Raw genomic sequence first — 52113 nt, forward strand, 5'->3', positions numbered from 1 at the left:
ACCGAGGCGACGTCGCCAGCACCGATCCAGATCGAACGCATCGGTCTGGCACCGCCGCTGGCCGCGGTGGCCTTGACCGATCTGGTCCTCGCGCCAGGTACGCTGACCCTGATCAGCGGCCCATCCGGCGTCGGCAAGAGCAGCCTGATGGACGCGCTGGCCGGCATGGTCGCGCCACCGCAGTTCGCCGCGCACTGCGACGGCCGCGCGCTCGACTTCGCTGGCTATCGCGCCGCGCTGCAGCCCTTGGCCTATGTCGCCCAGGGCGTGCGGCCGTGGCAGCACACCGTGCGGCAGTGCCTGGCCTGGGCAGCGCCGGCCACGAACGAGGCGGCGATGTGGGAAGCCCTGCGCGACGTCGGCCTGGCCGCGCGCCTGCAGGGCGGCGCCGGCCTGGACACCGCCGCACATGGCGCTGGCGCGCGCCTATCCGGTGGCGAACTGCAGCGGCTGCTGCTGGCCCAGGTGCTGCTGCGGCAACCGCGGGTGGCCTTGCTCGACGAAGCCACCAGCGCCCTCGACGCCTCCGCCGAACAGCAGGTCCTGAGCACACTGCGGCGCCGGCTGCCAAAGACCGCGCTGGTCGCGGTCTCGCACCGCCTCGGCCTGACTGCCATCGCCGATCAATGCGTGATGGTGCAACGCGCGACCGTGGCCCCGCTGCTGCTGGTCGATCGCGCGTCCTGAGCGACCGAGGCGGTGCCCAGGCGCTGTCGTCTCCAACCGCGAGCCAGAGGAGCTGGTCTAAGCCTGCTACGCGCGGTTTTGTCTAAGCGCCATGGACTGGCCATCGCTAAGCTCTCCACACAGGGGGAGAGCATGGACGTCATTCAACGGGCAGCCGCAGGGCTGCTCCTCATCGCCGTCTCGACGACGGCATTCGCGCAAACGCGCTCGGCGGTCGGACGGGGGCTTGAGCGCGTGAATCCGCAGCGCAACGTCGCTCCGATCCCACGCCTGGATTGCCGCAAGCTGCTGGCAAACGATCCGCGACCCTGGGCGCATGCCTATTGCGAACACGTGGACTTTTCCATGCAGGCGACCTGGCCCATACCTTCGGCCGACCGCGGCCGTCCCGGATCCAACTCGACATTCCCGCACTGGGCACTGCCGAAGCGCGCGCCGCCGGCGTTTCCTGCTCGGAGGGGCGCGTGATCCGCAAAGTGGGCAACGGCTGGGAGCAGGCGCTGGACCGCGATCGCAATTATTTGCGTTGCAGGCCTTCGGTGGAACTGCCGTCGGGGTTTATCGGCAGGTGACAGCGCGTGTGCGCTCGGGACATGCGTAAAAAGAGGCCCCGCGAAGGGGGCCTCGTTCGCATTCAAACCAAGCTGGCGTGAATCCACCTGACATCCGGCTCAGCCCTGCGGGATGTCGCATTTCATCTTTCCATCCACGTAGTACGGCTTGGGGACATCCGGATTCTGGCTGGTCTTCTCGAACACCACCTCGAACGAGTTGAGATCCGGCTTGCCCTTGCGTTCAGTGCAGGCCTCCTGCAACTTCTTCTTGACCGCGGCGATGCCCGCGTCGCGGTTGGCGCCGTCGGCGCTGTTGGTGAGATTGGCGACCTCGGCGAAGGCCGGCGAGGCGAGGCCCAACAAGCTTCCTGCGAACACGAGTGCATGCAGCGTCTTCATGGCGTCTCCTTGTTTTGATGTCCGTACGCGGTGGCAGGCGTGCGTTGCAGCGCATGCAGCAATGCGCGCCGCCGCGGCCGACCTCCAGCGCGGAGCTAGGATAGGGAGCGCTGGTTAAGGCTTCGTGGGGACGGCCGCGGCGGGCTGCCGCAGTGCCGCCCGCGCACCCAAGGTGCATTTAGGTCTTGGCTGTGCCCTTCTGCCGAGATGCGCTGAAGCGCGCAGTGGACCAGAAACTGCTAACCCTGAAGGTGCATGCCGCCAGCGCAACAACAGAACCTACTCGGTACGCGGCGCCTCGTAATTCTGGCCAGACTGCAGCGTCGTCACGTAGGGACCGTTCCAGTCGCGGTCGAAAATGCGCGTCAGCGTCTCGGCCGGGCCCTTGCCCTTGACGAACACCGAGGCGTCCACGGCGGTATTGAAGTAGCTCCATTCCCAGTTGCCGGTGCCGATCACGCTGCTGCGGTCGTCGGCCACCGCGTACTTGGCATGCTCGACCCGCGCGTAGGGAATGAAACCCTGCGGCGCCGGCGGCAGGCGGCTGAACTTCACCGCGATGTTCGGCAGCGCGGCCAAGCTCTTCAGATACCCCTGCATCGGTTCGCGCAGCGCCCAGTCGGCGACGATGATATGCACCTGCACGCCGCGTGCGGCCGCATCGCGGATCGCGCTGTCGACCGGCGCCCACCAGCCCTTGGGCCCGAAGCTGCGGATCGCCGAGAGCGTCATCACCTGGATGCGCAGCGCATGCTGGCTGGAGCGGATCATGTCGACCAGCGCCGGCTCCTCGGCGGTGACCCAGGCCGGCTGCAACGCCGGCGGGCTGAAAGCGGGGAAGGCGATCAGCGGCGCATCGCTGCCGGCGTCCAGCAGCACCGGATCGGTGGCGGTGGCCGGGGCGAAGTCCGGCGGCTGCACCCCGCGCGCCTGCGCCTTGGCCAGATCGCCTTCGTCGGCCAGGCGCCAGCTGTAATCGAAACTGGCGGCGAAGGTCTTGGCGAAACGTGCGTCATCGATGCGCGCACCGATCTCGTGGATCTGCTCCAGCGCCCGCCAGTCCCAGTTCTGGCTGCCGACGAACACGCTGGCGTCGTCGACGATCATGTACTTGGCGTGCAGCACGCCGCCGGTCAGCGTATCGACCGGCAGCACCCGCACGGTGATGCCCGGCACCTTGCCCAGCCAGGCGACGCTGTCCGGGTTCTTGGCCAGGAAGGTGTGGTCGACCAGCAAGTGCACCGCCACGCCGGCACGCGCGCGTGCGGCCAGTGCGCCCAGCACCGGGGTCAGGCCGGTGCCGGGTTTCTCGGAGATATAGAACGCCGCGATGTCGATGCGCTGCCTGGCCCCGTTGATCATCGCCAGCCAGGTCTGCTGGGTGCGCGGCACGCCGGGTTCGCCGTAGACGCTGGCCTCGGGCACGCTCTCGACGATCTGGAACTGCGAGGGCTGCGTCCGGGCGTCGGCACCGACTGCTGCCGACAGCAGCAGGCACGCCATGGCGGCGGACAGGAAACGGCGCGCGGGATACGCGCTGGCGATGAAAGAGAGAGGCACGTTGGGTGTCCTTGCGGGAGCTTGGGAGATGGATGCCAGGCGGCGATGCGCGTGCATGCTACCGGCAGCTGTCATAGCTTGGCAGCCTGCTTTGCAGCGCACATGTCAGTGAGGTGCCTCAATACCGACGGGTTCCGGATCGGTTGGCGCGGTCGTGTCCAGGCATGTCAGCGCATCAGGGTAGAGCGCGCCGCCGATGCGCGTGCCGGTTGCAGCCGACCTCCATCGCGGGGCGACTCACTGCACTCATTGGATCAGGGCGTCGCCATGCCGAGCCGCACTGCGGTCAGCACGCCCGGCCGTGCGGCGTTCGCAGAAGGACGCATCGCAGTCCAACGGCACCCGCGACCACGCCACGCCAGGCGAGAGGGTTCACGCGCGCCCGTCGGCGAATGCGACCTGTGCCTGCGCGAACCACTGCAGCACCTGCTGGCGATGCGGCTCGCCCCAGCAGCGTACGAACTGCTGGGTGTGATGGTCGGTGGGGTCGTTGAGCGCGGCAATGCGCTGCGCGATGTAGGCGAGATCCAGACGCAAGCCGCAGTCGACTTCGATGCAGTGGCGCCAGGCGGTGTAGCTGTCGGGAATGATGGAAGAAGCCATGAAGGTCCTTGAAGTTCGGCGCCCGGCCCGGCCTATGCCCGCCGTGCGATGCGCGTCGATCGTGGCCGCAGGCGAACCGCGGCTGACTGACGGCAGCGCCAGGCTTGCAACCGCGCTCGATAGTTCACTAATGTTATAGTGTAACTCAACCGATGCGCTGCATATGCGACCTGGCATTCCCCTGATCCTGTTGCTCCTCTCCGCCAGTTCGCCAGCCATCGCTGCGATCCGCCACCACGGCCCGCACGTGCACGGCCAGGCTAACCTGGAGGTCGCCGTCGACGGCACGGCCGTGGACGTGCAACTCAGCGCGCCCGGTATCGGCATCCTCGATTTCGAACACCCGACGCGTGATGCCGGCGAGCGCCAGCGGCTGGAGGCCGCGGTCGCGACCCTTCGCGGTGCCGACTGGCTGCATTTCCCGGTCGCGGCGGCCTGTTCGCTGCGCAGTGCGCAGGTCACCACCGAGGGCTACGACGTGGCGATGGCCGATCCGGACGAGCCCGGCCACAGCCATGCCGAATTCCACGCCCATTACGCGTTCAACTGCGCGCAGCCGGCGCGGCTCGACCACCTGCAGGTGCTATTGCCGCAACGTTTCCCCGGACTGCACACGGCGGTGGTGGATGTCGCCACCGCGGCCGGCCAGGGCCGCACCGAGGTGGTGCCCGGGCAGACCCGGGTGAAGCTGCCGCAATGAACCAGCAGCCCGTCGTCGAACTGACCGAAGTGCGCTTCGGCTATCCCGGCGCCGCCGCACCGGTGCTGGACATCGCATCGTTTGCGCTGCCGCGCGGGCAACAGCTGTTGCTGCGCGGCGCCAGCGGATCGGGCAAGAGCACCTTGCTGGCGTTGATCGCCGGCGTGCTGCAGCCCACGGCCGGTTGCGTGCGAGTGGCCGGGCAGGACCTGGTGGCCTTACGCAAGGCCGCACGCGACCGCTTCCGCGCCGACCACTGCGGCGTGGTGTTCCAGCAGTTCAACCTGCTGCCGTTCCTGAGCACCCGCGACAACATCGCACTCGGTCTGCAGTTCTCGGCGCGCCGCGGTCGATTGGCGCAGGGCACGCAGGCGCTGGACACCGAGATCGAGCGGCTGATGGTCGCGCTGGGCCTGGACGTGGCGGCGTTGTGGTCGCGACCGGCTGCCCGCCTCAGCGTCGGCCAGCAGCAACGCGTGGCCGCCGCGCGCGCGTTGATCGCACGGCCGCCGCTGCTGCTCGCCGACGAACCCACCTCCGCGCTCGATCCGGTCGCGGCGCAGGCCTTCCTGCAGTTGCTGTTCGCCGAGTGCCGGCAGGGCGGTACCAGTTCGATCGTGGTCAGCCACGATCCGTCGATCGCAACGCTGTTCGACGCCCAGGCAGACTTGGCCACGCTCAACCGCGCCAGCGCAGGAGGTGCACGATGACCTTGTTCAAGCTGGCCCTGGCCAGCCTGCGCAGCCGTCGCCTGGGCGTGGCGTTGACCGTGTTGGTGATTACTCTGAGCGTGACCCTGCTGCTGGGCGTGGAGCGGATCCGCACCCAGGCGCACGAAGGCTTCGCCAGCACCGTGTCGGGCACCGACCTGATCGTCGGCGCGCGCTCGGGCCCGGTCAACCTGTTGCTGTACTCGGTGTTCCACATCGGCGATGCCACCAACAACGTGTCGTGGAAGAGCTACCAGGACTTGAGCGCGATGCCCGAGGTCAAGTGGGCGGTGCCGCTGTCGCTGGGCGATTCCTACCGCGGCTACCGCGTGGTCGGCACCAGCACCGGATTCTTCGAGCATTATCACTACGGCGCCAAGCATCCCCTGGCGTTCGCGCAGGGCAGGGCATTCGACGACCTCTACGATGCGGTGATCGGCGCCGACGTCGCCGCCGCGCTCGGCCGCCACCTCGGCGACGAGATCGTGCTGACCCACGGCACCGGACGCATCAGCCTGGCCAACCATGCCGACAAGCCGTTCCGGATCGTCGGCATCCTGCGCCGCACCGGCACGCCGGTGGACTCCAGCGTGCTGGTCTCGCTGCAGGCGATCGAAGCGATCCATATCGACTGGCATTCCGGCGTGCGCCTGCCGGGCCAGCACGTCAGCGCCGCACAGGCGCGGGCGATGGACCTAACCCCGAACACCATCACCGCCTTCATGCTCGGCCTGAAGACCCGCATCGCCACCTTCTCGGTGCAGCGGCGGATCAACGAGTACCCGGAGGAAGCGATGCTGGCGATCATGCCGGGCGTCACCCTGCAGCAGCTGTGGGGCACGCTGGGCACTGCGGAAGGCGCCCTGCGCATGATCGCCTCGCTGGTGGTGCTGCTTGGCCTGGTGTCGATGGTCGCGCTGCTGGTGGCCACGCTGCAGGAGCGCCGGCGCGAGATGGCGATCCTGCGCGCGGTCGGCGCACGGCCGCGCGACATCGCCTGGTTGCTGCTGTTCGAGGCCGGCCTGGTCACCGTGGTGTCGTGCGCGCTGGCACTGCTGGTGGTGACCGCTGCCAGCTGGTTCGCGCGCGGCTGGGTGCTCGACCATTTCGGCCTGGCGCTCAATCGCATCGCACCCAGCGCGACGGAGTGGGGCTGGCTCGGCTGCGTGCTGCTGGCCGGCGTGCTCGCCGGCATCGTACCGGCCCTGCTGGCCTATCGCCGCACCCTGGCCGATGGCCTGTCGCCTGAGCTGTGAGCATGACCCGCTGGATCCTTCCCTTGCTGGCGCTCGCGATGCTGTGCGGCTGCGGCCGGCAGCCGCAACCCGCCGCTCCGAAAAAAGTGCAGGCAACAGCGGCGTCGCAGCCAGCGCCGGCCAGCGACGCAGCGATCGACCCGCCACTGGGCGAACCCGACGCCGACGGCTATCGCGAGCTGGACTGGAGCGCGATGCTGCCGCCGGCCGAACTGAAGGCCCTGGAAAACAGCGACGAAGCACCGGTCAATCACACCGGCAAGCGCGCGATGCCGCAGACCGGCACCTACAACACCGTGGCCGCCGTGCTGGCGCGCAAGGTGCGCCTGCCGGGCTACGTGGTGCCGCTGGACAGCGACGACGCCGGCCGCGTGCGCGAGTTCCTGTTCGTGCCGTACTACGGCGCCTGCATCCACGTGCCGCCGCCGCCGCCGAACCAGATCGTGCATGTGCGCCTGGACACCCCGATCGACCCGCCCGACATGTACAGCCCGTTCTACCTGACCGGGCAACTGCGCGCGGAAACCCTCCACGGCGAACTCGCCGGCACCGCCTACACGATGGAGCAGGCGCACCTGCATCCCTATGAAAAAGGCTGATCGCCATTTCCCGCTGGTTGCGATGCTATTTCTGCTGGCGGCTTGCCACGGCGACGGCGGGCAGGCCGGCACCACGTCGACATCAGCACGCGCTGCGACGCATGCGCCCGCCCACACGACCGCAGCCGCCGACGCTGTCCCGGACACTGTCGAACGCTGGGAACAACTGGCGCCGGCCAACGACATCTACCAGCGCCCGCCGCCGCGTATCAGCACGGCCTGGCGCGGCGACGCCGCAGTGATGGACCAGGCGGCGCCCGTCGACGATGGCCCGTCCGTAGTCAACGGCATGCCGATCGACCATTCCGGCACCCAGCGCGCCGCGCAGTTCGGTTCGTCGCAAGTGGTGAAGGGCCTGGAAGGCAAGCGCTTCGCCCTGGACGGCTACGTGGTGCCGCTGGAAAGCGACGACCAGGGCAAGGTCAGCGAACTGCTGTTCGTGCCGTTCTATGGCGCCTGCATCCACGTGCCACCGCCGCCACCGAACCAGATCCTGCACGTGGTGCTGCGCACCCCGATCGACGTACCGGAGCTGTGGGACCCGTTCCACCTGCAGGGGCGGCTGCATCTGGCCGACTTCAAGGCCGATATCGCCAATGCCACCTACGAGGCGGAGGACGCCACGATCGCTCCGGTGCACGGCTGAGTGCGTGGCTCGATGCGCCTGAAGTCGCCGATGCTTTTGGCGATCGCGATCGCCGCCTGTGGGGTCGTCGCTGCCGGCGGCGTGCTGTTGGCATTGCGCACGCAGGGGCACGTGGCGCCGAAAACGCATGCTGCTGCGACTACGGCGATCCACCCGCCAACTGTGCCCGCATTTCATGTCGCGGCATTGTCCGACGATGCAGCCGACAAGCGCATCACCACACTGCTGCAAAGCGACGCCGCATTCGCGCGCGACGCCACGTTCCTGATCGTAGCCAGCGTCCGCGAACGCTGCGCCCCGGCCCATGCGGGCGAACTAGCGATGATGGCCAACCGCGCGCGCCTGCCGGTGCTGGCCGCGACGTCAGAGGTAACGGCACGCGAACCCGACCTGGACCATCCGATCTACCAGGCGATCCAGCGCATCGCCGCCGCGGCGCCATGCGGCCGCACGCTCGACCTCACGGCGACCGGCCTGCCGCTGCAACTGGACCCGGAACGCTACGCGGCCGCGTTCCCCGACAGCTATTACCAACCGACGCTGGACACCGTGCCGCACGAATACGCCGGCCAACCGCTGGGCACCCGCGCCACGCAGGAATGCCAGTCCATCGCCTACGCTGTGTTACCGCTTGGGCGGGATGGCTGGCAGTGCAGGGCGCTCTGGTCCGGCATGCGCCCGCGGATCATCAGGGCCTGCGAGCAGGCCCGTAGCGAGGGCGGACAGGGGCCTGATGACGCGATTCCGCCGGAGGTCGCGAACCGGCTGACGCCAGTGGTGGCGGGTTTGCTGGAGAAGTTGCCGGAATCCTGCCGCTGAGTACGCGCATGTGCTCTTGCACGGCGAAAGCTAACTGCTGCGAAATGCAGGAGTTGGCCAAGACAGAAGTCCACCGAGCAGCTGATTAGGGCGGTTCCGATGCCACGTTGTCGCGTTGAGCCTTACGTTGACGTGCCCCCGAACCCTTGCAACCGCACCTGGATGAACTCCAGCAACGCCCGAACCCGCGCAGTGACCGAATGACGGTGACTGTAGGCGCCAAGCAATTGCAGCGGCGCAGGGCTTAGATCCAGCGGCACCTCCTGCAACCGGCCCGCGGCAAGATCGTCCTGGCATGGGTAGGCCGCAACGATCGCGAAGCCAAGGCCCTGGCGCGCGCCCGCCACCGCCAACTCCCCGCTGTTGACGCGGTAGCGGCTGCGCACAGGCACCTTCACGATCTCGCCCGCAGGATCAAGAAACTGCCAGGGCTGCCCCTTCAGGGCGCTCACGGTGGTGATGCAAGGCAAGGACTTGAGTTCGCGCACGTGGCGCGGCATTCCGGTTTGGGCCAACAGCGCGGGGGACGCGACCACGATGCTGGGCAATGTCGCCAGTTCGCGGGTAATGAACGCACTGTCATCCTGACGCCCGCGGTGGAAGACGATGGAGAGGTCCATGTCCTCGCGTAACACTTCCAGGCCGGTCAGGCGCGTGTCGCATTCCAACTCAATGCCAGGATGAAGACTGCAGAATTCGGCAAGGATAGGCGCGAGCAGCCTGGGCGCCTCGTTGGGCATGCACATCCTGAGAGGCCCCTTCAATTCGCCTTGCACTGCACCGAGCTCTTCCTCCGTGGAAAGCAGGGCGTCGAGGACTGGTTTGGCACGCTCGTAAACGAGCCTGCCGGCTTCCGTCATGCGCAGATGGCGCGTGCTGCGTTCCAGTAGGCGCACGCCCAACCTGCGCTCAAGCGCCGCGACGTGACGGCTAACGTTCGACGACGGCAGGGCCAGCAGGCGCCCAGCGCCGGAAAAGCTCTGCTCGTCGACGACGGCCACGTAAACGCGGACTGCATTCAGGTCGAGCTTGTTGCGCACCGTTATCCCATCTGAGATATGAAAGCTCGCCATTTTTGCACGCTAGCTTGCGTAATTGGTGGGGATCAAGATGCACTCCCGTCCAACGGCTGCCCTTCAATGGCACGCCTGGACCTAGTGAATCGGGATGCATCGGCATGGAGATCGGAATACTGGGTGGCGGCATCGCAGGCTTGAGCGTGGCTCTCGCGTTGCATAAGCAGGGGCACACCGTCTGCGTCTATGAACGTCGGAACGGGCCGGCCACCATGGGCGCTGGCGTGACGCTTTGGCCCAACGCTGGCTTTGTGCTCCAGGAACTCGGGTTGTTGGAGGATGTCGGGGCGGTGGGCGGTCGGCCGTTGTCGGTACGCCGCAAAGACGCAGCGGGTAATGCGCTGGGAGGCCTGGACATCACGCTGCTGGACCGACTCATGGGCTACCCGACCCATACGATCCTGCGCCGCGACTTGCAGGCGGTACTGCTGGACCACGTGGCACGCGCGGGTATCCAAGTGGAGTTCGGGCATCGCGCAGTAGCGATTGACTTGGATGCCAGCGGCAAGGCCGTGGCGCGGTTCGAGAACGGGAAGCGTATCCGCCCGGACCTGCTTATCGGCGCGGATGGGCGCATGAACTCGGTGGCGCGCAGGTTCATCGCAGGGGACAACACGCCCATTTACCAGGGCTTTGTGAACTGGATCGGCGTTGCACAGGGAAGTGGCGCGTTGCTGAGCGACCTCGCAATTCAGGACTACTGGGGGTCTGGCGATCGTTTCGGTTGCGTCCCGATCCGGACAGATCTGGTGTACTGGGCCGCCGCGCAGGCGCGGCCATTGCCTGAGGCGACGCCAGCAGCGGAGATGCGCAAGGACGTGATGGATCTGTTTGCAGGATGGCCCGAACCTGTCACCCGCCTCATCGAAGCCACGCCGGCGTACTCCATCCAAATGATCGCCGTGCACGACGTGGAGCCGCTGCGCACCTGGAGCCGAGCAAATGTGCTGCTCGTCGGCGATGCGGCGCACGCGCCACTGCCGACCTCGGGCCAGGGCGCCTGTCAGGCCTTGGAAGACGCCTGGCATTTGGCGCGGTGCCTCGAAGAGGCCGGCGGTGCGCTGGATCAAGCATTGCCGCGTTTTGCCACAATCCGCGGACCCAAGACCACAAAGCTGGCAGAGCAGGGCAGAATGTTCGCGCGCGGCCTTTTCGCCCAAGACCCCGAAACCTGCCGTCTTCGCAATGAGCGCGCCAGGGCGTCCGATCCAGTGCGTGACGCTCAAGCCATGGCGGCAGGATGGTCGCAGGGGTTGCCGATCGCCGACTGCATTGACGGGACGCCGGCGAACGGTGTTGGCAGCCTGTATCGCCTCTGACAGACAATCCCGATCAGAATGTCCTGTGGTATCTCCCGCCAGAAGCATTCCACAGGATCCGAAGATCCACTTCCCTTAGATGAAGAGCCGTAAAGCGGGACTCGCCAACTCGGGTTCTAGGCTCGGCTTACGCCGACATCCTGAAAAGCTCTCTTTTTGGTCGAGAACAAGCGCACCTGGGAAGCGATTAGGGATGTTTATTGGGGGTATGAGGCGACTTAGAGTCCCATCGAAAGAACCAAGGGCATATTTCAATCGTCTGAATCCTGGCGCTACAATTTGCGATAAGGATGGGAGTGATCCTGGCCGGGTAAGGTATATCTTGGATACTCAACAGTTGGCTGGGCACGAACTGCTCCGAGTACGATTTGAGGGAAAGAACTCACCGATGGCGTGGTAAAAACTATCCGAACTCACTCCCGGGCACCAGCCGCATGAAGATCCCTACCGACCTGATAGGCGCCCTCACCAGCCCAACCGCCAGCCTTACAAAGGATTTGGCCTCGGCAGTATGGGAAGCGGCGCTAGACGAGAACGTACTAGGCAAGGTACCTGTGGTCTCCGTTGTGCTTGCTGTAAGTCAGGGAGCGGCGGCGGTAAGTGATCGCTTGTACGCCGCAAAGGTCGTCCGGTTCCTGATCGGCGTTGAGAACCTATCGGCCAGCGAACGCGCTCGGGTCGTCGACGAACTCGCCGGAACAGAAACAAAGCGAGAGCGGTTAGGCGAGTTGCTGCTGGACAAGCTTGACCGTGCGGACCCACTACACAAACCAAAAATGCTGGCCGATCTGTTCGTCGCCGTTGGAAGACGCAAGATTCCGGCGTCAGACTTTGATCGACTTTCAGACATGGTGCTCAGCGTATTCCTCGGCGACCTGAGGGATCTCGCGGAGAGGGGAAACGTTGAGGATGTCACTGAAAGCCGCCGCTTCTCACTTCAAGCCTCCGGCTTCCTGGCGTGGGAGGTTGAGGACGTGTACGCAGGTGGCGGCGCAAGCCTGAAATGGTCAATCACCGCGGACGGCGGCACCATTTTAGCTCACTGCCCGCTAGGCAACGATTGAGCGTCTGGCCCTGGCGTGTGCGTACTCGTCTTTCCGCCGCGCCCCTTGAGCAGGATGCACGCTACTTGCGGCTCCGCGAAATCGCACGCAGACGCGGTTAATGTCGGAGCAAGTTGTCCACTTCGATCAGTTGGCACTGGCGACCGGTTATGGCCGAAAGCGAGCTTCGCCCATCGGATGGGGCAGGGGACTTTTAGTACTAGGGAGATTTATCGGGGGTAGACAGTTCTGCACCCAAAGCGGCTATCCTGTGCCCGACGTCCGAGCCAGGTTGGCCTGCCGAACGGCCTTGGGATGAGCTAATTTCCCTGGGAGCGCACATTACAATTGGAACGTCATTGCGGGCTATTTGGTGGAGAGGATTAGGTTGAAGGAGACGGATGCGCCACAGTCACTCTTGGGCCGCTTCTGGCTACCCACCCACGGTGAAGACACCGCGGTTTCCGGCGTACTGGACTTCAATGATGCCGGTGCCACGGTGCGCCTTGAGGGCGCATTGACTCCAACCGGTTTGCTGGCCAATGCCATCGTTTTCGCAAGGCTCCAGGGCAGGCACGAGAAGGCAACGTTGTTCAACTGCTTCGCATCCGCCCGTAAGAGGGGCGACGGAACCGTGGTGTCCTCCAAGATCGAATCCACGCGCATAGCGTTGGGTTCGCTGCGCGAGGACCTGGGTGGCCGAGGCGTGCAGTTCCGATTGCCAGGTAGCCCGGCATGGTTTCATGAGCAGTGCTTCTACGCCGATATCGGGGACCAGTCTGAGGCGGTCGTACGCTTCAAGGCTTTCGAGTCGGCGCATTATCCCTTGTCGGACGAACTCACTCTTGAAAGGTTCTATTCGGCCACGGTGCCGTTTGGCAATTGGGGCTCGGAGCAGTTCCACGTAGACCGTCCGATGGGCTTTCGGATCGTCTCGTCTAGGCGGCTGGATTTCGACCGGCTATGGGCGATGATGCATCGTCTGCGCAGGTTTCTGGAGTTCCTGTCCCAGCAGCACCTTCCGCCTACGCACCTGATGGTCTTCGATGAAGCGGAGATCGAACGAGGCATTCCGGACCTTGAGGTCAGGCACTCATCGTTGCACGCCGTCAAGCCGAAGAAGTTCGAGTGGGACGACCAGCTGGTGCGGTTCGACGATATACAGGATCGTTTCCCGATCCTGCTAGTGCGCTGGTTCGAAGCACACCAAGCCTATCCCGAACCGTTCGACCGTTACTTCGCGGCCTTCGATCGCAGCAGGGAGGACGTCATCCTGCACTTTCTCTGGAATGTCGCGGCACTCGAGGAATTGCACAAGCTGCGGACCACGCGCGTGACCAAGAAGGAGTTCTCGCTGCTGGAGCGCCTCCGGGATATCAGCACACGATGGTCCGCGGCATTCAAGGCGAAGCCACCCGATGACATCCTGCGGCAGATCAAGGACAGCCGGCACTACTATGCCCACGCGGCTGGCGATCTCAGGCACAAGGCCGCCAAGGACTGGACTCTTCTGCGCTACGGTGATTTCGTCGCAGCCTTGTCGAATCTGGAGATTCTTTCGCTGCTCGGCCTGAGCGAAGAAGATGCGCTTCGGCTAGCAAACAATTATTGGATGAGTGAAACGCTCTCGTTGAACAAGTATCCAACACAGAGGACCGATCCATGATTCGCCGTCCGGGGCAATGCTCTGGAGACAACTATTTGCTTGGTGCTGTCTGATTAGCTGGTCAGCTTATTGGACATGGCGCATAAGCAAGAAATACCGGGGTTGGCGCAAGATGGGAACCATGCGCCGATGCGCCGGTATCGCATCCATCGGCTAGATGGACGCCGACTGCGTGCCTTGGCCTTATGCAGCCGGGGCGAGCAGGGTCCAAGGTTGCCCCGATCGGATATCAGGGTGGCGCGTTTCGGATTCGGGATAGCCGTAGTCGTCACGGATGCCGTCGATCAAGGCCAAGCATTTCCTGCAGCGCGAGGGTGGCCCGATCGAGCACCGGCTTGTCCGGGGTCGATCTCGCCGTGACGCCGGCCAGCTGGGTCTTGCTGTGCTCCAGGCGGTAGATGTAGCCCGCCCCGCCGATCCGGCGCAGATCGCGCAGGTCGGCGGCGGCGATCTCGCTGCGGCGGCGTCCACCACTGGCAAACCCGGAGCAGAGTAGGGCGCGATCCCGTATTCCTTCCAGGCTTTCGTCGCAGGTGGCCAGCAGGGCTTCCAGCTAGGGTAGGGTGATCGCCGGTCTTCTTGCGCGGACGCTCACCGCGTTTGACTACGGCTCGGGCGCGGCTGAGCACGGTGCGGACTCGATGCCGTAGCGCGCCGCATGCCAGCAAGCCCAAACGCTATACTCAATAAATGATAACAACACGCATTCGCAGCCTCTTGCGTCGGCTCGCTCCGCTTCTATCTGCGGGCCTCCTCGTTTGGGTCCCGGCCTACGCCGCAGACAGCAGCGCGACGGTCTCCCAAACGTGGCAGATGCTCGATTACCTGGCGACCGACTACGCCGGTGCCGTGGGTGCCGATGGTGCGGTGCGAAGCACCTCCGAATACGCGGAAATGCGCGAGTTTGCCGCGACCACGCGAGGACGCATCCAGGGGTTGCCGACGACCTCTGCCAAGCCCTTGTTGCGGTCGCAGGCGGACCAACTGGTCGCCGCAGTCGAGGCCAAGGCCATGCCGGCGGTGGTCGCCGCGCAAGCGCATGCCCTGGCGGACGGGCTCCTGGCGGCTTACCCGATACCGACTGCCCCGCCGCGCGCCCCGGACCTGGTCCGTGGGGCCGCGTTGTACCAAGCGCAATGCACGGCATGTCACGGCGCGACAGGTCACGGCGACGGACCGGCGGGTCTGCTGTTGAATCCGCGCCCGGTCGATTTCACCGATACGACCCGCGCCGACCAGCGCAGTCCCTTGTCGCTGTTCGAGGTGATCACCCAGGGTGTCGAAGGGACGCCGATGGCTGCCTATGGCCAACAGATGTCTGACGAAGACCGCTGGGCACTGGCGTATTACGTGGGAAGCCTCGCTTACCGAGATCACGCCGCGCTCGGCGAACGCTTGTGGCACACGGATCCGACTGCCCTTGCGCAAATCAGCGACTTGAAGGAGCTGTCGCAAACCCGTGTCGCCCAGCTCAGCGCTGCCGTGGAGCCCGCCAAGGCCCAGGCCCTTGTCGGTTACCTCCGCGCGCATCCGGACGCCTTGCAGCAGGCCCTGAGCGGGATCCCGCTGGCGCGTGGCCGGCTCGCGGCGAGCGAGCGCGCGTATCGCGCTGGCGATATCCGCGAAGCCGCGCAACTGGCGCTGTCGGCCTATCTGGATGGCGTGGAACCGGTGGAGCCGCACCTGAATGCCCGCGATGGCGCGCTGCGCAGCCAGATCGAAACCGCGATGGGCGCGTACCGTACGACGTTATCCGATCACCGGCCGGCAGCCGAGGTCGCCGCTCAGGCTCAGGCTCTGGATCGGCTGTTGGCCCGCGCCCAGGACCTCGTCGCCGATGCGACGTCCGACCCGGCGTCCACGTTCCTGGGCAGTTTCACCATCCTGGTCCGCGAGGGCCTGGAAGCCTTGCTCGTTGTCGTAGCGCTGCTGGCTTTCCTGCGCAAGGCCGGGCGTCCCCAGGCCGTGCGTTATGTGCATGCCGGTTGGGTGTTGGCCTTGGTCGCCGGTGGCCTGACGTGGGCTGCGGCGCGTTACGCCATCTCGATCAGCGGGGCAGGGCGTGAACTCACCGAAGGCCTTTCGTCGCTGTTCGCCGCCCTCGTCCTGCTGAGCGTGGGGCTGTGGATGCATCAGAAGAGTGTCGGTGGCCGCTGGCAGGCGTATCTCAAGGCGAAAATGACGGCGGCGCTCGATCGACGTTCGGCCTGGTTCCTGTTTGGCCTGGCCTTCCTTTCGGTGTATCGGGAGGTGTTCGAGACCATCCTGTTCTATGCCGCGCTGTGGAGCGAGGGCCAAGGCGGGTGGCTGCTGGGCGGCATGCTGGCTGGCGCGGCCGTCCTGGGGCTGATTGCCTGGGTGTTACTGCGGACCAGCCGGCGCCTACCGATCGGGCGGTTCTTCTCGGCAAGCTCCGCCCTGATGGCGGTGCTCGCCGTGGTGCTGACCGGCAAGGGCGTCGCGGCGCTGCAGGAAGCGGGATGGGCGGCGGTGTCCCTGGCACCGGTGCCGCATATCGAGTGGCTGGGCCTGTATCCCACCTGGCAGTCGCTGCTGGCCCAACTGGCCGTGATCGTTGTCTTGGTGGTCGGTTTTCTCATCAACACAGCGCGAGGGCGCGTGGCCGAACCGGCCGCGCACGCCTCGCCAGCCATTCAACCGAGGGAAGAGCGCTCATGAATGATTGCGGCTGCCGTGCCGAGGCGATGAACTATGTGATCAGGAGGCGCTGGAGATTGTTCGGGAGGCCCGTGAGGCGCGCGAGGCAACCGAAAAGCAGCCGAACTAAAGAAACTGACATGAAGACACCAACAACCACCAATACGGCCAATTTCGCATAATGTATCTTATGTAAGAGTCAAGGGCGTGCGAGGCAGGTGGCGGCGTGTTCGGCTGCCGCCACTGCTGAAAAATCCTTGCCTGTCAGTCTCTTGCACTTCGTCTTCCGCGGGTGATCGCCGGCTTGTCGATGGGTCGGGATTGTCAGTTGATGACGCTAATACATGCTTATGGTCAGGTTCCCTCGCTACGCGAGCGGTTCGTGATGTTCCTCCGTGCCATCGGTCGGTCGCCTGCCACGATTCGGGCGTACTCGGCGTGTGTGGATCGGTACTTGGCGGCCACCGCCGCGGCGGTGCCCGACAGCCGCATCGATCCGCTGCAGCGCTACGTCGCGCTGAGGCGCGATGTGCTGCGCCCGGCCTCGCTCAACATCGAGTTGAGCGCGCTCAAGGCGTGGTTTGCCTGGCTGCGACATGCTGACCCGGAGGCCTGGCAGCCCACGTCGTTCCCGCGGCGCCGGCGGCCGCCGGCACGGCCCGTGCGCGCTCTCAGCGACGGCGAAATGGGCATGCTGCTGGCCGCGCCCGACCTGACCACGTTTGTCGGCCTGCGCGACCACCTGATCATCGCCACGCTGTACCAGTGCGGCTTGCGGGCCGGCGAACTGGCCGCGCTGCAGATCGGCAGCGTGCGACTGGACGGGTTCCTGCTGATCCAGGGCGGCAAAGGCGGTCACGACCGCTACGTGCCCTACGGTGGCGCGTGGTACGGGTTGCTGGAGACCTACTTGCAGGGCCGCGCCGCGCTGCGCCCGGGGAAGCGCAACGCGCTGTTCCTGACGCGCCAGGGGCGACCGCTGCGCGATGCGCGATCGGTGTGGGTGATAGTCAACCGGTACGCACGGCGCGCCCTTGGGACAGGCTGTGGCTACGCGCGGCTGGAGGCGCACACCGGCGGCCGCCCCTGGCAAGGGCACTACCCGCACATGATCCGGGCCAGCTTCGCGACGGCGCTGTACGAACGCGGCGTCAACCTGGTGGCCATCGCGCAGATGTTGGGGCACGCGGATGTCGCCACCACGGCCTACTACCTGGGCGTTTCGATGGAACACCTGCGCCGCACTGCGGCGCTGCATCCGCGCGCTACACGCGACACCTGAATCAGAGCGGCAGCGCATCGTCGTCCTCGTTCTGCGTGGGCATTGCCGAAGGACTCGGCACGGCCGGCCGGCCGCCATGTGCCGGCGACGTCGTGGTGTGGTCACTTCCGTGCAGCGTAAGGCCACCGCGCCGTGCGTGCACCCAGGTAGCGCCTGGCGCCTCGCCGGCAGATCCGCCCGTTCGGTCCGTGTGCAGCCTGCCCTCTATCGTCACCAGCCGACCTTTGGCGAGTCGTCGTTGCGCAATACGCGCGTCTTCGTCGAACAGGCGCACATGCACCCACTCGGTGTGTCGATGCTCGGTGCCATCCTTTGCATGGAACAGTTCGTCGATCGCGAGGCGAATCTCTGCCACAACGCCGCCTGCCCCTATCGCCTTGACGACCGGATCGGCCCCTAGCGTGCCTGTGGCGATGAACATTTGATAGCCGTGGTTCACGCCGCGGCCCGCTGGTATAGGGCGATGAGGTCCGCCGCATTTGCGGCCACCAGCGCCTCGGCCATGTCGGGGCACACGCTGTTGCCGATGAGCCGCACCTGGTCGGTCTTGGTGATGGGGCGCCATTCGGCCGTGCCGTCCGCCGCAACGAACAGCCCGCGATCGAGGATGTAGGTCTCGGGGAAGCCTTGGGCGCGCTTGAGTTCAGCGGGCTGCAGCATGCGCAGGGTGATGTCCACCAGCACGTAGTCGCCCACCAGCACGATGTCGGCCGGCTCGATGAACTGCTCGGGCAGGTACTTGTGCAGCAGCGCAGCGCACTGGCGCGCGCGCTCCATCTGCTCAGGCGGCAGGATGTTGGCCGGCACCTGCACGACCTGCACCAGGCCCATCCTGGCCTTCGTGGGCAGCGTGTGCATCGGTTCGTCGCAGCCCTGCCACTGCCCTCCTTCGCGGTAATACTTGATCAGGTAGGCGCTGACGAGCCGTTGCAGCGATCCCTGCGCGCAGACGGTAGCCGCGGGGTGGCGCAAGTCGCGGCCGTCGCCATCGTAGAAGCCGCCATTGGCTTGCTCCAGGAACGCCGACACCACGGCTTGTTCGCCGCGGTTGGCGCCGGTCACGGTGCGCATCGGTTCGCCGGCGGCGTAGCCGTCGCGCTCGCCTTGGTGGGTCAGGTGGGTGAGGTGCGCCGACACCAGCCCCATGGCATGCGCCGCACCCGCCGGACGCGCCATGTCGCCGCCGGCGGTGATGGTGTGCAGCGGCTCCTGCAGGCCGCTGCCGATGCTGTTGGCGCGGAACTTGGTGACGTGCGCAGCGACAACGGCGTGCTTGTTGGTGCCCACGATGGTGCCCAGCGGTGCGGCCGCGTCTTGGGTGCGCGCCGCCTGGCCGGCGCGCTCGCCGTATCCGATGGTCGCCATGTGGATGGCGCTGAGTGCGAAGTGGCCGCCCTTGACCTGTGCCAACTGCGTACGCAACGGTTCGGCGACATCGAATACGCGCTGGTTGGAGCCGTTGGCGCATTCGTGCAGGAAAGGGGCCATGTGCAGGTTGGCGACGGCCTGGCCGTTGGAGGCGGTGACGGTGGCGAGCGGCGCCTGGGCATCGCGTGCCCCGCTGCCCCAGCGCTGCGCCCTGCCCGGCTGGCCCTCCCCATGCGCGGCCTGGACCATGACCGGCGCGCAAAGGCCATGGTGCGTCCCGCCGCCGGTGATCGTCGACAGCGGCTGCGCCGCTGCATGCGTCGCGTGGTGGGCCGGAGTCGTGCCGCGCATTGGCACAATGAACGGCTCCGCGGCCGACAGGACGTGCCGCCAGCAGCCTTTCGCGATGCGACGTTCGGTGTTCGCCGCGAGCGGCTTGGGGCGATCGAAGATGCTGCGCCCCAGGTCGCCGAAGTCGATGCACTCGGCTGCCATGCGCCACCGCGGGCGTTCCCCGCCCTTCCGGTCATGGGTCGGCTTGGGCCAGACGATGGGCGCGCCGTCGCACCTAGCGACGAAATAGAGGCGCTTGCGGATGGTGCGGGTGCCGTAGTCGGCCGCGACCAGCTCGCGCCATTCCGCGGTGTAGCCAAGCCCCTTGACCAGGCGCTGGACCGGCACGTGCATGCCGATCTCGGCGCGGATCTCGGGCATGTCGGGGTGATCGGCCGCCAGGCCCGTGGTGAGCGCGGCGACGAATGCGCGGAAGGTGCGCCCCCGCTCGGCCTTGATGGGCTGTTCGTTCTCGTCCAGCGGCCCCCAGTCGCAGAACTCTTCCACGTTCTCCAGGAAGATCATGCGCGGGCGGGCGGCGTCGGCCCAGCGGATCACTACCCAGGCCAGCCCGCGCACCTTGCGGCTACGCGGCTTGCCGCCCTTGGCCTTGCTGTGATGCCGACAGTCGGGCGACGCCCACAGGATGCCGACCGGCCTGCCGCCGGTGGCGGTGAGCGGGTCCACCTCGAAGACGTCGGCCACGTAGTGCGCGGTGTCGGGATGATTGGCGCGATGCGCCGCCAACGCGATGGGGTTGTGGTTCACCGCGACGTCCGGGTGCCGGTACGCGCGGGCGATGCCCAGGCTGGCGCCGCCGCCGCCGGCGAACAGGTCGACGACCAGTTCCTTTTGAAATGGGAGGGCGTAGTTGCTGCCGTCGGCCATGGTTTCGAGTTCCTTGGTGCTATGCGCGCGTGGAGCGCTGCAGTTTGATGTAGGCCTCTGCCTCGGCGCGGTTGATGCCGAGCGCGTGCATGAGGTCGTAGGTGGGAGCGTCGGTGGCGGCGGTCTGCTGCATCGCCAGCGCCTTGAGTTCGGCGGCGCGCTTCCAGCCGATGTTCAACGCCCGGGCCAGCGCGGCAGCGCTGAACAACTCGGGGCGCGGCGCGATCGCCAGCAGGTCGGCGACAGACGGGCCTGTCACCGCGCCGCCCTCCCCTTCGGCTTGTCGGGCAGCGCGCACAAGCGCTGCAGCAGCGCGTGGTGCTGCTCGCGGGTAATTTCGAGCGTACTGGTGGCTCCGACCGCACGCAGGTGCATGCGGTAGGTGTCCTGGTCCAGGCCTTTCTGGCCATGCGCGAGTTTGCGGATGGCCTTGACCAGGGGTTTGCTGATCCAGCCCACGGCTCAGGCTCCTGCAGCTACGATGCGTTGCGCCGGGATCGGCCATGCTCCCCATCCCCACGCCTGCTTGTCCTCGGTTGGGTGCTTGTCGGTCCGCGGCCTGCTGGGGCAATCCCAACTACGGCCGCGGACGCTCCACAGGAACTTCCAGCCAGCTGCGCGCAGGCTCGCACCAGACTCGCTGGCGAGGATGTAGGTCAGGCCGCGCCTGTATCCCTTCGCCTCAGCTACGCGCTTCGCGGCTGCATAGAGCATGCTGCAGGCGTTTGGCGCACCGTCCGTGCACAGGCGCGTGACTTCCACCGTCAGGCCATCATCCAGGGCGCGCGCCACCGGACGGCCGGAGACCGCGACGCCGACCAAACGGCCCGCGTCGTCGTGCACTGCTTGGCGCCACAGCGCACCGACTGGCACACCGTGGTGTCGGTGATGCGCGCGGACAAAGTCGTCTGCAAGATCGCGGGTAATCGGTCGTAGCTCTAGCATCAGTGCACCTGCCCAATCGGGTTGCGTTGGCGTATCCACTCGCCGAAAGTGACACCTGAATCCGCGTTGAGGAATTCACGATATCGCCGCTGCGCGCGAGTCAACTTGCGCTCACTCCCAGGCTCGGGCCGCGCCGCTGCTCGGCCCTCCTGGGTGACGGTGAACAGGTCGGCGCCACCAGTCAGCGGACTGCCATTGCGGCGGACCATGAGGCCCATGGTCGCCAGTTGCATGCACAACGGATGGTCGCTGCTGCCCTCGCCGGTCACGAAGTGGTTGCGATAGCAAGGCGCGCGGCCATCCTCGCCAGTTCCCAGGGCGTGCCGGAGGATGTGCAGGAGGTTCGGAGCCAGGTCATCCATCGCTGCGACCCTCCGCCGCCTTCGATAGCGCATGGGCTGTGTGGCGAGCGTAGGTTGCGACTGCGCGCCAGTACGCGGCCATTGGCCCTTTGCGCTTGCGCCACGCCTTTTCCGCCTCAGCATTCGCCTGATCGCGCAGTTGGCGCATCACCGACTCCATCCGCGCTCGATCCGACGCTGGCAGGGCGCGCAAAGCTTGGCCGGCTGGCAGATCGAGCAATGGATTGACGTAGCCCATCACCGCACCTCCGGAGACGACGCGGCGGCCATGGCGGTGTCGATGGCTGAATCAAGATCATGCCCGGGAGCATCGAAAGCGATGTCCAAGGACGGTGCGCCGAGGTTGTGGGCCATGTCCGACTCCCAGGCCCGAACACAGTTTCGCTTGAGCCACTGATACCGCTCTGCCTCGCGCCGCACGTCTTCTGCCACCTGCAGTTGCGAATTCAAAGCGGCGACGAGGGCGCGCATGTCGGGATCATTGTCGTATCGACCTTCCCTGGCCCTGCGGGCAAACAACTTCTCCCCAGCCTTTTCGTACTCGGATGCCAGCAGTTCGCGCGCCAGTTGCTGGATATCAGCCATTACGCACCTCTGTGTCGGTGGTGATCGCCTTGATGGAGGCCACGCCGACGATGCGCACGCCCTCGTTCTGCAGGACGCGGCGCAACTTGCCGATGGCGCTTTCCCCCGCCTGCCGATAAACCTGCGCCAGGTCACAGCCATCGCCCCAAGACCCGGCGCGGACCTCGACGGTCACCTGCACCAGCGCAGAGGTGGACGTGCGGATGGTCGGCTTAGCCATTGGACCTCCCCTGGCTGTCGATCAGCGCCAGAACCTCGTCCTTCCGTGCCCAGTGCGAAACCTCGGCGTAGTCACAAGAGCCGAACAGCCACCCGTTGTTCCACGGATCGCCGGGCAAGTACGAACTTTCCCCGATGGTCCACGCGCGGCCTGGCGTGTCGGTGTACCGGAAGCGCACCAGTACGTCCCCGTGATCGCCGTAATCTTCTTCGGTCGGCAGCCGCTCGCTGACGCTGACCCAGAGCGCCGCTGGATCAACCTGCGCGGGCGGGGTGGTGTAGAGCGGCGTTCCGATGGGTAGAGCCGGCTTGATGATGTCGCTGGTTCCGTTGTCGTTGTAGGTCTCTTGCGAGACCACGGCCGCAATCCCTTCCTCGCGCCGCCAGTTCTCGTCCACACCCTGTTGCTCGGCAGGCGCTGCCTTCCCTCCCCAATAGGTCATCGGCCGGCCTTTTTCATCCGTAATTCGGACTTCCGAATGCTGCTCCGCCTGCGGCTGCGCTGCGGGCTGGTTGACGCCGCGCCACGCCAGTTCCTCGATGCGGCGCAACTGGTCTTCGCCCAGACCAGAAACTACGCCTACGATGCCGCGGAACCAGTCTCCGGGTTGCGGCACGCCAGCGCCAGCAGGCGCAGCCTGCAGCGCGTTCCAACCGGCGATCAGCGCGTCGTAGGTGCGGGACGGCAAGCCGTCAGCATTGACCCCGAGTTCGGCACAGGCGGCCGCCAGGGCGCGCTCCAGCGCTTCGGGTGTCATGGTCGTTGTGTTCATTGCGCGCTACCTTCCGTTGCTTGGGGACTCTGCAGATGGCGCACCGCCCAGTCGCGCATGCGCTGCCAGCGGTGTTCCGGCGACTCGCTTTCGCCGTACGGGAACAGGTACTCGCCGGCCTCGTCGTTTTCGTAGACGACCTCCTGTGCCAGTTGTTCGGCGATGTCCAACGCCGACGCGGCGCGGGACGGGCGGAAGTCGTGCGGGTCTGCCGGCTGGCCCAGATCGACGCCGCGCAGCGCGGCCACGGCGCCGAGCGCACAGAAGCAGCCGTTTTGCTCCACCGCATGCGCAATGAGTTTTTTCTCGGGGAGGGCGTCGAGGGCGGCGACCAGGTCGCGCAACAACTTCTGCCCGCGCGCACCGCGCATTGCCGATGCGACTTGGGCACGCCAGCGGCCCATGGCCAGCGGGTCGTCGTTGTCGTCGGTGTATCCGCTGCGGCTCATGCGTCGCACCCCTTGCCGACTTCGCCGGGCGCGCCGGCGGCGGTGAACTCCTCCCAATGCACCCACCCGCGTTCCGGGCAGTGGAAGCCCCACTGGCGGCAGGTCGGCCCGAACAGGAACAGGGTCCAGCAGCCGTCCAGCGCATCCGCGCCCTCGCGTAGCAGCTCGATGCGATGCGCATGCGTGGTTGGCAGGTATCGCAGGCTGCCGGCGCCGAACACCTGCCGCCGGTGAATGCCGCCGGCGGCGATGGTGTGTTCGACGTACCTGCCGGTCAGGATGAAGCTCACCGCCCACGACGGATGATCGTGCAGTGCCCGGTCGTCGTCGTCGCGCAAGAACTGGTGCAGGTACAGGTTGGGAAGCCAGCGGCTCACACGCACCACGGCACGCTGCCAGCGTGTGCGCTGGTCCGCCGGCACGTCGCGATACCACCCGCGCCAGGGGGTCAGATACCACCGGCGCAGGTAAGCGCCACCCACGGCATTGGCGCCAACGATGAAGTCCGGACCGCGCGCCCACGCTACCGACTCCAGTAGCCAGGAGAACAACCACGCCGCAATCCGCTTAGACATGGCTGACGCTCCGCAGGGCCGCTTCCTGCGCCTGGACCGCGCCCGAGGCACTGTCGGCATGGTGCAAGGCACTGCGCTCGGCGCCGGCCTCGCGTAGGGACTGCAGCGCGATGGCGTTGATGCACTCCAGGTGTTCGGCGCCCACTTGGCGCAGGGTGCGCGCCCAGCGGCGCAGCCGCACCTGCGGCACCGGTTCGTGGCCGTCACAGGCGCGCTCGATCTCGCGCGCGATGCGCAGCAGGTCCATGCCGTTGGCCTCGGCGCGGGCGGCCAGTTCGGTGAGGCTGAGGCCTGCGGGCCGGCTAGAGTGGCGGCGGCCCAGGCGAAAGCTGAGGATGGCGGTGATGCAGCAGATCAGGGATGCGATGCCGCCGGCAGCGGCGAGATAGGCGTTGATGCTCATGGCGCGATGACTCCACGTCCGGGAGAAAGGGGGATCAGTTGGCACTGATCGCTGGGGATGCTGTAGCGGGCGACCCTGCAGGGCTGCCCATGGCGGTTGGTGACGGTGATCTCTTCGCTGCGCACGTCGTGCCCGGCCTGGCGCAGGTCGAACACGCGGGCGCTGGCGCGGGCAATGCCCAGGTCGTGCCAGATTTCGGTTGCGGTCATGGGCCGCATGCGCAACGCTTCGCGCAGCATTTCGTTCTGGGCCTTGCTGGGCATGGCGGCCTCGCTCAGATCGTGATGGGCGCGATGAAGTGCGCGCCGTCGTCCTTGTCGGTCTGGTCGGCGTACAGCAGCCAGCCGCGCTGCGGCGCGCCGTCGGTCGGGGGGTGGAGGGCCACGGTGTTGCTGTCGATGGCCCCCAGCGCGGCGATGAGCCGCCGCGGGTCCACGCCGGTGCGGAACTTGCCGGGTGCTTCGATGACGGCCTCCGCCAGCGACTCGCGGTTTTCCTCGGCGCGGTCGGCGAGGATGAGTTCGCCGGCCTGCAGCATCAGCACGACTACCGGCAGCCCCTTGGCCTTAGTCTCGCCGTTGAGCCAGGCGAACGGCATGAAGCGGCGCAGCGCGGCCAGCAGTTCGTCGCGCTTGATCCGCACTGCCGCAGCGTCGTAGCGGAAGGCCTTGATGGTGGACGTCAGTTCCAGGGGCTTGGCGCTCAGCAGCCGGGCGGTCATCTGCCGGGTGCCGTGGGTAATGCGCAGCAGGCCGGCGACCCCGCTGCCGATGTTGGCCGCCTCCAGCGTGGCGCCCTCCCCCAGCATGTCCAGCACGCGGCGGGTCTGTGCATCCGGCAGGGTGATCGCCGGGCCGCGGTAGTCGATGCGGGCGAAGGACATGGCGTTGCCGTCGCTGCCCCACACGAACCCGGCATCGATGTGCAGGCCGCGCAGCGCAGGCCGCAGGTCATCGTCCGTGGCCGAGTGGCTGACGGCGCGGATGGCGGCGGCCAGCGCGCCGACATCGACGGCCAGCGGCATCCAGCGGGTGTCGTCCTGGTCGGGCCACTGGTCGGCCGGCAGCGCCGGCACGCGGAAGTGGCTGCGGCCGCGGCTGACCTTGCCGTCGCCGCCGATGCGGATCTCGCCGTCGGCGGCCGCGATGGGCCGCAGCAGCGATTCGCGCAGCAGGATGGTGCCGGCTTCGTCGACCTGGGCGGCGATGGACTCGCGCACGTAGACCGACAGGTCCGTGGTTTCCAGATGCAGGGTGTCTCCGGCCGCGTGCAGGCGCGCATGCAGAATGGCGTTGTGAGGCGTGTTGGACGGGGTGACGCTGGTTTTGAGTGCTGCGGCAAGTTCGCCGGCAGAAACGGTGGCGCGCATTAGGCAGGCTCCGCAATGAGGGGTTGTTGGGTCGGCGTGGCGAGGGCGGCGTGGTAGGCGTCAACGACTTCCTGGGCGATAGGCAGGTACAGTGCGTTTTCGTCGCTGCAGTGCGCCGGCAGGTCGTCGTCGTGGTCCTCGTCGAAGACCACATTTCCATCCAGGTCGGTGATCAAGGCGATGGAATCCGCGTCGGCATGATCTGCGGCGTCCAGGTCGGTCAGGTTGCGCGCGTAGCTGTACGCGAACAGCCTGAGCCGCCCGCCAACAGCGAACCCCATCTGCAGGTGATAGGTCACGTGCATGCCGCCGCTGATCGGCAGAACGAAGACCCTGCGGCCCTCGCAAACCAGTTCCATGGCGTCGGCCAGTCGCCAGTTGCCCGCCTGGGCTTGGCGCATTGCATCGCGCTGGATGCGCGTCAGGGTGGTGGTCATGGGGTGGCCCTACGGATGGGTGCGACGTTGGACAGCGGCAATGCGCGCTGCGGCGGCAGAGCCGGCACCGGTTGCCCGTGCTGGCGGCACCACTGGCGCAGGGCGTCGTCGAACTCGGCGTGCTTGCCGGTCTGGCTGCAGGGGCATTCGATGAGGTGGCCGCCGCCGGCGCCGATGCGGCGGGCGTCGTGGATGTGGCGGGCCGTGTGGCCGGCGCGGCAACGCGGCAGCGGCGCGGGGTGCGTGATCATGCGCTGAGTCATGGTCAATCGCTCCCACCGAAGAAGCGCGGGAACGTTCCCCCCTCGGCGATCTCGCCCTGTAGCGCTTCGCGGAACGTGCGCACCTCGCCCGTCGGGTTTTCGTCCTCGTCGACCTCAGCCATCTTGAGTCTGTCGAGGTCTTCATCGCTCAGCGCGGTCGGATAGTCGCGTGGGTCGCCAGTCGCTTCCTCGTGGGTGCAACCGGTGTCGGTCATGTAGGCGGCCAGAATGTCCGCAGCGCTGCCTGCGCCGATCCAGTATTCGTAGTCGTTGATCTGCCAGACGCGGATGGTTTCCGTGTTCATTCGATCGCTCCCAGGGGCGCCAGGGTGCGGATGGCAGCGCGCTGCACTTCCGCGGCGTGGGCGCCGTAGACGTTGACGGTGGTCGACTTGTGCTTGTGTCGCGCGAGCGCGCTGGCCGCGTCGAGGCCTGCGCGTTCGACGGCCTCGCCGAGCCGCCGGTGGCGGAACAGGTGGGGGTGCAGTCGGCTGATCCCGACCGCCGCGCCCCGCTCGCGGACCATGCAGTACAGCGCCTGCCGGGTCATCCGGCGGCCGCGCAGGTTCACGAACAGTGCCGGTTCCTCGGGCGCCGCGAGCTGCGGACGGACACGGCGCCATTCCTGGATTGCACGCACCGTCTGCGGCTCGATGCCGACGACCTCGCTTTCGCCCTCCACGCCGCCTTTGGGCTTGACGTAGACGCGGCTCGCCTCTTCCAGGACGACATAGCGGACCTGGCGCGCGTCCGTGTCGAGCAGCACCACCTCGCTGGCGCGTAGCGCGGCGTCCAGCAACAGCAGCAAGATGGCGCGATCGCGGATGTCGACCGGCGTTTTCGTCCCCACCTCTGCGATCACCTGCTTGAGCGGGGCCATTTCCGGTGCCACCACCGTGCGCGGCCGGAACTTGATGCGCACATCAGCCGCCGGGTCATGGGTGATGTAGCCATTGCCCTTGCACCAGGCGAGGAACGTGCGGGCAGCGGCCAGGCGGCGCGACGCGGTGCGCCGCGACCACCCCAGGTGCTTCAACCCGTCGTCCAGCCACAGATTGACCAGGCGTTCGCTGATCAACTGCACCAGGGTGATGTCGAACCGCGACAGATATGCCCGCATGCGCTGCAGATCCGCGGCGTAGGCCTTGATCGTGTTGTCGCTGGCGCCACGCAGGTGGATGTGGTCCAGATACTCGGCAGCGAGGGTGGCGATGTCGCCAGGGAGCGAAGCGGTGGCCATGTTCACCCCTCCCCCGCCGCGCGTGCCGCGTGCGCCTGCGCTTGCTCCGGCGTCGCAGGCACGAAGCGGGGGTGCGCCACGCCGTCGTCGGTCACCACCTCCAACTTGTGCGTCTGAAATAGGCCGCCGAGCGTCCAGTTGCACGGCGCTCCGTCGGGTTCCTTCCGCGGGCTGCCGGCGTTGGTGAAACGGCCAAAGCAGGAGAAGCCGAGGTATTTCTCCACGGCAGCGAAGTCCTGGCCGGCGCCGGCCGCGATGAGGTCGCGCGCCGATTGCACGGTGCCGCACATAGGGCACACCAGCGCAAGATCATCGCGCGGCACGCCCTGGGCCTTCAGGGCATCGTGGAACTGCGTGAGGGTCATTCGCTCCATGGCGTCAGACCTCCGCGTTCGAAATGGAGAAAGCGGCTTCGAGCGTGCAGAACAGGCGCCGCAGTTCCGCGCTCATCACCGCGAACCGCGCCTCCAGTTCTGCCCTGACGCCCTCGGCGTCGCTGGCGTCCAGCTTGTCCACCGCACCATCGAGGAAACGCAGCTTCCGCACGGTCAGGTCATCGCCGATCACGCCGGCGATGGTGTCATCGAGTTTCAGCGCCAGGCGGGTGACCTGCTTGCCTGCCTCCAGGTGCTTGGCGATCTCGTCGCCGCGCAGTTCCTGGTGCTTGCAGTTGACCACCGCGCCGCCCTGCACCGGATCAGCGAGTTGGCACTCTTCGCCGATGCTGAGGCCAGCGGGCAGCGGGTTGCCAGCAACCCAACCCGTCAGCACCGCGCGCGGCGCCACCTCGGCGTTGAGCGGGAGCGCGGGGAAGCTGCCCAGTAGGTTGCGGATCTCGGATGCGACGCCTTCGGCCGCCTTGCGGCTGGCCGTGTCCACCGCGATGTAGCCGTGCTGCAGGTCCAGAAGCGCGTCCACACGCGAGGTCTTCACGAAGGCGCGCGGCAGGAGGTCGAGCAACACCTCATCCTTCAGGCGCTTGCGCGTGCGGCCGCCGGGGCGCCGGCCCTCTTTCTCGGCGACTTCGTCGATCCGCTTGGCGAGCGCGTCGGCAACGACCGACCCCGGCAGCATCCGATCCTGGCCGCCAACGGCCAGCCACAGGAAGTCGCCCAGGCGGTGGGACAGCACGTCCGCATGGTCGCGGCCCAGCGGCGAGACGAAGCCGCGCGAGGACATTTCCAGCGGGCCTACCGGCTTGAGTTGGTGTTCCTGCAACAGTTCCGCGATGGCGGAGACATCCAGCGTCGAGGGGAAGCGGAAGAGCGTGAGATTGCGGAAAAACATGCGTCAGCCCTCATCGTTGATGATGCGTTGCGCCTGCACCAAGCGCGGGATGGTCTGGCCGTCGTCGGCCACGCGATTCATGGCCTCGGCCAGCGTGTAGCCCTTCGCCTTGATCCATGCGGGCTTGTTGAGGACGATCGCGGCGGCCAGCGCTTCGCCGGTGGACAGCGGCCCAGGGCCGCGCAGCTTTTTGGCAGTGCGCGCGCAGCGCAGGACGTGGTTAAGCTCCATAGCGCCGCCCTCCCCGCCCGCACTGCAGGTCCACGGCGGCGAAGCCGGCACGCTGCGCCGCATGGCGGTTGCCCTTGGTGGCGCGGTACTCGGCCAGCGCTGCGCGCTCGGCCGGTTCCGGGCTGACGCCGTGCCGCAAAGCATCCATGCGCGCGGCGTGCACGACACGGATGCGGTAGCTGACGACCGGGAAGCCCGCTGCTTGCGGGGCACCCGTAGTTGTGGTGCACTTGGACACGATCACTCTCCTGCCTGGGGTTTGGTCTCAGATGCCACCGGCGTTCGTGCGCCGGTGGCATCGTTCTTTGGGGCGGAACTGGCCGCATGCGGGTGCAGCGCGTCCCTTGTGGCCGGCGGTTCTCCCGCATCCGGCGCTCGGGTGTGTTCGGTGATGGACAGCGTGCCGGCCTGGGTGATGCGGGCCTTGCGCGCAGCGAGCAACAACTGCAGGGTGGCGCGGCGGTCGATGGACTCGGCGCCGCTGAAACGCACGCCCTTGAGCGCGGGGGAGACGCGCAGCCCGTCGGTGCTGACGAACACGCCGTCCTGCGGCACCGGCGAGAAGCCAGCCGCGCGACAGCAGCGCTCGAACTTCCTGGCGAGCATGTCGCGCATCAGGCGCGCCCCTCTTCGATGTTGAGATAGCGGGCGTGCCGTGCGGCATCTGCTTCGGTGCGGAACAGGCGCAGGCGCCCTGTCGGCGTGGCCGACTCCAGCGGCTTGCCGACCGGCTTGCCGTCGGCGTCCACGCGCTCGAAGCGCACCATCTTCCAGCCGCCGCCCGGGTGGCCGGTGGCGAACCACTTGGTCCAATCGGTCGCGTCGCTCATTCGGCGTCGCCTTCCGCGTGGCTGGTCGGCTGCTGGCCGGGAGGGGTTGGGGGTTGCAGCTCACTACCGAACTGGGCGGTCCCATCCTTCCGGATCGACCAGCCTGCCGGCGTTCCCGTGCCATCTGCAGGCCGGAAGTTGCGCGACCTGATTTCGTTGCCGCGCTCGCTCGCCTCGCGCCGCCAGCAACGGACCTCCCATATCCACCCGCGCACACGGATCGAGACGTGATAGCCCGCCTCGTCCTGCTTTTGGGCGTACGACCACGCTGCCTCACGGCTCGGGAACGTCTCGAATATGTCGGCGGTCTCGCGCCGGCGAAACAGCAGGATGGCGACCAGCACCATCACCACCGCGGCAACCACGCCCCACGCCAGTGCGTTCATGGCTGCACCGCCCGCATCAGGATGCGCCGCTCCGGCCCCGGCGGGAGCGCGTTGGCAATTTGCGCCGTCAGAGTGACGCACACGCCCTGGACGGCGTTGATGGCGTTGAGCGCGGCGGCGAAGTGCGGCTGGTCCTCGGGGCCGATGCCGGTGCCGTCGGCGAGCATCGGCAGGATGCGCTGCACCGCTTCGGCGGCGTTGCGCATGAGGTCGCAGGGCGTGTCCACCTGCCCGACTAGGTCGTCGGAGCAAGGCGGCTTGTGCGCGAGCAGCAGGCCTGCCCGATCCAGCAATTGCGTGAGCAGGTGTTCCCGCCACTCGGGAGGCAGCGCGGCGAGCAGCGCATCCTCAATGTCCACCGGCATGCGAATCTCGCCGGCCAGCATGCGCTTGATCGTCTGCGTGTTGAGCCGCTGGCAATGATCGTGCTGGGCCGCGGTGGAAGCGATCCGGAACTCCACGATGCGATCGTCGACTGCAACGTGCGCGTGGTAGTGCGATACAACCGCGTTGGCGTACTCGTTCCACTGCAGGCGCGCGCGCAGCACGGCGTCGAACACGCCTGTGCCGATCAGTTGGCTGCGGGTTGGCTGGTGGTCGGCCATGGTGGTGATTGCTCCGGTTGCGCGGCTCAGCCGCGGGCGTTGACTTGGGCCAGCACGTCGTCGTGCGACATGCCCTGGCATTGGGCGCGGTACAGGCACAGCAGCCGTTCTTCACGCTGCTGGATCAGGCCGTCGACGCGGCCGTAGGCCGCCACGACATCGCCGGTGATGGCCTCGAGCGCTTCGCGCAGGGCGCGCACCTCGGCGGCGGTCTCGCGCATTTCGGCGCTCGGCAGCGGGATCAACTGCACAGCGTGCTGGATGGCGTAGCTCATGGTGCGGCGGTCTCCGATACCGCGGTTTCGTGATTGGCCGGCAACGGCGGGATATGTTTCAGGCCGCCATGCGAATTGATGACGCGCGAAATAGAGGTTTTGGCCCAGCGGGCGCCCCCGTTCGGTGCGCGCACGCCCTGGCGGTACAGTTCGTCGGCGATGGCGTCGAGCGACGTCTGCTTGCCGCCGTGCGGGCCGCGCAGCGCGACGATGCGTTCGCGGTGCGGCCACGTCTCCGGATCGCGATACAGCGACTGGCCGACCAGCCGGCCAGCGGCTTCGTCGAAGCGCCCGCCTACGGCGATGCACCCATACGGAGTGGTGCCGTACACCTGGCCCCGCTCGCGCAGGTTGGTGTGAATGCTGCGCGTGCGCTCGCGGATGGTGTCGCGCTCGTACTCGGCGATGCCCAGCAGCATGGTGAGCATCAGGCGGCCGTGTGGCGTGGTGGTGTCGATCAGCTCGCTAATGCTCTGCAGGTGCATGTCGCGGCTGTCCAACTCATCGCGGATGAAGTTGAGGCCGTGCTGCGCGTTACGGAACAGGCGGTCAAGACGGTAGACGACGACCACGTCGGCCTCGCCGCTGCGCAGGCGGCGCAGCAACTCCCTGCCGCCCGGGCGCTTGTCCAGCGCGATGCCGGCGCTGACGCCGCGATCGGCGATCACGTCGACAAGGGTGTGCCCGAACAGGTCGCACCACTGCCGGATGCGGTCCGGCTGGAGCGCAAGGCTGTGGCCCTGCCCGGCCTGTTCCTCGGTGCTGACGCGGATGTAGCCCAGGGCACGCATCACGATGCCCTCCCCGGCCGGCGGTAGAGGTCTTCGAGGGTGAACTCGCGGTCGAACAGGTCCACCAGTTGCACGCCGAGTTCGGGGACCGGGCGTGTCGCGTCCGACTCCCACTGCGCAACGGCGCCCTTGCCGACGGGCGGCTGCAGGCGCTGGCCGAGTTCGCGCTGGGTCCAGTTGCGCGCGATGCGCGCGGCACGGATGGGGTGAGGCTTGATGGCGGAGGTCTTGTTCATCTTGACCGTAAGTATAGATGGTCTATACGGTCTGTCAAGACCAGCTAAACCCCCGTCGGTTCAGCCCGTCTATACTTGCGAGGTGAACACTATTGGCGCTCGGATGCGCGCAGCCCGCGAGACCGCAAGGCTTTCGCAGACGGATGTGGCGTCTGAACTGGGGGTAACGAAAGGTTCCTTGTCGGCGTGGGAGAACGACAGGAACTATCCGCAGTTGCAGGCGTTCATGCGTCTGTGTGAGCTATACGGGACGTCGGCCGACGCGTTGTTGTTCGCCGCGGCCCCCGCCGCGGCGCCGGCAGCGCATGTGCATTACCGAGTGGCAGAGCCGCGTACGCATTACGATGCCGGCGTGACCAGCAAGGCGCATCGCGCGATCGATGCGTTGTCCGAAATGCAGGTGCGTGGCTTGCTGCTACTGCTGGGCGTAGACAAGGAGGCTGCAGATGCTGGACCGATGGCTGGACAAGGCCGCTGACCGATACGACGCGCGCAACGCCGCGCCGCAGGCGCGCGCCCCTGGGGGACTCGGCAGTGCGGTGGTTGGGCTGGCCTGGGTGCTGGCGCTGATCGGGGCCATCGTCGGCGCGGTGCTGTTGGTCTCCGCTGCCACGGCCGCGACGCCGGCGGCGCAGGCGTCCAGTGCCGCACTGGGCATTGGCTGCGCGGTAGTGCCCTACGTGCTGGCACGCGCCTGCCAGTATCTGCACCGGTGACCTTCAGGCCACGGCATTGACCGTGGCCACCGCATCCGCCGCCATGCGCGCATACAGCGCGCTGGTGGGGTGTGTGCCGTCGACGGTTGGGTACGACGCGGTGCCATTGGTGAGCCATCGCAGCGGGTCGCTGGCGTCCCGGATGGACGGCCAACTGATCGCGCCATCGAACTGCGTACCCACGCTGCTGGTCAGCCATGCGTTGTACTGCGCAGCCGTGCCGCCGGTGCCCCAACTTGCCGCGCTGTAGGCCTGGTTTGCTGCCGTGGCCCAGTTGTCGGTCGACGTCGTGCGCGGTGCCAGGTGCCCCGCAATGACCTTGCGTATCCGGCTTCCGGGCGCCTGCTTCAGCGCGGCTATGCCGCTGAGTATGCGCGCCTGCAGGGCCGCCAGCGTCACGCCGTTACCCGCGGTGCCCAGGTCGTTGGTGCCGTACATGACGATGGCACGGTTAGCGTAGCGCGCGTAGCTGGCGTAGCGCGGGGTCTGCGCCATCACCGTGGATACGCTGCCGTGGACCGCCACACTGCAGAACGCATGTGCCTTGCCGTCGCCCAGATCGGCCAGCAGGATTCCCGGATAGCCCAGGCCGGTGACCCGGGACACGCCGCTGGTATCGCCGGTGCCCTGGCTAATGCTATCGCCCACGATCAAGCGCACTGGCGGTTCCGCGCCGGCGAATTGCGCCAGGACCACGGGGCTGTAGCCACCGGTACGGCTGGCCGGCGCAGTGCCGGTGAAGGTCCAGGCGCCAGGGGCATCGATGTCGCTGGGCGTGGTGACGGCCGGGTCGAACCAGCGCACTTGCGCGCCGCTCTGGGAGGTGTGCCGCGCGCTCGTCGGCATGTACTGTCCGGCGGCGGCCATGGTGATGCGCACCTTGACGTACAGCGTGGCGCCACGCGGGATGACAGGCACGCCGAATGCGCTGGCCGGGATGATGTCCGACAGGACGTCGTAGGCGCCGTCGGCCAACACGATGCCGCGCGCTCCAGCGAAGCGCGCCGGCACCACCACGCCGTTGTACTCCACGGACACCGCATCGATCGGCATGGTGTTGCCGAGCAGCGTTTCCACACTGGTGGCGCCCGGCAGGCACCATGCGTCATGCCGCAACCGCAGCGCCTGGACATCACCCGAACCGACGATGTACGGCCATCGCACGCAATAGCCAGTGCGGCTGGCCTGCGTGTCCTTGGCGTTGTGGATGACGTTGTTTGCCGTGCCGTACAGCCATGCGCGCGGCCGCCGCGGCGCGAGGCCGCGGCCAAGGCCGGTTGATAGCGCCAGTTGCATCAGAGCAACGCGATGAGGCTGGCGGTGGTGCCGGTCGCCTTGACGGCGCGCACGCGCAGCGGAATGACGCTGCCGGCGCTAAGGCCGCTGAGCGTCACCTGCGTGCCGGCCAGCGTCACGACCACCGCGGCGCCATCGCCGCCAACGTACAGCGACCGCGCGGGCTTGGGCAGATCCGTGCCATCGCTCGGGACGATGGCATAGGCGTCGATGGCGGGACTGGACACGCCGGAACTGGGGTCGGCCATGGCTATTCCTGGGTGGGCTGCTGCGGTGGGGCGCGATCGGCCTGGATCACGGCTTGGGTGGCGTGGACTTGGTCGTCGGCGTCTCGGACGATTTGAACAAGAGCGCCCGCAATCTCGCCTCGAAGTTCGGCGGGCGCATCACGTTCGACGGCGCTGGCGGCAGCTTCGGACAGACGGGCGGTGTGGCAGGTGGCGAGGTCGTCGCGCAACTGCAGATTGCCAGCGCGCAAATCAGCAACAACAGCAGCAGGTACGCCCTGCGCCGCGGTACGGGCTTGTTCATGGGTTGCTCCGATGTCGGCCATGGCTTGGCCCTGTGTGTGTTCCTGGCGCCGCGCGTCGGTCTGTGCTTTCGCTTCGACCTGGGCGGCCTCGGTCGCGGTGTTTGCGGTGTCCAGGTCGGCGCTGCGGTCGCGCCATTCGACGCCGAAGAAGAACACCCCAACGGTCCATGCAGCGAAGAGGATGGCGATGATGGCTGCGCGGTTCATGCTTCAACCTCGGGTAGGTCAACGGTCTGCCCGGCGAGTGCATGCGTGCAGTCGCCCAGGAATTGGATCTGCCCGTCGCGCACGAAGGAGTGGCAGACCACCTGTGTGCGCTCCGGCCCCCAGTGGTACGTCGACAGGATCGATGGCGAAAGCGTTGGTCGCGTCAGGTCTCCGTTGAACCCCCACTGGGCCTTCCCCGTGTAGTGTGGAGACCGTACGCGATCGTCGGGACACCAGTCCGTCGGCAGCATGTGCGCGCCCGCGACGCACCCCGGGCAATCGATCATCACGCCGCAGTAGCGACCCTCGATATCGCAGACGATGGACGCGCGTGCCATGTCACTGGTCTCCTGCATGCTGGCGGCCTGCAATGTTGAAGAAGTAGCCCACGACCCCACCCAGCGCGGTATTCAGCCCGCCCAGCAGAAGGGAAAACGCGTCGCGGTTGTTCTCGGGAATGCCGACGGCGACCAGCGCCGCCATCGCCATGCCGTACAGGAACAGGATCATCACTGCGATGCCGATGCGCCCTGCCCCCACGTTGCGCCTGGCCCAGCTCATGCCGCGATGGCCATTTCATGGAGCCGCGAAATGCTCCAGTGGTACAACTCGGGGTCGATGATGCGCGCGCGCTTGATCACGGCGCCGTTGCGGTTGTAGGTCCGCACCTCGGTGCTTTGCTGGATCGCCAGCAGGATGAAGTCCACCTGCTTGCGCGTACTGTCCGGCACCTGCAGCAACTCGATGGCCTCGCGCACCTGGCTGCTGATCGATTCCAGCAGTTTGCCGGTCGGTCGTGCATTGGGCGTTTCCGCAAGCTGGATGACCCGCTCCAGCCCCGCGATCGCTTCGCGCCGGCCCGGCATCAGTTGTCCTGCGCCGCGTAACGCAGGTTTTCCGCTACGCGCCGGGTCCATCCACGGCCGAAGCGATCGAACGTGCCCAGTTGCGCGTAGAACTCCAGGCGCGCGGCGTTGAACAGCAACGCCAGGTCCGCCGCCGGTGCCGCGGCTACCGCCGCCAGCGTACGCGGGCCGATTACCCCATCGTCGGCCACACCGGCAGCACGTTGCAGCCAGCGGATCGCGTTGCCGACCCCATGGTTGACCGCGGCGTCCAGCACCTGGAAGGCAATCACGCCGGGCAGCTTGTCGCCCTGCAGCCGCTGCCAGAAGTCGCGCCGGTAGATTTCGATGGCCTGCGCGCGGGTGAGCGCGCGGATGTCGACGCCAGGATAGGACCGCTTGCTGATCCCCCACTGGGTTTCGCCGCCCGGGTCTTTCGGATCGTTGACGTAGCCGCCTTCGTGGGTGAGGACGCGGGCGATCAGGCTGTCGAATTGGCTCATTGGCGGGCGCCCAGGACGTGCATGCGCGCATTGCACGTGCGCGGGGCGGAATGCGTCTAGGCCCAGCGAGTCACGGAGGGAACAACGACGGCCCGCGCAGGTACTGCACTCGGATCTCCTGCTGCCACTTCACCGCCCAGGCCTCCACATACCGAATGGCCGCCGTCTCCGAGCCGAGGAAGACATACCGCAGCCGATCGCAGCCACAGTTGACGGCGATGCGGTGGTGGCCATTGCTCAACGGGGTCGTCATTGCGATGTTGCAACCGTTGAAGACGAGCGCCCAGCCATCCAGCCATTCGCGCCAGGTGAAGTCCGCCGGAAGTTCCATCCGCGCATGCTATCGGCCGCCGTCTCAGCCAGTGAGACGGCAGCGGCCGGCGCGCTGAACGCGTCAGAAGATGCCGCCGGTGGCGAGGATGCGGCTGTGGTACAGAGTGCTGCCGCCAGCCAGCTTGCCGTTCACGGCATGCCCGAACACGGCGGTGGGCGCGTCCGAGTAGTACAGCGCGCCGGCCAGTGTGGCCGTCATCGCCGCCGCAGGGCGCGCGTCGATGTTGTAGAGCGTGATCGAGCCGAGCGCGCCGCGCCGCTGCAGGCTGGCCATGTGCCGCAGCGACTCGCGCAGCGCATAGGCCTGCTCGTATGGCGCATAGCAGAACGTGCTGCCGTAGGCGGAATAGACCTGGGTGGGCTTCCAGCCCTTGGCGATGAACGACTGATAGATGCGGCGCGTGGTGTCGTCCAGCATGTCCGGCAGCGCCATGGCCGCGCTGCCGATGTCGGCGTAGGTGAACTGGCTTGGTTCGGTGCTGGTGCCACTGATTGAGGCGAACCCCAGCTCTGTGGCGTCCATCGGCTTGGCGCGCGGCACCCATGCCGTGCGCACGCCGGCGTAGGCCTCATCGAACCAGAAGACGCCGCCCCAGGTGACGCCATCGCGGACGAAGCTGAGGCCCAGGCGATGGAACCGCGCCGGCACGAGGTTGCTGTTGGCGTTGTAGCCGCCCAGGTAGGTGTCGGTATCGGAGGGGATGGCTGCGCGCTGTGCGCTGGGGACAGTGTGCTGCACGGTGCTGCCGTCGTGCACCACGGTGAGCAACCCGCTGCCACGGTCCAAGGTGACCTGAAGCGCATGCGCGAGCGTGTCCTGCGCTGCGACGTCGACGAAGAACTGGTTTCCGTCCGGGCCAATACCGAGTTTCAGGGTGCCGCTGTCGATCATCAATTCAACTGCGCCCCCCATGCGCATCAGGCGCGCATAGTTGCCGGCCGGGTTGGCCGTGACGCGGTAGTCCAGTTCGAGCCGCCATTGCGCCTGGTCGCCGCCGGTGTAGGCCGGCGTCTTGAACTGGCCCCAAGTGGATGCGCCGTCGACCTCCAGGTAGGTGGAGCGCAGCGGTGGTGCGGGATGCTGCCCGGACGTCTGCGGCGGGTCGAGGTCGGCCGCCGCAGTGACGATCGCGGTGCCGGTGATGCCGCCCAGGCCATAGGGGGCGTGATCCATGCCGTATCCAGGCAGCGGGGTCGCCTGCGCGATGTAGCCGGCCTGCTTGACCACGTAGTGTGCGCCTGCCCAGAACCCCAGCGTGTTTTTGATGCCGGCGGACGCGTCGATGCGCGTGCGCGTCGCGTCCAGCTTGCCGCGTCCGCTAGATCCGCTGAGCGTGCGTTGCGCATCGTCATTGAGCGCCAGGGTGTAGTCCATATTTTCACCGGCCACCAGTCCCGCGAGGATGTCCTCGGTGGTGTTGCTCGGCTTCTCCGACAGCGGGAAGTACCATTCGATGCCGACGGAATCGATGTTGTGGTACGTCCACAGCGCATCCAGGCGGAACCGACCGCCGACGCCGTAATCGCTGTAGTTGGCCGCATAGGTGACCTTGCATGCCGGGAATGCGGCCTTCACTTGGTCAGCCAGTTGTTTGCATGCTTCCACGAACAGCGCCCACTGCGCATTGCTGGACGCGGTGACGATCCGGTCGAACTCCGAGCCGACAAGCCACCGCGACGGCTCGATGCCATGCGCCTGGAATAGCGCGATGTAGTAAGCCAGGAATGCCTTATAGCTCGCGATCCAGTCCGCGAATGCCTGGGTCGTCTCCCAGTTGAAGAAGCCGCGCCATACCAGCGCCTGCGACTGCGGGATGCCGGGCGTGTTGACCCAGCCCAGTACGATCGGCACAAAGCCGATTTCATAGCCGCGCTCCTGCAGGTGACGCATGCCGCGAATCAGCGACGCGTCGTTCTGCGTACCACCGGCTTGCCCGTTCAGTTGCAACGCCGTTGCCGCGCTCTTGCCTGCAACCGCCCACTGTGCTGGCGAAGACAGCTTGCCGGCGATACCGCCGTTGATCGCCGGTTGCACAGTGCCAGGGTTAGCGCCGCTGTTCGACTGGCACTCGCTGAACCACTGGGTCCAGACCATCACGGTGCGCATGCTGGGCAGTCGTGCGAGGTCGTCACGGACCATGTGCACGAAGTTGGTCTGCGCCTGAGCCAGGGTGATGTTGTAGACCAACTCGTCGAGGGTGGTGTTGAAGCCCTCGCCGGATGCTGCGACTTGCGGAACGGTGTCCAGGTCGAATTCGTTGAACGGGGTGAGCATCACCGCATCCGCCGGCGCCAGTGCGGACGCCAAGTCTTCCGCGAACGCGATCCCCGCCACGCCGGTGACATTGGGGTAGCGCGCGACCGATACGGCGAGGCCGCCCTGGTTGAGGTACAGCGCAAGGTATTCGCCGTCGCCCTCCAGCACGTTGAAATATTGCCCTGTCTTCGTGGCAGCCAGCCCTGCGGCCACGGTGGTGTAGACCGACAGGGCATCCGGGGTGCCGCTGAGCGCGGCGAGGCTGGGCACGGTGATCAGTTGCCCGTCGCCACCGGTCATCTGCACAGTGGAGTCGGTGGTGGTGAAGAAGTTCCATTGTTCGTCCGTGAACAGGTTGTATTTCTGGACCAGCGCGACAATTTTTGCTGCGAGTTCGGCGTTGCTCAAGTAGCCGGGGTCCGCCATTTACCGCACTCCCATTGCAATGCCATTGACGGCGGTGAAAATGAAACGGTCGCTACGCAGGGACGCGTCCCCGCCGCGGATGCGGTAGGTCTCTGCCTTGTCCGTCGGCTGGTCGGAGATGGTGATCGAGATGCTGGCATTCTCGCCGCTGCCCAAGTAATACTGCTTGGTCTTGAGCGTCGTCCAGCCACCGCTGGTCTGCCGATCGACGTACCACGCGCCGCGCGCCGGGTCGCCTGCGCTGTTTTCCACGTCGAGGGTGACTTGCAGGAACGGCACGTGCGTTTCGTTGTCGGCCAGCGGCTCACCGAGGGTGAAACTGATCAAGGTCTGTCCAGATGCAGCGGTGATGCTCCCCGACCAGTTGGTCAGCACCTTCTGCTGTACCTGCCCGATGATCTTGTCGCCGTAGACGGTGCCACGCACCTCAACGTTGCCGCCGAACTGGGCAGTGCCATCCTTCGCGATGCGCCAGCCCACATAGGTGCCTGTGCTGCCATCCCAATGGTAGTTGATCGACTTGATTTCTTCGCCGATCTTGGCATTGGTGATGGTGCCGTCTCGAATCATCGCCGCATTGGCATACACCACGCCGTTGACGATCTCGAACGGGTAGTAATACTGCCCATTCACCGTTTGGTTCAAGAACACGAAGCGATCCGCCAACATCGCAATCTCGCTCTGCGCCAGCCCGCCGCTGGCATACACCCCGAGGCCGATGCCGGCCAAGTAGTGCCGCCCGTTGATGTCGGTCTGCACCTTGACGTTGTACGTCGCGGCGAGGTTGCCTTGCAGGTCGGCAAGCGCCTGCGAAGTCTGCTGAACCGTCGCCAGCATGCCGCCGGTCGCTGCGCCGACCTGCTGCTGGACAATCGCTGCGGCATCCTCGGCGCTCACCTTGGTGGACTGCAACTGCGAAATGTAGCTTCGATTCGCGACCGCCTTGTCGTTGACGGCGCCGAGGTCGATCGCCTGCTGGATGACAGACTCAGAAAACGCATCGACCTGTTCCACCATTTCGGTGAGGTCTTGCTCGGTACGCGTCAACTGCTGCACCACCTGGACCAGCTCCTGCCCCAGGTTGTTGCTCAGTGCCTTTTGCACGGTGAGCATGGTGTTGGATAGGCTGCCGCTGGTATTGACGGCGCGCACGGCAAAGGTCCAGCTACCCGCAGGCGGTGCCGTACTCTCGAACGCGGTGGCGTGGTAGCCATCCTCATCGCCCAGGGGCGTCATCGCCGTCCAGTTCGGGTTCGGGACGCTGCCGGCGATGTAGCGGATCTGCACGCCGGCGAAGTCAGGCGATTGAATCGTGCTGGGCGCGAAGGACCACGCGTAGCGCCGCACGCCGCCGGCCTGGTCGTCGATGGTCAACGAGTCGACGTTGACCGGGGCGCTGCCCGCGCCGGTCGTGGTGTACGTTCCGCTGACCGCCACGCCGGCCAACCCATCCGGGTTGTAGGGACGTACGACGATCGAGTAGGTGCCCGCCCCGGGGATGCGCCACCGCGCGGTGCGCGTGAGCGTTTCGGCGACCTGCTCGAGTTCGCCGTTGCCGTCCATATCGGAAAGCACGACCGAGCGCTCTGCCGGGCCGCTGATCGCGAAGGTCGCCTGCAGTTCGGTAAAGACGGTGTCGCCCTGCACCACCTGGCGCTCGGTGATCTTGAGGTCGCTGGCGATCGGCCGCGTCTGCAGCAGCGACCCATTCGGCGGACGGATGTAGGTGCCATTCTTGACGTAGTCCCAGAACTCAGGCGGCTCCGGCACGACCGACACCGCGGCACCCTTCAAATCGCCTTCCGGGGTCATGCTCACGACGCGGACCCGATACCCCGGGGTCTGCTTGAAGTCGTAGATCCAGATGGTGTCGTGCGCAGGGTTCGCGTCGCTGTTTCCCGGCAGCGGTGCGTCGTTCGGCCAAGCCTCGGCGAGCGTGATGCGTGTGGTCCTGTCTTCCAGGATCGCGGCACTGCTGACGCGCAACACGCGATAGACGCGCTCGCCCGGGATGCGCAGGCCGATGTACGCATTGTTTGCGTTCTGCGCTGGCACCGCGTCATCGACCACCAGCACCGGGAAGCCGTAGGCATCGATCTGCGCCGAGACGACCCGGCCGCCGTATCCCCACTGGGTCAGGTCATGCTGTAGTGCCAGATTGGACAGGCGCCGATAGGTCAGAAACTCGATGTCCGTGCTGTAGGCGATGCTTTTGTACTGGAAGATGGATTGCGCGAGGTGATACCTGGCCATCTCCGCCGCATGGGCTTCATCGGTTACGCCTTCGCCGGTGAGGCGCGCCGGGTTGAGCATGGTCGTGACGCCAGGCGCTGCGATGCGCAGCGTGCGCGTGTCCCACACCGAGCGGTCGAAGTAGGTGTATTCGATGCCATCGGCGGCGTTCGCCAGCGTGTAGTCGACCTGAAATGACGCCCTCTTGATCGTCGCCATGTTGACGATGCCGGACAGCGGCTGATCGTCCGCTGCCCACGCAACCGAGAATCGCCCGCCCGCCCACGTCTTCTCGCCGAAGCCCGCCAGGGCAATGCTATCGAGCACGTCATCGTGGCTTCGCGCTTCCCGCACGTGGAAGTCGTAGGTGTAGCCATTAGCCTCGCAATGCTGCATAAAACCGATGAAGGCATCGATGTCGATTTGCTCGTCCGGCAGGCCCATGCCGGCGATCATCATGCCGTTCTCATCGTAGAACCCGCGGGCGTACTGCAGCATCTGCGCGCCTGGGTTCGATGTTCCGGTCTCGCGCGTCGTGGCGGTCGTCCACGCCCCATTGCACCAGATCGGCATGGCGCGCTGGTGGGCGACACAGCGCAACTCGTCCGGGGCGCCGTTGAGTTGTCCGGTGGCCTTGATCTTGATACCGATGCGCGGGATGCCTGCATAACTCGCGGTGTCGCGCTGCACACTGGTCATCGAGGACCACGTGAATTTCGCAGTGGCACCGCTGCCATCGGTGTTGATGCCGGCAATGCGCACCCGCACGTCGTACTGGCCTTGGGCCACGTCAGCCGCAATCGATGTGCGCTGCGTGGTCTGGTCATCGTTCGCGACGGTGCGCGATCCCAGCATCTGCCATGCGCCGGTACCGACCGGGCAATACTGCACCTGGATGGTTTCGGTGTTCCGCTTCGGCTTGCCCTTGCTGGTCAGGTCGAACAGCAGGTATTCCATTTCGACCTGGATGCGCAGCGTGTTGGTGCCAGTGGTGCGCTGCACCCAGTCGCTAGGGACGCCCTTGTTGCCGTGCGTGTCCAACTCGCCGCCCGCGACAGTGTCGGCGTTGCTGTACAGCGGGATGTCCTGCTGCGGCATGCCCGGAAGGCCGCGGGTGAAGGTCTGCACCCCCTCGAAGGACGACAGCAGCGCGTCGCCGTTGTAGATGGCCTCGATGCGGTCCACGTTGACGCCAGGGGTTAGCGTCATCGCCAGATACTGGTCGTTGCCTTCATACCACGTGTATGGGTTGCTGATCAGGTCGGGCGCGATGCGCACGCTGCCGAACAGCAACGGGAGCGGTTCGTAGGGCCGCGCTTGATTACGGCCGGCGCTGAGCGAGTAGACATTGTCGGCCTGCCCGGCACTCGGTGCCTGCAGCTTCGGCCCCAGCACCTTGTTGATCACGATGGAGCCGGCCACGTAGACCGCCGCGGCCGCGAGCGCTCCGTAGGTGCCGGCGATCGCTCCCGCGCCCCACATGCCGGCGGTGGCCGCGCCATAGCCCCAGGTGAAGTAGATCAGCGCCGCATACGCGATGATGTACAGCGCGTTTTCGCGGACGGCGCCGCGGACTTCGATGACCTGCCCGTCCTTGGGCTTCACGTGGTGCCATAGATGGCGCTCCACCACGCGACCGCCGATGCTCACCGTCCACGACTGCCCGTCCAGATCCGTGATGTGGCGGTGCAGGAAGGAATACAGGCTTTCGCCCGGGCGCAGGTCCATGGGCACGTGACGTTGCCCGTCCAGCAGCACCGGGTGCGGTGTGACGACCATGTGGCCAGCGTTGGGCGACGGCCTCAGATCCATCGATAGTATCCCTCGATCCTCGCGCCGTAGTCGGGCAACTCGCGCGCGCGATGCAGCGCGCTGTGGCCGAGGGCACTGTTGGTATGCAGCACCCATGGCTCATGCGCCAGGTACACGTACACGCCTGCGTGCGTGGCGCGCTCTTGGCCCCGGTCGTGCATCAGCACCAGGTCACCGTCCGCCGGGGTCTCGGTGCGCTCGGCATACTGGCGCGACAGCGCCCCGATGGTGACCTGCCCCGCGGCTCCACGGGGCCGCACCGATGGCACCTGCACAGTGCGGCCGAACAGTTCGCGCTGCACCAGCATGACCAGATCGGCGCAATCCATCGCGGCTTCGTCGTAGGGGATGCCGATGTACGGCTCAAGCTGAGAGGCGCGCATCAGAAAATTCCGGGTGTGGTGTAGGGAGTTGCGCGCAATTTCATTGCCTGCTGCCGCATGAGATAGTCGACGCCGGCCTGGGCGGTCGCGGTGGTTCCGTCGACGCTTACCGCGGTGAGCGGCAGGTAGAACACGCGCTCGATGACGCTGGGCGCAGCACGATCGGTCACCATGACTTTCGCCATGACGGTCTCGTTTGGTTGCAGCCGCTCCAGGTCGTCGGTGATGCCGCGCCCGACGTTGTCGAGCGTCAACTGCGCCCGGGGCGTCTGGCCGGCCGTGTCGTCGGGTTCCTTGAAGCGGAAGGGATACCCGATGTACTCGACGCCGTTGGACATCCAGTTGCGCGTGTCGTTGACGATCCGAAGCGTCGCGATAAACGATGCCGCGGTCAGTTCCAGCAGGAGTAGTTCGCCGCTGGTGTCCGTGACGCGCTGCTTTCGCTCGGTGAAGCTCACCGCTGATACTCCAGCACCACGTCACGGGTGAGGCGCGTGAACCGTGGATTGCGCGGCATCAGCTTTCCAATTCGCCCACCTTCGAACCTCGCCACGATAGGTATTTTTCGGCGTGGGTGCAGCATCGTGAACTCTTCGATGCGGTTGATGGTATCGAAATACCAATCCTCGAACGCGTCCGCATCTTGCTCCGAGTCAAACAGCAATGTGGCATTGATCTTCATCGTCACTTGGCTGTTCTTGATGCGTTGCTTGGCGACGCCCCGCTCCATTTCCGTGCGCAGGACGGAGGGGTCGAAGTCGCTATCGCTGTAGCCCGCGACCAGCACCTGCACATAGCTCGGCAGCGCTTCCATTAGACGGTCTCCCGCAGGCCAAAGCGCTGCTTGATCCCGCGATACAACGAACTGTTGCCGTTCGCGACGCCAGCAGCGGCGCGCTTGTCCACCTGGTCAAAGATCATGTCGATGTTGAGCGCTCCATCTTCGCCCATGGATGTCTGCACCTGTGGGGTGCCCGCGGCGCCGTAGACGTTGACGTTGACCGCCGGGGCCGCGCCGCCACTCCCAAGGCGCGTAGGCGCTGCACCTGTAGCATCGCCAGCGGGGATGACGACGCCGTCGCTGCCGGGCAGCAGGAACGTCCTGTTGCCCTGGCGTAGCAGCTCGGGCATGCCGCCCTCGGTCACCTCGTAGATGCGATCGCTCTGCACCTGGCCGCCAACGGCGCGGCCGCCGCCGAAGGTGAAACCTCCGATCTCGCTGCCAAATCCCCCCATCGATCCCGCGCCGGTGCCATTGCCCGTGTACGCGCTCGCGGCACCGCCCAGCACCGAACCGAAGATGTACTGCACCGCTTTTTCAGCAAGCAACTGCAGCGCCATGCGCTTGATCCGCTCGCCGAACTGCTCGGCGGCGTCGCCGGCCTTGCCGAAGTCGGAGGCCAAGGACACGGCGAAGTCCGCCGTAGCGCTCTTGAGGTCGCCGATGAAAGCCGCCGTCGTACGGTCCTGCTGTAGCTGCTGGGTCGCCTGGATGATCGACTTCCCGTACGCGCTGTTTGCGTCGACTCCGGCGGACTTGAGGTTGTTGTAGACCTCCAGTTGCTGGGCATTGAGGAACAGCGCCTGCCGCTCGTCGGCAATGTCGCGCAGCAGGCGGATGGCGCCGCCGTTCATCTTATCCTGCAGCGCCTGCTGTCGAGCCGCGTATTGCTCGGTGGTGATCGCGCCGGCGTCGAGTAGCTTCTGCACTTCCGCCATGGCCCGCGTGTACTCGCGCGCGGCGGCCACACCTGGGCCGCCGAGTTGCGCGGCCATTTCCGCCGTATCGGCGGTGAACTCTTTTTGGAACTGCGCCAGTTCCTTGTCGCGGATCTGCGTGGCGAGCGCCTGCATTTCGGCGGTGAACGCCTTGATCCGCTCGGCCGGCACGCCCGCGCGCGCGAACGCACCGGCCTTTTCGGTGATGGTGTCCAGGCGCTTGGCGTACTCGTCCAGCGCGGGATTGCCGACGCTCTTGAGGTCGGTCTGCCACTCGCGCTGCGCGGCGCCCATCGCTTCCATGGCGCGCTTGATGCGCTCGGCCTTGCGCTGCGCTTCCTTGTCCGGCCCGGCGACGTCACCGGTCAGCGGCTTTGCCGCGGTGCTGTCCACGGTGGCGGTGACGCCGGCGAAGTTCTCTGCGTTGAGGCGTTTGGTGATCTCGCGCTGGAGCGCGATGCGCTCGTTGTCCAGGCGCGTGAGTTCCTGCTGCCGAAACTTGCTCTGATCCTCGCTCAGTGGCAGGCCGAACGCGTTGGAGCGCCACGACTGCATCTGCGCGCGCTCTTGCGTCGCTTGCCCCAACCGCTCGTTGAGCGATTCCAGGCTGGCAGAGGACTGCGGGCCACCCGTGGCAAGCCCCTGCAGTTCGCGGGTGCGCGCGATCCACTGGCCGAACTGCGCCACGCCGCCCAGCAACTCGCTGGCCAGTTCGGCGACCCAGCCGGTAATCGCCGCAAAAGCACTCTTTGTCTGTTCCGACGATAGCGTTTCGGTCAGCGCATTGACCGAGGCGGTGGCGCCGTCGAGGCTGCCATCCGCGCCGGTCGTGAGGTCGGACAAGGTGTTTTTCAGACCGGTGAGCGCGCCTCCGAACGTGCGCCCGGCCGCTTCCGCGGCGCCGGCATAGGACTCCTGCAGGATGTCCAGGATGACGCGCTGTGCTTCCGCAGCGTGGCCGCTGTCCTCCAGCGCCTTGATGGACTTCATCACCGCCGGCGTAAAGGCCGCGCCGAAGCCCTGCTGCGCCAGCGCGGCCGCCGCCTTGGTGGGTTTCTCGAGCGCGCGGCCGACGACCTCCGCGGATTGCTCCACGCTGATTCCCAGGCGGGCCGACTGGTCGATCGCCACTTGCAGCGCATCGCGAAAGTTGGTGCTGACCACGCCCGAGTAGGACAGCAGGCGCGTCTGCGCCCTGACGATGTCGCCGCCACTGAAGATGCGCGAGGACTTGGCGATTTCGTCGGCCATGTCCAGCAGGCGCGCGCGCGAGTAGTCGGCGCTCTGCCCTGTGGACTTCAGCACCGCATCCAGTTGCGCCAGCTCCTGCTCGGCGGCGATCGAGTTGCGCGCGACCAAGGCGAGGCCGGCCACGCCGGCAGCGCCGATGTAGGCGAAGGCACTGCCGATCTTCTCGCCGACTGCCGCCCAGCGGTCGCCGGCATCCTTCGCGGCGCTGTCGGACTTCGCCAATTCGTCCGACAGCGCCTTGACCGCGGGCTTTCCGGCCAGGGCGGCGGCCGTGATGCCATCCAGCTTGGCGACGACCTTGCCGTCGTCGGTGACCTCGAACTTAACCTGGAACGTCTGCGCCATTACCGGCCCGCTCGTGCTTGTAGACTTCCTGGCGCGCCGCCAGGAACGCCCATTCCACCACCTGCATTTCGCGCAGCAGCGCCGGCAACTCGGCACGCGTCACGCCAAGCTCGGCGGCGCGCACGCGCAGCACCGTCATGCAGTCGGCGTAGCGCAGCCCAGTCGGCACGCCGCTCGGTGCGTACTGCCACTGCGAACGGCACAGCAGGAACGCAGCAGCCGCACGCCGCGCAGCCGGCAGCAAGCGCGGCTGCGGACAGTCGCGGCAGATGGCTTTGCAGCCACTGCAGGCCGAGCGCGTAAACCCATCGCCGAATTGGTTCTCGAAGTCCCATAGCCGTTGGTCCTCGTAGCCTGGGCCGGCACCGGCAAGCCACCGTGCCCAGGCGATCAGTTTTTTGCGACGCCCTCGCGGCTGAACGCGAAGAATGCGTGGCGCACGCGGCGGAACACGAACTCGTATCGCAGCAGCGCTTCCAGCCGCTCGGCCGAGAACTCCATGGCGGCATCGTCGTCGCCGGCGACACCGCGCCAGTCGCTGGTGCGCTCGAGGATGTCCTGCAGGTCGCGCGCCTTGACCTTGTCGACCTCGTCGACGATGGCCATCAGGTCTTCGGCGGTGCGCACGGTCGCCGCGTTCGCTGCGAAGCCCGCCGCTGTGCGCGAGGTGACCTCGCGCTCGCGCTCCGCCAGTTCCGTGGCGTCGTACAGGCGCATCAGCAGGTGCACTGTTGCGCTGGCTTCCTCTGCGGCCTGGTCCTGCTCCGGCTCAGCCGGGCTTCCACCGAGCGGGAGCGCCACCGGCACCCAGGCCTGGCCCAAATCTGCGAATCGAAACATGCTGCGGGCCTCTTTCAGATCGTGGCGCGGGCGGCCTTGAGCGTGGCGCTGACGCCCAACTCACCACCGGACCGGTGCGCGATGAGGTTGAACGGCATCTTGAGGCCGCGCGGGCCGGTAATCTCGGGCGCGGTCTGGTCGATGGTGGACAGCGGCACGTTGATCACCAGCGATTCGTTGCCGACGCTACCCAGGCCATCGCCACGGCTCAGGGTGATGCGCAGCGCCAGGTCCTGGTCGTTCAGTGCCTTGTTCATCAGCGCCGGGGTATCGAACTGCGCCACGCCGTTTCCGGTGACGATGGCGAAGCCTTCCGGCAGGTCGTGGCGCTTGCCCCCGTTGTTGATGCAGTACAGGTCCGTGTCCAGGTCGTTGCTCCAGGTCAGGCTCAGCGACTCCAGGCAGGTCTCGGTGGCTCCCCCGTCCAGCACCAGCGCGAGGTTGGCGACGCCCCAGGCCGCGTGCCCGTAATCGGTGGGCGTCGCATCCAGCGAGGCGGTGGCGCTGGCGTCTGCCCGCACGCCCACGATGTCGAACGTGGCCGACGGTGTGCCCTGGGTGGCGAAACTGAACTGCGCTTGGCTGATCCGGCAGCCGTGATAGCGCACATAGCGCCCGGGGACGGCAATGCGACTGCTGTAGTCGACCTCGAACGTCAGGCCGGGCGGGAGGGTCGAAGGCAGCGCGAACACGTGCGTGTACGGACCGGTCCCGGTGGTGGTGGGGATGCCGATCAGGTGCTTGAGCCAGATGCCGATGCTCTGCGGCGCCAAGCTCACCTGCGCGGCACCGGCGACCTCGCTGCGGCCGAGCGTGCCGCGCGCCTGGCCGCGAAAGCCGGACAGCGTGGGGTCTTGCTCGCGCGCGGCGCTCGGCTTGAGGGTGAAAGTCTGCTTGTAGATCAACTCGGCGTCCGGGGACGCCGGCGGCGTGTTGAACGTGGTCTCGGTCATGCCAATGACCTTGGCGAGGGCGCCCGTGGCCTGAGACATCGCGCTTACTCCTGGCTGGAGGTGATGGGGGTGCCGCCGCCCTGCCCGTCCGCTACGGCGGCGGGAACGGCGGTGTCAGGCGGGGCGGCGGCATTGAGGCGTTCGCGGTGCGCGGCGGCCGCGCGCGCATCCGCTTCGGAGGTGTACGCGAAGCCTTTGGCGTCGACCAAGCGCAACGCCTCATCCGGCGAGACGCGATAGGGGGTGCCCGGCAGGTACGTACCGACCGCGCGCACGCCAGGCCGCGCATCGGTGTCCAGCAGCACGCCGATCCGGCCGTCATCGGCGCTGGTTCCACGGGAATCATTCAACGGCGCGAGCGTCTTGGTCATGGCAGGTCTCGGTAGATGGTGTGCAGCACGCGGACCACAAACGCGATGCAGTGGGTGGGGTGGCGATAGGAGCGGTCGTTGAGTTCGTTGGCGACGAATGCCAGCGTGCAGGTGTCGTCGAGCGAGGGGTGGCGCAGCAGCAGACGGGTCAGCGCCGGCGTGATGGCGTCGAGCTGGTCAATCGCGCGCTCGTAGTCCTGCTGGTGCCACACCAGCGACACCTCGAGGTCGCCGAGCCAGTCCTGCTGGGTGCTGTTGATGACCAGGCCGTCAGGGTCGCCGCCGCCGTTCCCGGCGCTGGCGCCCCGGGCGTCCCCCTTGTCGCTGATCCAGCACGGGTAATGCTCTTGCCCCAACTGGTCGAAGCGGCGGTTACCCTTGAGGACGGCGGGCACGACGACTTCGTCGGCCGACCCAAGGGCCAGCGCCTGCAGTTCCGCGATGAACTCGGCGTCCGTGACGAGCAAGCGGCTGAGCGCCGCACGGGCGGCTGCGATCATGCGCGCGCCGCCTGCCACGCGCGCGCCGCGGCTTCCATGTCGATACGCTTGAGCGCGTCGTCGAAGTACGGGCGCGCGGGAATCGGGCGCGCGTGCGGATTGCCGTACGGGTGGTAGCCGGCATGGATGGCGCCCGCGTAGGCGGTGGCGTTGAAGAGGACCGCGGTGCTATCGCGGATCTCAAAGCCGAAGCCGCGCCGGAAGGTGCCTGTGCGGACCGGGATCGGATAGGCGCCAGGCGGGGCATCGCCTGGCCCCTTCGCCAGATCCATCGCGGCGTTCTCGGCCTGAATGACGATGTTGCGCAGCAAAGCGCGGCGGCTGGCAGGCAGCGCCCGGGCGGCATCGCCCAGTTGCTGGCCCAGCAAATCGGCGTCGAATACCACTCTCATGGCACGACCAGGCTATCGTCGCTGCCCCGATACGGGCCGGTCTCCACGTGGGCGAATGCCACTGCGCTGCCAAACGCGGCATCTTCACCCTGGATCGCATACTGCATCTGCTCTTCGGCGCACTCAAACGCTCGCGTCGCCTGCGACTCGTACTCGCGGCGATCGAGGTAGATCATGCTTTCGCGGGAACTGACCGCGTTGCTGTCGAGATAGGCGGCCCGCCGCTTCCACAACTGCGCCGACACCCAACACAGTTCTGCGCTGCGCAAGCGCTCGCCGCGCGGCGTATCCAATGGCGCAGCGTCGTAAGCGACGCTGCCGAGACGTCCACGCGCCCAGGCTTCCGCCCGCGCGATGATCCGCTCCAGGTAGCCGCCCGCCCCGTCCCAGCTTGATTCGCCGGTGCCCTTGGGCGTACCGAACTGCTCAGCCCGGAACCCGGCGTCGGCGATGTCCTGCTTGCTGACCTTAGCCGCCATGCGCTGGGCGGGGCATGCGCCCCGCCCTCCCCCTTACGCGAACAGAACGCGCCGCACCTGCGAGGTGTCGGCGATGATCGCGTTGTACTGCATGGTGCCCACCATGTCCTCGGCGCGCTTGTAAATGTCGCGGTTCTTCTCGATCTGCAAGTCCATCCACACGCCGCGGGCCATCTTGCGCTGCGGCAGGATGAGGTAGTAGCCGGCGTCGTCGGAACGCACGTAGGTGGTGGCGATGACGCCGGCGACGGTGACGGAGATGGGGACGCCGCCGCTGTAGCCGATGACGAGACTGCCCTGCGTGGCCTCGAGCATGCGCAGGATATAGCCGCGCTTCTCGGGCGAGGTCATGATCCACAGGGGGGTCGATGCGCTCACCGCCGTGCCCTTGGTCAACTGCGCGCGGTAGATGCTGGCCGCCGCGGCGTTGAGGGTTTCCGTGCCCAGGTCATCGCCGGCGATGTGCGCGAAGTTGATGGCGTTGGACAGGCTGGTGATCAGGCCATAGTGCTGTTCGGCCTGGTTCATCCAAGATTTCGTGCGGAACTCGGACACCACCTCTTCGATGGTCCACCACTTGTTGAAGCGCAGCCAGTCGTCCAGCACACCGGCACCGGCGCTGTAGGTGACATAGGGCACGTCCACGCTGGTTTCGCTGGGCGTGCGCCAGATTTCGGTCTTCTCGCCCGGTGCCCGCTGCTTGAAGGTGATGCCGAACTCGCCGGTGTTGATCTCGAACTTGTCCTGGTTGCCGGTGCGCATGTCCACCAGGCGGTACAGGTTGGTCCAGCCGGTATCGATCTCCTGCATACCGGTGTGGAACCACTGGTCGATGCGTGCGGCCACGTCCGCGCTCACCGGCGAATCGCTCGGGGTCGCGTACTTGGTCGACAGCATGGCCTTGATCGCCGCCATCTGCGGCACGCTGGCCTTGCGGCCGTGCAGCAGCGTGACCACCGCATCATTGGCGGCCTTGCCGTTGTACAGGTCCAGGTACATGCCCGGCAGCGACAGTTCCAGGTCGATGGCTTCGACCAGCGCTTTGCGCTGCTGCTCGCTCTGCGCGGGGAGCGCGCTGAGCGCGTGATAGATGGCGACGGACATAGTCGTGTGATCCTTATGCGGTGTACGCGTTGTAGGCCACCAGCGGGCTGACCGCGGCGGCGGCATCCTTGGGCTGGAGGGCATAGCCGAAGGCGGTGCCGCCGCTGGCGGTCTTGGTCAGCACGCCGGTGGTGGGGTTCCAGTACAGCTTGTCGTTCACGGCCCAGGCCACGCCGGTTTCGGCCGGGGC

The 52113-nt window shown here is 66.7% G+C and carries 73 protein-coding genes and 1 pseudogene (2 of these 74 cut by a window edge); 15 read left to right on the forward strand and 59 right to left on the reverse strand.

Annotated elements, in window-relative coordinates; genetic code table 11:
* On the forward strand, positions 1 to 687 hold the end of the coding sequence (locus tag GGR71_RS12195) for an ABC transporter ATP-binding protein (protein ID WP_160960764.1). The gene continues 1035 nt to the left of window position 1, outside the view; 687 of the gene's 1722 nt are visible here — the last part of the coding sequence; its start codon lies beyond the left edge, outside the window; the stop codon is at positions 685 to 687.
* Positions 688 to 819: 132 nt separating this feature from the next.
* Positions 820 to 1155, forward strand: a complete 336-nt coding sequence (locus GGR71_RS12200; RefSeq protein WP_160960762.1) for a hypothetical protein — start codon at positions 820 to 822, stop codon at positions 1153 to 1155.
* A gap of 203 nt (positions 1156 to 1358) precedes the next feature.
* Here GGR71_RS12200 and GGR71_RS12205 read toward each other — a convergent pair whose 3' ends face one another.
* The 3 genes from GGR71_RS12205 to GGR71_RS12215 form a co-directional block, all read right to left on the reverse strand.
* Complete coding sequence (locus GGR71_RS12205; protein ID WP_160960760.1) at positions 1359 to 1640, reverse strand: hypothetical protein; 282 nt, start codon at positions 1638 to 1640, stop codon at positions 1359 to 1361.
* Between the two features lie 279 nt (positions 1641 to 1919).
* Positions 1920 to 3200 (reverse strand): phospholipase D-like domain-containing protein, encoded by a 1281-nt coding sequence (locus GGR71_RS12210; RefSeq protein WP_343160825.1) that lies wholly within the window; start codon positions 3198 to 3200, stop codon positions 1920 to 1922.
* Positions 3201 to 3572: 372 nt separating this feature from the next.
* Positions 3573 to 3803 carry a hypothetical protein gene (locus GGR71_RS12215; RefSeq protein WP_160960757.1) on the reverse strand — a complete coding sequence of 77 codons (231 nt, stop codon included), beginning with the start codon at positions 3801 to 3803 and terminating at the stop codon, positions 3573 to 3575.
* Between the two features lie 190 nt (positions 3804 to 3993).
* On the opposite strand from GGR71_RS12215, the gene GGR71_RS12220 reads away from it, so the two are divergent.
* From GGR71_RS12220 to GGR71_RS12245, 6 genes are read left to right on the forward strand one after another with little or no spacing between them, the layout of a single operon-like run.
* Positions 3994 to 4503 carry a ZrgA family zinc uptake protein gene (locus tag GGR71_RS12220; RefSeq protein WP_160960755.1) on the forward strand — a complete coding sequence of 170 codons (510 nt, stop codon included), beginning with the start codon at positions 3994 to 3996 and terminating at the stop codon, positions 4501 to 4503.
* Positions 4500 to 5213 carry an ABC transporter ATP-binding protein gene (locus GGR71_RS12225; RefSeq protein WP_160960752.1) on the forward strand — a complete coding sequence of 238 codons (714 nt, stop codon included), beginning with the start codon at positions 4500 to 4502 and terminating at the stop codon, positions 5211 to 5213. The genes GGR71_RS12220 and GGR71_RS12225 overlap by 4 nt, the downstream gene beginning before the upstream one ends.
* A gap of 2 nt (positions 5214 to 5215) precedes the next feature.
* Positions 5216 to 6469: an FtsX-like permease family protein gene (locus tag GGR71_RS12230; protein ID WP_184452003.1), complete on the forward strand. Its 1254-nt coding sequence runs from the start codon at positions 5216 to 5218 to the stop codon at positions 6467 to 6469.
* Positions 6470 to 6471: 2 nt separating this feature from the next.
* Positions 6472 to 7068: a DUF3299 domain-containing protein gene (locus GGR71_RS12235; protein ID WP_160960748.1), complete on the forward strand. Its 597-nt coding sequence runs from the start codon at positions 6472 to 6474 to the stop codon at positions 7066 to 7068.
* A gap of 22 nt (positions 7069 to 7090) precedes the next feature.
* On the forward strand, positions 7091 to 7714 hold the full coding sequence (locus GGR71_RS12240) for a DUF3299 domain-containing protein (RefSeq protein WP_237474394.1): 624 nt from the start codon (positions 7091 to 7093) through the stop codon (positions 7712 to 7714).
* Positions 7715 to 7744: 30 nt separating this feature from the next.
* Positions 7745 to 8533, forward strand: a complete 789-nt coding sequence (locus tag GGR71_RS12245; RefSeq protein WP_237474393.1) for a hypothetical protein — start codon at positions 7745 to 7747, stop codon at positions 8531 to 8533.
* 122 nt (positions 8534 to 8655) lie between these two features.
* Here the strand turns inward: GGR71_RS12245 and GGR71_RS12250 are convergent, their stop codons facing one another.
* Positions 8656 to 9573 carry a LysR substrate-binding domain-containing protein gene (locus GGR71_RS12250; RefSeq protein ID WP_160960746.1) on the reverse strand — a complete coding sequence of 306 codons (918 nt, stop codon included), beginning with the start codon at positions 9571 to 9573 and terminating at the stop codon, positions 8656 to 8658.
* Between the two features lie 137 nt (positions 9574 to 9710).
* Between GGR71_RS12250 and GGR71_RS12255 the strand changes: the two genes are divergently transcribed.
* From GGR71_RS12255 to GGR71_RS12265, 3 genes are all read left to right on the forward strand, one after another.
* Positions 9711 to 10928 (forward strand): FAD-dependent oxidoreductase, encoded by a 1218-nt coding sequence (locus GGR71_RS12255; protein WP_160960744.1) that lies wholly within the window; start codon positions 9711 to 9713, stop codon positions 10926 to 10928.
* Positions 10929 to 11362: 434 nt separating this feature from the next.
* Complete coding sequence (locus GGR71_RS12260; protein WP_160960742.1) at positions 11363 to 11992, forward strand: hypothetical protein; 630 nt, start codon at positions 11363 to 11365, stop codon at positions 11990 to 11992.
* A gap of 367 nt (positions 11993 to 12359) precedes the next feature.
* On the forward strand, positions 12360 to 13637 hold the full coding sequence (locus tag GGR71_RS12265) for an ApeA N-terminal domain 1-containing protein (protein ID WP_160960740.1): 1278 nt from the start codon (positions 12360 to 12362) through the stop codon (positions 13635 to 13637).
* Positions 13638 to 13820: 183 nt separating this feature from the next.
* Here the strand turns inward: GGR71_RS12265 and GGR71_RS21075 are convergent, their stop codons facing one another.
* Positions 13821 to 13931 (reverse strand): hypothetical protein, encoded by a 111-nt coding sequence (locus GGR71_RS21075; protein ID WP_456362619.1) that lies wholly within the window; start codon positions 13929 to 13931, stop codon positions 13821 to 13823.
* Positions 13930 to 14275 (reverse strand): annotated as a pseudogene (locus tag GGR71_RS21080) (integrase); the annotation flags it as partial. The gene GGR71_RS21075 and the pseudogene GGR71_RS21080, both read right to left, overlap by 2 nt.
* Before the next feature lie 175 nt (positions 14276 to 14450).
* Here GGR71_RS21080 and GGR71_RS12275 point away from each other — a divergent pair.
* Entirely contained in the window at positions 14451 to 16316 is a 1866-nt protein-coding gene (locus GGR71_RS12275; RefSeq protein ID WP_160960736.1) for an FTR1 family protein, read from the forward strand.
* Between the two features lie 271 nt (positions 16317 to 16587).
* Complete coding sequence (locus GGR71_RS12280; protein ID WP_160960734.1) at positions 16588 to 17577, forward strand: tyrosine-type recombinase/integrase; 990 nt, start codon at positions 16588 to 16590, stop codon at positions 17575 to 17577.
* A gap of 1 nt (position 17578) precedes the next feature.
* On the opposite strand, the gene GGR71_RS12285 is transcribed toward GGR71_RS12280, so the two are convergent.
* Genes GGR71_RS12285 through GGR71_RS12425 form a run of 30 tightly spaced genes read right to left on the reverse strand, consistent with a single transcriptional unit; the run spans position 17579 to position 32427 of the window.
* Positions 17579 to 17998 (reverse strand): single-stranded DNA-binding protein, encoded by a 420-nt coding sequence (locus tag GGR71_RS12285; RefSeq protein WP_184451976.1) that lies wholly within the window; start codon positions 17996 to 17998, stop codon positions 17579 to 17581.
* Between the two features lie 14 nt (positions 17999 to 18012).
* Entirely contained in the window at positions 18013 to 20166 is a 2154-nt protein-coding gene (locus GGR71_RS12290) for a DNA cytosine methyltransferase (RefSeq protein ID WP_160960730.1), read from the reverse strand.
* 19 nt (positions 20167 to 20185) lie between these two features.
* Positions 20186 to 20425 carry a hypothetical protein gene (locus tag GGR71_RS12295; RefSeq protein ID WP_160960728.1) on the reverse strand — a complete coding sequence of 80 codons (240 nt, stop codon included), beginning with the start codon at positions 20423 to 20425 and terminating at the stop codon, positions 20186 to 20188.
* Positions 20422 to 20625: a hypothetical protein gene (locus tag GGR71_RS12300; RefSeq protein ID WP_160960726.1), complete on the reverse strand. Its 204-nt coding sequence runs from the start codon at positions 20623 to 20625 to the stop codon at positions 20422 to 20424. The genes GGR71_RS12295 and GGR71_RS12300 overlap by 4 nt, the downstream gene beginning before the upstream one ends.
* 3 nt (positions 20626 to 20628) lie before the next feature.
* Positions 20629 to 21111, reverse strand: a complete 483-nt coding sequence (locus GGR71_RS21085) for an XF1762 family protein (protein WP_343160824.1) — start codon at positions 21109 to 21111, stop codon at positions 20629 to 20631.
* Positions 21111 to 21473, reverse strand: a complete 363-nt coding sequence (locus GGR71_RS12305; RefSeq protein ID WP_160960724.1) for a hypothetical protein — start codon at positions 21471 to 21473, stop codon at positions 21111 to 21113. Before GGR71_RS12305 ends, GGR71_RS21085 begins: the two co-directional genes overlap by 1 nt.
* Positions 21466 to 21711 (reverse strand): hypothetical protein, encoded by a 246-nt coding sequence (locus GGR71_RS12310; RefSeq protein ID WP_160960722.1) that lies wholly within the window; start codon positions 21709 to 21711, stop codon positions 21466 to 21468. The genes GGR71_RS12305 and GGR71_RS12310 overlap by 8 nt, the downstream gene beginning before the upstream one ends.
* Positions 21711 to 22058 carry a hypothetical protein gene (locus tag GGR71_RS12315; protein WP_160960720.1) on the reverse strand — a complete coding sequence of 116 codons (348 nt, stop codon included), beginning with the start codon at positions 22056 to 22058 and terminating at the stop codon, positions 21711 to 21713. Before GGR71_RS12315 ends, GGR71_RS12310 begins: the two co-directional genes overlap by 1 nt.
* On the reverse strand, positions 22051 to 22278 hold the full coding sequence (locus GGR71_RS12320) for a hypothetical protein (protein WP_160960718.1): 228 nt from the start codon (positions 22276 to 22278) through the stop codon (positions 22051 to 22053). The genes GGR71_RS12315 and GGR71_RS12320 overlap by 8 nt, the downstream gene beginning before the upstream one ends.
* Positions 22271 to 23050 carry a DUF551 domain-containing protein gene (locus GGR71_RS12325; protein ID WP_160960716.1) on the reverse strand — a complete coding sequence of 260 codons (780 nt, stop codon included), beginning with the start codon at positions 23048 to 23050 and terminating at the stop codon, positions 22271 to 22273. The genes GGR71_RS12320 and GGR71_RS12325 overlap by 8 nt, the downstream gene beginning before the upstream one ends.
* Positions 23047 to 23499 (reverse strand): hypothetical protein, encoded by a 453-nt coding sequence (locus GGR71_RS12330; protein ID WP_160960713.1) that lies wholly within the window; start codon positions 23497 to 23499, stop codon positions 23047 to 23049. The genes GGR71_RS12325 and GGR71_RS12330 overlap by 4 nt, the downstream gene beginning before the upstream one ends.
* Positions 23496 to 24074, reverse strand: coding sequence for a hypothetical protein (locus GGR71_RS12335; protein ID WP_160960711.1), 579 nt, complete (start codon positions 24072 to 24074; stop codon positions 23496 to 23498). The genes GGR71_RS12330 and GGR71_RS12335 overlap by 4 nt, the downstream gene beginning before the upstream one ends.
* Entirely contained in the window at positions 24067 to 24477 is a 411-nt protein-coding gene (locus GGR71_RS12340; RefSeq protein ID WP_160960709.1) for a hypothetical protein, read from the reverse strand. Before GGR71_RS12340 ends, GGR71_RS12335 begins: the two co-directional genes overlap by 8 nt.
* A complete protein-coding gene (locus GGR71_RS12345; RefSeq protein WP_160960707.1) occupies positions 24474 to 24740 on the reverse strand; it encodes a helix-turn-helix domain-containing protein in 267 nt (88 codons plus the stop codon). Before GGR71_RS12345 ends, GGR71_RS12340 begins: the two co-directional genes overlap by 4 nt.
* 11 nt (positions 24741 to 24751) lie before the next feature.
* The gene (locus GGR71_RS12350) at positions 24752 to 25846 is read right to left on the reverse strand and encodes a beta clamp domain-containing protein (protein ID WP_160960704.1); all 1095 of its coding nucleotides are present in this window, start codon (positions 25844 to 25846) and stop codon (positions 24752 to 24754) included.
* Positions 25846 to 26283, reverse strand: a complete 438-nt coding sequence (locus GGR71_RS12355; RefSeq protein ID WP_160960701.1) for a hypothetical protein — start codon at positions 26281 to 26283, stop codon at positions 25846 to 25848. Before GGR71_RS12355 ends, GGR71_RS12350 begins: the two co-directional genes overlap by 1 nt.
* Positions 26280 to 26534 carry a hypothetical protein gene (locus GGR71_RS12360; RefSeq protein WP_184452007.1) on the reverse strand — a complete coding sequence of 85 codons (255 nt, stop codon included), beginning with the start codon at positions 26532 to 26534 and terminating at the stop codon, positions 26280 to 26282. The genes GGR71_RS12355 and GGR71_RS12360 overlap by 4 nt, the downstream gene beginning before the upstream one ends.
* Positions 26535 to 26548: 14 nt before the next feature.
* The gene (locus tag GGR71_RS12365; RefSeq protein ID WP_160960699.1) at positions 26549 to 26851 is read right to left on the reverse strand and encodes a hypothetical protein; all 303 of its coding nucleotides are present in this window, start codon (positions 26849 to 26851) and stop codon (positions 26549 to 26551) included.
* Positions 26848 to 27786, reverse strand: coding sequence for a tyrosine-type recombinase/integrase (locus GGR71_RS12370; protein ID WP_160960696.1), 939 nt, complete (start codon positions 27784 to 27786; stop codon positions 26848 to 26850). Before GGR71_RS12370 ends, GGR71_RS12365 begins: the two co-directional genes overlap by 4 nt.
* Positions 27787 to 27788: 2 nt before the next feature.
* Positions 27789 to 28160: a VVA0879 family protein gene (locus tag GGR71_RS12375; RefSeq protein WP_160960694.1), complete on the reverse strand. Its 372-nt coding sequence runs from the start codon at positions 28158 to 28160 to the stop codon at positions 27789 to 27791.
* Between the two features lie 4 nt (positions 28161 to 28164).
* Positions 28165 to 29073, reverse strand: a complete 909-nt coding sequence (locus GGR71_RS12380; RefSeq protein WP_160960692.1) for a recombination-associated protein RdgC — start codon at positions 29071 to 29073, stop codon at positions 28165 to 28167.
* Between the two features lie 3 nt (positions 29074 to 29076).
* Positions 29077 to 29304, reverse strand: a complete 228-nt coding sequence (locus GGR71_RS12385) for a hypothetical protein (RefSeq protein ID WP_160960690.1) — start codon at positions 29302 to 29304, stop codon at positions 29077 to 29079.
* Positions 29294 to 29542: a hypothetical protein gene (locus GGR71_RS12390; RefSeq protein WP_160960688.1), complete on the reverse strand. Its 249-nt coding sequence runs from the start codon at positions 29540 to 29542 to the stop codon at positions 29294 to 29296. The genes GGR71_RS12385 and GGR71_RS12390 overlap by 11 nt, the downstream gene beginning before the upstream one ends.
* Before the next feature lie 2 nt (positions 29543 to 29544).
* The gene (locus GGR71_RS12395) at positions 29545 to 29919 is read right to left on the reverse strand and encodes a hypothetical protein (protein WP_160960686.1); all 375 of its coding nucleotides are present in this window, start codon (positions 29917 to 29919) and stop codon (positions 29545 to 29547) included.
* Positions 29919 to 30134 carry a hypothetical protein gene (locus GGR71_RS12400; protein ID WP_160960684.1) on the reverse strand — a complete coding sequence of 72 codons (216 nt, stop codon included), beginning with the start codon at positions 30132 to 30134 and terminating at the stop codon, positions 29919 to 29921. Before GGR71_RS12400 ends, GGR71_RS12395 begins: the two co-directional genes overlap by 1 nt.
* Positions 30131 to 30520, reverse strand: coding sequence for a hypothetical protein (locus GGR71_RS12405; protein ID WP_160960682.1), 390 nt, complete (start codon positions 30518 to 30520; stop codon positions 30131 to 30133). The genes GGR71_RS12400 and GGR71_RS12405 overlap by 4 nt, the downstream gene beginning before the upstream one ends.
* Positions 30517 to 31125, reverse strand: coding sequence for a hypothetical protein (locus GGR71_RS12410; protein WP_160960680.1), 609 nt, complete (start codon positions 31123 to 31125; stop codon positions 30517 to 30519). The genes GGR71_RS12405 and GGR71_RS12410 overlap by 4 nt, the downstream gene beginning before the upstream one ends.
* Before the next feature lie 26 nt (positions 31126 to 31151).
* Positions 31152 to 31400 carry a hypothetical protein gene (locus GGR71_RS12415; RefSeq protein ID WP_160960678.1) on the reverse strand — a complete coding sequence of 83 codons (249 nt, stop codon included), beginning with the start codon at positions 31398 to 31400 and terminating at the stop codon, positions 31152 to 31154.
* A complete protein-coding gene (locus tag GGR71_RS12420) occupies positions 31397 to 32191 on the reverse strand; it encodes a recombinase family protein (RefSeq protein WP_160960676.1) in 795 nt (264 codons plus the stop codon). The genes GGR71_RS12415 and GGR71_RS12420 overlap by 4 nt, the downstream gene beginning before the upstream one ends.
* On the reverse strand, positions 32191 to 32427 hold the full coding sequence (locus GGR71_RS12425; RefSeq protein ID WP_160960674.1) for a helix-turn-helix domain-containing protein: 237 nt from the start codon (positions 32425 to 32427) through the stop codon (positions 32191 to 32193). Before GGR71_RS12425 ends, GGR71_RS12420 begins: the two co-directional genes overlap by 1 nt.
* A gap of 103 nt (positions 32428 to 32530) precedes the next feature.
* Here GGR71_RS12425 and GGR71_RS12430 point away from each other — a divergent pair, with 103 nt between their 5' ends.
* Together GGR71_RS12430 and GGR71_RS12435 are read left to right on the forward strand one after the other, a co-directional pair.
* Positions 32531 to 32905 (forward strand): helix-turn-helix domain-containing protein, encoded by a 375-nt coding sequence (locus tag GGR71_RS12430; RefSeq protein ID WP_184451983.1) that lies wholly within the window; start codon positions 32531 to 32533, stop codon positions 32903 to 32905.
* On the forward strand, positions 32874 to 33143 hold the full coding sequence (locus GGR71_RS12435; protein WP_160960668.1) for a hypothetical protein: 270 nt from the start codon (positions 32874 to 32876) through the stop codon (positions 33141 to 33143). Before GGR71_RS12430 ends, GGR71_RS12435 begins: the two co-directional genes overlap by 32 nt.
* A 3-nt stretch (positions 33144 to 33146) precedes the next feature.
* Here GGR71_RS12435 and GGR71_RS12440 read toward each other — a convergent pair whose 3' ends face one another.
* The 23 genes from GGR71_RS12440 to GGR71_RS12550 all read right to left on the reverse strand — a co-directional run.
* On the reverse strand, positions 33147 to 34439 hold the full coding sequence (locus tag GGR71_RS12440; RefSeq protein WP_160960666.1) for an SGNH/GDSL hydrolase family protein: 1293 nt from the start codon (positions 34437 to 34439) through the stop codon (positions 33147 to 33149).
* On the reverse strand, positions 34439 to 34687 hold the full coding sequence (locus GGR71_RS12445) for a spike base protein, RCAP_Rcc01079 family (RefSeq protein WP_160960664.1): 249 nt from the start codon (positions 34685 to 34687) through the stop codon (positions 34439 to 34441). The genes GGR71_RS12440 and GGR71_RS12445 overlap by 1 nt, the downstream gene beginning before the upstream one ends.
* 2 nt (positions 34688 to 34689) lie before the next feature.
* On the reverse strand, positions 34690 to 35178 hold the full coding sequence (locus GGR71_RS12450; protein ID WP_160960661.1) for a DUF2514 family protein: 489 nt from the start codon (positions 35176 to 35178) through the stop codon (positions 34690 to 34692).
* A complete protein-coding gene (locus GGR71_RS12455) occupies positions 35175 to 35516 on the reverse strand; it encodes a DUF6527 family protein (RefSeq protein WP_160960659.1) in 342 nt (113 codons plus the stop codon). Before GGR71_RS12455 ends, GGR71_RS12450 begins: the two co-directional genes overlap by 4 nt.
* Before the next feature lies 1 nt (position 35517).
* Complete coding sequence (locus GGR71_RS12460) at positions 35518 to 35688, reverse strand: hypothetical protein (RefSeq protein WP_160960657.1); 171 nt, start codon at positions 35686 to 35688, stop codon at positions 35518 to 35520.
* A 47-nt stretch (positions 35689 to 35735) separates the two neighbouring features.
* The gene (locus tag GGR71_RS12465) at positions 35736 to 36044 is read right to left on the reverse strand and encodes a hypothetical protein (protein WP_160960654.1); all 309 of its coding nucleotides are present in this window, start codon (positions 36042 to 36044) and stop codon (positions 35736 to 35738) included.
* On the reverse strand, positions 36044 to 36526 hold the full coding sequence (locus GGR71_RS12470) for a glycoside hydrolase family 108 protein (RefSeq protein WP_160960651.1): 483 nt from the start codon (positions 36524 to 36526) through the stop codon (positions 36044 to 36046). The genes GGR71_RS12465 and GGR71_RS12470 overlap by 1 nt, the downstream gene beginning before the upstream one ends.
* A gap of 70 nt (positions 36527 to 36596) precedes the next feature.
* A complete protein-coding gene (locus GGR71_RS12475) occupies positions 36597 to 36857 on the reverse strand; it encodes a hypothetical protein (RefSeq protein ID WP_160960648.1) in 261 nt (86 codons plus the stop codon).
* Positions 36858 to 36920: 63 nt separating this feature from the next.
* Positions 36921 to 39542 (reverse strand): baseplate megatron protein TIM-barrel domain-containing protein, encoded by a 2622-nt coding sequence (locus GGR71_RS12480; protein WP_160960645.1) that lies wholly within the window; start codon positions 39540 to 39542, stop codon positions 36921 to 36923.
* Complete coding sequence (locus GGR71_RS12485) at positions 39543 to 43586, reverse strand: phage tail protein (protein WP_221237695.1); 4044 nt, start codon at positions 43584 to 43586, stop codon at positions 39543 to 39545.
* Positions 43577 to 43969, reverse strand: coding sequence for a peptidoglycan endopeptidase (locus GGR71_RS12490; RefSeq protein WP_160960641.1), 393 nt, complete (start codon positions 43967 to 43969; stop codon positions 43577 to 43579). Before GGR71_RS12490 ends, GGR71_RS12485 begins: the two co-directional genes overlap by 10 nt.
* Entirely contained in the window at positions 43969 to 44427 is a 459-nt protein-coding gene (locus GGR71_RS12495) for a DUF1833 family protein (protein WP_160960639.1), read from the reverse strand. Before GGR71_RS12495 ends, GGR71_RS12490 begins: the two co-directional genes overlap by 1 nt.
* On the reverse strand, positions 44424 to 44783 hold the full coding sequence (locus GGR71_RS12500; RefSeq protein WP_160960636.1) for a hypothetical protein: 360 nt from the start codon (positions 44781 to 44783) through the stop codon (positions 44424 to 44426). The genes GGR71_RS12495 and GGR71_RS12500 overlap by 4 nt, the downstream gene beginning before the upstream one ends.
* Positions 44783 to 47284: a phage tail length tape measure family protein gene (locus GGR71_RS12505; protein WP_160960634.1), complete on the reverse strand. Its 2502-nt coding sequence runs from the start codon at positions 47282 to 47284 to the stop codon at positions 44783 to 44785. The genes GGR71_RS12500 and GGR71_RS12505 overlap by 1 nt, the downstream gene beginning before the upstream one ends.
* Entirely contained in the window at positions 47262 to 47528 is a 267-nt protein-coding gene (locus GGR71_RS12510) for a DUF1799 domain-containing protein (protein WP_160960632.1), read from the reverse strand. Before GGR71_RS12510 ends, GGR71_RS12505 begins: the two co-directional genes overlap by 23 nt.
* Positions 47529 to 47674: 146 nt before the next feature.
* Positions 47675 to 48124: a hypothetical protein gene (locus GGR71_RS12515; protein WP_160960630.1), complete on the reverse strand. Its 450-nt coding sequence runs from the start codon at positions 48122 to 48124 to the stop codon at positions 47675 to 47677.
* A 14-nt stretch (positions 48125 to 48138) separates the two neighbouring features.
* Positions 48139 to 49116: a phage tail tube protein gene (locus GGR71_RS12520; RefSeq protein WP_160960628.1), complete on the reverse strand. Its 978-nt coding sequence runs from the start codon at positions 49114 to 49116 to the stop codon at positions 48139 to 48141.
* 5 nt (positions 49117 to 49121) lie between these two features.
* Positions 49122 to 49448 (reverse strand): hypothetical protein, encoded by a 327-nt coding sequence (locus GGR71_RS12525; protein WP_160960626.1) that lies wholly within the window; start codon positions 49446 to 49448, stop codon positions 49122 to 49124.
* Entirely contained in the window at positions 49445 to 49948 is a 504-nt protein-coding gene (locus tag GGR71_RS12530; RefSeq protein WP_160960624.1) for a hypothetical protein, read from the reverse strand. Before GGR71_RS12530 ends, GGR71_RS12525 begins: the two co-directional genes overlap by 4 nt.
* Positions 49945 to 50340, reverse strand: coding sequence for a hypothetical protein (locus GGR71_RS12535; protein ID WP_184451985.1), 396 nt, complete (start codon positions 50338 to 50340; stop codon positions 49945 to 49947). Before GGR71_RS12535 ends, GGR71_RS12530 begins: the two co-directional genes overlap by 4 nt.
* A complete protein-coding gene (locus GGR71_RS12540) occupies positions 50337 to 50819 on the reverse strand; it encodes a hypothetical protein (RefSeq protein ID WP_160960620.1) in 483 nt (160 codons plus the stop codon). Before GGR71_RS12540 ends, GGR71_RS12535 begins: the two co-directional genes overlap by 4 nt.
* A gap of 33 nt (positions 50820 to 50852) precedes the next feature.
* On the reverse strand, positions 50853 to 51923 hold the full coding sequence (locus GGR71_RS12545) for a hypothetical protein (RefSeq protein WP_160960618.1): 1071 nt from the start codon (positions 51921 to 51923) through the stop codon (positions 50853 to 50855).
* Between the two features lie 13 nt (positions 51924 to 51936).
* Positions 51937 to 52113, reverse strand: partial view of a DUF2190 family protein gene (locus GGR71_RS12550; protein ID WP_160960616.1) — the 3' portion only. Its footprint extends 171 nt past the window's final position; only the last 177 of its 348 coding nucleotides appear in the window; its start codon lies off the right edge, out of view — the gene reads right to left on this strand; it ends in the stop codon at positions 51937 to 51939.

The organism is Xanthomonas sp. F1, from assembly GCF_014199855.1.

Coding starts and splice junctions, on each gene's coding strand:
- GGR71_RS12200 (WP_160960762.1), top strand. CDS start 820: ATGGACGTCATTCAACGGGCAGCCGCAGGGCTGCTCCTCATCGCCGTC.
- GGR71_RS12205 (WP_160960760.1), bottom strand. CDS start 1,640: ATGAAGACGCTGCATGCACTCGTGTTCGCAGGAAGCTTGTTGGGCCTC.
- GGR71_RS12215 (WP_160960757.1), bottom strand. CDS start 3,803: ATGGCTTCTTCCATCATTCCCGACAGCTACACCGCCTGGCGCCACTGC.
- GGR71_RS12225 (WP_160960752.1), top strand. CDS start 4,500: ATGAACCAGCAGCCCGTCGTCGAACTGACCGAAGTGCGCTTCGGCTAT.
- GGR71_RS12235 (WP_160960748.1), top strand. CDS start 6,472: ATGACCCGCTGGATCCTTCCCTTGCTGGCGCTCGCGATGCTGTGCGGC.
- GGR71_RS12240 (WP_237474394.1), top strand. CDS start 7,091: ATGCTATTTCTGCTGGCGGCTTGCCACGGCGACGGCGGGCAGGCCGGC.
- GGR71_RS12245 (WP_237474393.1), top strand. CDS start 7,745: ATGCTTTTGGCGATCGCGATCGCCGCCTGTGGGGTCGTCGCTGCCGGC.
- GGR71_RS12255 (WP_160960744.1), top strand. CDS start 9,711: ATGGAGATCGGAATACTGGGTGGCGGCATCGCAGGCTTGAGCGTGGCT.
- GGR71_RS12260 (WP_160960742.1), top strand. CDS start 11,363: ATGAAGATCCCTACCGACCTGATAGGCGCCCTCACCAGCCCAACCGCC.
- GGR71_RS12275 (WP_160960736.1), top strand. CDS start 14,451: ATGCTCGATTACCTGGCGACCGACTACGCCGGTGCCGTGGGTGCCGAT.
- GGR71_RS12285 (WP_184451976.1), bottom strand. CDS start 17,998: ATGTTCATCGCCACAGGCACGCTAGGGGCCGATCCGGTCGTCAAGGCG.
- GGR71_RS12290 (WP_160960730.1), bottom strand. CDS start 20,166: ATGGCCGACGGCAGCAACTACGCCCTCCCATTTCAAAAGGAACTGGTC.
- GGR71_RS21085 (WP_343160824.1), bottom strand. CDS start 21,111: ATGCTAGAGCTACGACCGATTACCCGCGATCTTGCAGACGACTTTGTC.
- GGR71_RS12305 (WP_160960724.1), bottom strand. CDS start 21,473: ATGGATGACCTGGCTCCGAACCTCCTGCACATCCTCCGGCACGCCCTG.
- GGR71_RS12310 (WP_160960722.1), bottom strand. CDS start 21,711: ATGGGCTACGTCAATCCATTGCTCGATCTGCCAGCCGGCCAAGCTTTG.
- GGR71_RS12315 (WP_160960720.1), bottom strand. CDS start 22,058: ATGGCTGATATCCAGCAACTGGCGCGCGAACTGCTGGCATCCGAGTAC.
- GGR71_RS12320 (WP_160960718.1), bottom strand. CDS start 22,278: ATGGCTAAGCCGACCATCCGCACGTCCACCTCTGCGCTGGTGCAGGTG.
- GGR71_RS12325 (WP_160960716.1), bottom strand. CDS start 23,050: ATGAACACAACGACCATGACACCCGAAGCGCTGGAGCGCGCCCTGGCG.
- GGR71_RS12330 (WP_160960713.1), bottom strand. CDS start 23,499: ATGAGCCGCAGCGGATACACCGACGACAACGACGACCCGCTGGCCATG.
- GGR71_RS12335 (WP_160960711.1), bottom strand. CDS start 24,074: ATGTCTAAGCGGATTGCGGCGTGGTTGTTCTCCTGGCTACTGGAGTCG.
- GGR71_RS12340 (WP_160960709.1), bottom strand. CDS start 24,477: ATGAGCATCAACGCCTATCTCGCCGCTGCCGGCGGCATCGCATCCCTG.
- GGR71_RS12345 (WP_160960707.1), bottom strand. CDS start 24,740: ATGCCCAGCAAGGCCCAGAACGAAATGCTGCGCGAAGCGTTGCGCATG.
- GGR71_RS12350 (WP_160960704.1), bottom strand. CDS start 25,846: ATGCGCGCCACCGTTTCTGCCGGCGAACTTGCCGCAGCACTCAAAACC.
- GGR71_RS12355 (WP_160960701.1), bottom strand. CDS start 26,283: ATGACCACCACCCTGACGCGCATCCAGCGCGATGCAATGCGCCAAGCC.
- GGR71_RS12360 (WP_184452007.1), bottom strand. CDS start 26,534: ATGATCACGCACCCCGCGCCGCTGCCGCGTTGCCGCGCCGGCCACACG.
- GGR71_RS12365 (WP_160960699.1), bottom strand. CDS start 26,851: ATGAACACGGAAACCATCCGCGTCTGGCAGATCAACGACTACGAATAC.
- GGR71_RS12370 (WP_160960696.1), bottom strand. CDS start 27,786: ATGGCCACCGCTTCGCTCCCTGGCGACATCGCCACCCTCGCTGCCGAG.
- GGR71_RS12375 (WP_160960694.1), bottom strand. CDS start 28,160: ATGGAGCGAATGACCCTCACGCAGTTCCACGATGCCCTGAAGGCCCAG.
- GGR71_RS12380 (WP_160960692.1), bottom strand. CDS start 29,073: ATGTTTTTCCGCAATCTCACGCTCTTCCGCTTCCCCTCGACGCTGGAT.
- GGR71_RS12385 (WP_160960690.1), bottom strand. CDS start 29,304: ATGGAGCTTAACCACGTCCTGCGCTGCGCGCGCACTGCCAAAAAGCTG.
- GGR71_RS12395 (WP_160960686.1), bottom strand. CDS start 29,919: ATGCGCGACATGCTCGCCAGGAAGTTCGAGCGCTGCTGTCGCGCGGCT.
- GGR71_RS12400 (WP_160960684.1), bottom strand. CDS start 30,134: ATGAGCGACGCGACCGATTGGACCAAGTGGTTCGCCACCGGCCACCCG.
- GGR71_RS12405 (WP_160960682.1), bottom strand. CDS start 30,520: ATGAACGCACTGGCGTGGGGCGTGGTTGCCGCGGTGGTGATGGTGCTG.
- GGR71_RS12410 (WP_160960680.1), bottom strand. CDS start 31,125: ATGGCCGACCACCAGCCAACCCGCAGCCAACTGATCGGCACAGGCGTG.
- GGR71_RS12415 (WP_160960678.1), bottom strand. CDS start 31,400: ATGAGCTACGCCATCCAGCACGCTGTGCAGTTGATCCCGCTGCCGAGC.
- GGR71_RS12420 (WP_160960676.1), bottom strand. CDS start 32,191: ATGCGTGCCCTGGGCTACATCCGCGTCAGCACCGAGGAACAGGCCGGG.
- GGR71_RS12425 (WP_160960674.1), bottom strand. CDS start 32,427: ATGAACAAGACCTCCGCCATCAAGCCTCACCCCATCCGTGCCGCGCGC.
- GGR71_RS12430 (WP_184451983.1), top strand. CDS start 32,531: ATGCGCGCAGCCCGCGAGACCGCAAGGCTTTCGCAGACGGATGTGGCG.
- GGR71_RS12435 (WP_160960668.1), top strand. CDS start 32,874: ATGCTGGACCGATGGCTGGACAAGGCCGCTGACCGATACGACGCGCGC.
- GGR71_RS12440 (WP_160960666.1), bottom strand. CDS start 34,439: ATGCAACTGGCGCTATCAACCGGCCTTGGCCGCGGCCTCGCGCCGCGG.
- GGR71_RS12445 (WP_160960664.1), bottom strand. CDS start 34,687: ATGGCCGACCCCAGTTCCGGCGTGTCCAGTCCCGCCATCGACGCCTAT.
- GGR71_RS12450 (WP_160960661.1), bottom strand. CDS start 35,178: ATGAACCGCGCAGCCATCATCGCCATCCTCTTCGCTGCATGGACCGTT.
- GGR71_RS12455 (WP_160960659.1), bottom strand. CDS start 35,516: ATGGCACGCGCGTCCATCGTCTGCGATATCGAGGGTCGCTACTGCGGC.
- GGR71_RS12460 (WP_160960657.1), bottom strand. CDS start 35,688: ATGATCCTGTTCCTGTACGGCATGGCGATGGCGGCGCTGGTCGCCGTC.
- GGR71_RS12465 (WP_160960654.1), bottom strand. CDS start 36,044: ATGCCGGGCCGGCGCGAAGCGATCGCGGGGCTGGAGCGGGTCATCCAG.
- GGR71_RS12470 (WP_160960651.1), bottom strand. CDS start 36,526: ATGAGCCAATTCGACAGCCTGATCGCCCGCGTCCTCACCCACGAAGGC.
- GGR71_RS12475 (WP_160960648.1), bottom strand. CDS start 36,857: ATGGAACTTCCGGCGGACTTCACCTGGCGCGAATGGCTGGATGGCTGG.
- GGR71_RS12480 (WP_160960645.1), bottom strand. CDS start 39,542: ATGGCGGACCCCGGCTACTTGAGCAACGCCGAACTCGCAGCAAAAATT.
- GGR71_RS12485 (WP_221237695.1), bottom strand. CDS start 43,586: ATGGATCTGAGGCCGTCGCCCAACGCTGGCCACATGGTCGTCACACCG.
- GGR71_RS12490 (WP_160960641.1), bottom strand. CDS start 43,969: ATGCGCGCCTCTCAGCTTGAGCCGTACATCGGCATCCCCTACGACGAA.
- GGR71_RS12500 (WP_160960636.1), bottom strand. CDS start 44,783: ATGGAAGCGCTGCCGAGCTATGTGCAGGTGCTGGTCGCGGGCTACAGC.
- GGR71_RS12505 (WP_160960634.1), bottom strand. CDS start 47,284: ATGGCGCAGACGTTCCAGGTTAAGTTCGAGGTCACCGACGACGGCAAG.
- GGR71_RS12515 (WP_160960630.1), bottom strand. CDS start 48,124: ATGTTTCGATTCGCAGATTTGGGCCAGGCCTGGGTGCCGGTGGCGCTC.
- GGR71_RS12520 (WP_160960628.1), bottom strand. CDS start 49,116: ATGTCTCAGGCCACGGGCGCCCTCGCCAAGGTCATTGGCATGACCGAG.
- GGR71_RS12525 (WP_160960626.1), bottom strand. CDS start 49,448: ATGACCAAGACGCTCGCGCCGTTGAATGATTCCCGTGGAACCAGCGCC.
- GGR71_RS12530 (WP_160960624.1), bottom strand. CDS start 49,948: ATGATCGCAGCCGCCCGTGCGGCGCTCAGCCGCTTGCTCGTCACGGAC.
- GGR71_RS12535 (WP_184451985.1), bottom strand. CDS start 50,340: ATGAGAGTGGTATTCGACGCCGATTTGCTGGGCCAGCAACTGGGCGAT.
- GGR71_RS12540 (WP_160960620.1), bottom strand. CDS start 50,819: ATGGCGGCTAAGGTCAGCAAGCAGGACATCGCCGACGCCGGGTTCCGG.
- GGR71_RS12545 (WP_160960618.1), bottom strand. CDS start 51,923: ATGTCCGTCGCCATCTATCACGCGCTCAGCGCGCTCCCCGCGCAGAGC.